The organism is Bradyrhizobium sp. AZCC 2289 (assembly GCF_036924615.1).
GTDB lineage: Bacteria > Pseudomonadota > Alphaproteobacteria > Rhizobiales > Xanthobacteraceae > Bradyrhizobium.
In genome coordinates this window covers 10,096,450-10,152,525 of the sequence record NZ_JAZHRY010000001.1, presented here as the reverse complement: position 1 = coordinate 10,152,525, position 56,076 = coordinate 10,096,450, and the positions used below count along the sequence as shown (strand labels likewise).

Below are 56,076 nucleotides of genomic sequence, written 5' to 3'. Positions count from 1 at the left end.
GTCGTCACAGAATTTCGCCAAGCTCGCGAACAACGCCAAAATCAACGGCAATCGCTTCGAAGTCATGAAGTGCGCGATCGGCGTAGCGCGTGGCACCGCGCGGCTGTCCGGCACCAAGCATGAGGCTCTATCGATCGCTGGCGACGCCGCGGGCGGCGAGGAAGTGCCGGTCATCGCGCTCGATAATCTGCTGGACGACGGCAAGATAGCGGTCGGCGGAAAATTCCTGATCAAGCTCGACGTCGAAGGCGTCGAGATCGAGGCCATGAAGGGCGGTGCGCGCCTGCTGCAGGGCGACAGCGTCATCCTGTGCGAAGAGCACGGCAATGACCCGCAGCATACCGTATCGCGCTATATCCTCGAACAGACCCCGCTGAAGCTGATCGTGTACGATCCGCGCAGCAATCGCCTTGAAGCCGTAAGCGACCTCTCGATCCTCGATCGCATCAAGGTTTCATCCCACGTCGGCTACAACGTGTTCGGCACCGCAAGCGCATTCTGGCTCAACCGGATCAATGCGCTGAATGCGAACGCCGCGCGCCGTGCGCAATGAGAGACTGAACGATGTCCGTCCGCCGCCTTGCCCCGAAGGAATTGCAGCCCGCCAGTTTCACGTTTTCGGACGAGAATTTGGCGTGGGCGAAAGCGCAGATCGAAAAATACCCGGCCGGACGCCAGGCCTCGGCGGTGATCGCGATCCTGTGGCGGGTCCAGGAGCAGCATGAGGGCTGGGTTTCGGAAGCGGCGATCCGCGCCGTCGCCGACCTGCTCCATATGCCCTATATCCGCGTGCTCGAGATCGCGACCTTTTACACGATGTTCCAGCTGCAGCCGGTCGGCAAGAAGGCCCATGTGCAGGTCTGCGGCACCACGCCCTGCCGGCTGCGCGGCGCCGGCGACCTGATCGAGGTGTGTCGGCATCGCATCAATCACGAGCCTTTCGAACTTTCGAAGGACGGCAATTTCAGCTGGGAAGAGGTCGAGTGCCTCGGCGCCTGCGTGAACGCGCCGATGGTGCTGATCTGGAAGGATACCTACGAGGATCTGACCAAGGAAAGCTTTGGCAAGGTGCTGGATGGTTTTGCGTCCGGCAATCCGCCGAAGCCGGGGCCGCAGGTCGACCGTCAGTTCTCGGCGCCGGTGGGCGGGCCGACCACGCTGAAGGAAACCACATGAGGCGTGTCACAGTGCAGGCGGACGGGCCGGGGAGGGCCAGCGCGATGAAGAACTGGCGCTACATCGCACTCCACACCGTGGCCGCCGCGGCGTTCATCTTTTTGCTGCAGCGCTACGTGCTGCATGCATCGCTTGAATCCAGTCTGTTGTGGGCGCTGACCCTGGGCGGATGCGCCGCCGGTCTCGCTTACTCGCAGTCCAATCGCTGATCCCGGGAAGTTTTGGTCATGCTCGACGACAAGGACCGCATCTTTAGGAATCTCTACGGCTTCCACGACTGGGGGCTGGAGGGCGCGCGCCGCCGCGGCGCCTGGGACGGCACCAAGGCGATCATCGACAAGGGCCGCGACTGGATCATCAACGAGATGAAAGCCTCAGGCCTTCGCGGCCGCGGCGGGGCGGGTTTTCCGACCGGGCTGAAATGGTCGTTCATGCCGAAGGAATCCACCGACGGCCGCCCGAGCTACCTCGTCGTCAATGCCGACGAGTCCGAGCCCGGCACCTGCAAGGACCGCGAGATCATGCGGCACGATCCGCATTTGCTGGTCGAGGGCTGCCTGCTCGCGAGCTTCGCGATGGGCGCGCATGCCTGCTACATCTATGTCCGCGGCGAATTCATCCGCGAGCGCGAGCACCTGCAGGCCGCGGTCGATCAGGCCTATGAGGCAAAACTGATCGGCAAGGACAATATCAACGGCTGGCCGTTCGACCTCTACGTCGCGCATGGCGCCGGCGCCTATATCTGCGGCGAAGAAACCGCGCTCCTGGAAAGCCTCGAAGGCAAGAAGGGCCAGCCGCGGCTGAAGCCGCCGTTCCCGGCCAATGTCGGCCTCTATGGCTGCCCGACCACCGTCAACAACGTCGAGTCGATCGCAGTGGCCCCGGACATCCTGCGCCGTGGCGCGGCATGGTTCGCGGCCATCGGCCGGCCCAACAATGTCGGCACCAAGCTGTTTTGCATTTCCGGCCATGTCGAGCGCCCCTGCAATGTCGAAGAGGCGATGGGGATTCCGTTCCGCGAATTGATCGAGCGCCATTGCGGCGGCATCCGCGGCGGCTGGGACAATCTCAAGGCCGTGATCCCCGGCGGCTCGTCGGTGCGCATGGTGCCGGCCGAGCAAATCATCGATACCCCGATGGATTTCGACAGCCTCGGCAAGCTGCGTTCCGGCCTCGGCACCGCCGCCGTGATCGTGATGGACAAATCGACCGATTTGATCCGGGCGATCGCGCGGATTTCCTATTTCTACAAGCATGAGAGCTGCGGCCAGTGCACGCCCTGCCGCGAGGGCACGGGCTGGATGTGGCGGGTGTTGACCCGGATGGCCGATGGCCGCGCCCACAAGCGCGAGATCGACATGCTGCTGGAGGTCACAAAGCAGGTCGAGGGCCACACCATTTGCGCGCTCGGCGACGCCGCGGCGTGGCCGATCCAGGGCCTGATCGCGCATTTCCGTCATGAGATCGAGGCGCGCATCGACCAATATTCGCACAAGGCCGATATCGACGATGTCGGCGTCCGCGATCCCGTCAACATGGTCGCGGCGGAGTAGGGCGATGACAGATCAACCGGACAGCATCGCGCTGGCAATGTTGCGCAAGATCGATCAGCGCACCGAGCGGATGGCAGAGGACCTACAGGACTTGAAGGTCCGTGTCACTGGCGTCGAAGAAGGCTTGGCCGGTGTCAACCGGGGGCTGGATCGTCTGGAGCACCGCATGGAACGGATCGAAAAGCGTCTCGAATTGTCAGACTTGCCGCACTGAGATGATGAAACCGATGTCGCAACCGAGCTTCTGGTGGCAGAGATACGGGACGCTGGCGCAGATGGCGCAGGCGACCGTGGCGCTGCTCGGCTTTGTTGCGATCCTGTTCCAGATCAACGAGATCCGCTCCAACAACCGCGCCGCCAGCGCGAGGGCCGCGTTTCTGGGCTATACCGATCTCGCCTTCAAGAATCCGAAATTCTCGGCTCCGGACTTCGATACGATCAAGGCCGGCGGCCGCGACGAGCGGGTTCAATACGAGAGCTTCGTTTCGTATTTTCTGTATGCCTGCGAGGAGACTATTGCAGCTTTCGCCGACAAGCGCGAATGGCAGGCCTCGTGCGATTACGACCTGAAGCCGCATCTGCCGTTCCTCTGCGAGAAGAACCAGGCGCAGCCCGCTTATCTCGCGACCTACGGCGCCGAAATCCAGCAATGGGTGAGGACGTCGATGAAGACCGCCAGCGTTACTCCACCAGATTGCAAGCTGGGAAAGACTTGAGACAGCAATGACCAAACTCATCGTCGATGGCAAAGAGATCGATGTCCCCGCGGAATACACGCTGCTGCAGGCCTGCGAGGCTGCCGGCGCCGAAATCCCGCGCTTCTGCTACCACGAGCGGCTGTCGATCGCCGGCAATTGCCGGATGTGCCTGGTTGAAGTGAAGGGCGGCCCGAAGCCGGTCGCAAGCTGCGCCTGGGCCGTGCGCGACTGCCGTCCCGGTCCCAAGGGCGAGCCGCCGGAAATCTCGACGCGTTCGCCGATGGTGAAGAAGGCGCGCGAAGGCGTGATGGAATTTTTGCTGATCAACCATCCGCTGGATTGCCCGATCTGCGACCAGGGCGGCGAGTGCGACCTGCAGGACCAGGCGATGGGCTACGGCGTCGACACCAGCCGCTTTGCCGAGAACAAGCGCGCGGTCGAAGACAAATATCTGGGCGCGCTGGTCAAGACCTCGATGAACCGCTGCATCCAGTGCACGCGCTGCGTCCGCTTCTCTGCCGAAGTCTGCGGCGCGCCGGAAATGGGCGCGACCGGCCGCGGCGAGGATATGGAGATAACGACCTACCTGGAATCGGCGCTGACCTCGGAACTGCAGGGCAATCTGGTCGATATCTGTCCGGTCGGCGCGCTGACCTCGAAGCCCTACGCGTTCGCGGCGCGGCCCTGGGAACTCGGCAAGACCCAATCGATCGACGTCATGGACGGCGTCGGCTCGGCGATCCGGGTCGATACCCGCGGCCGCGAGGTGATGCGCATCCTGCCGCGTATCAACGAAGCCGTGAACGAGGAGTGGATTTCCGACAAGACCCGCCACGTCGTTGACGGCCTGCGCACGCAGCGGCTCGACCGCCCCTATATCCGCGAGAACGGCCAGCTCCGCGCCGCGTCGTGGTCCGAAGCCTTTGCCGCGATCGCGGCCAAGGCTGCGCGCACCGACGGCAAGCGGTTGGGGGCCATCGCCGGCGATCTCGCCGCGGTGGAGGAGATGTTCGCGCTGAAGGATCTGCTGGCGAAATACGGCTCGTCCAACCTCGCGGTGCAGGGCGCCGACGCCTTCGACGCCAAAGCCGGTCGCGCGTCCTACATCTTCAATCCGACCATCGCCGGCATCGATCAGGCCGACGCGCTCCTGATCGTGGGCTCGAACCCGCGCAAGGAAGCCGCCGTTCTCAACGCGCGGATCCGCAAGCGCTGGCGCACGGGTCAGCTCAAGATCGGCGTGATCGGCGCCAAGGCCGACCTCACCTATGATTACACCTATCTCGGCGCGGGCACGGATTCGCTCGGCGAGCTCGCGGCCGGCAAGAATGCCTTCGCGGACGTGCTCAAGAACGCAAAGCATCCGATCGTGCTGGTCGGCGCCGGCGCCTACGGGCGGCACGACGGTGCGGCGGTGCTGGCGCTCGCGGCAAAACTCGCCGTCGATTTTGGCGCACTCAAAGACGGCTGGAACGGCTTTGCGGTGCTGCAGGATACGGCTTCACGCGCGGGCGCGCTCGATATCGGCTTTGCCGCCGGGGCGGGCGGCCTGAACTCGGCGCAGATGACCACGTTCGGTATGCTCGATGTGCTGTTCCTGCTCGGCGCCGACGACATCAGGGCACCCGATGGTACCTTCGTCGTTTATATCGGCACCCATGGCGATCACGGCGCGCATCGCGCCGATGTGATCCTGCCGGGCGCGGCCTATACCGAAAAGTCCGGCATCTACGTCAACACCGAGGGCAGGGCGCAGATCGCCAGCCGCGCCGCGTTCCCGCCCGGCGAGGCCCGCGAGGACTGGGCGATCGTCCGCGCACTGTCGGACGTGCTCGGCAAGAAGCTGCCATACGACTCGCTGCAGGCGGTGCGCCAGGCGATCTCCAGGACTGCGCCGCACCTGATGCGGATCGACCAGATCGAGGCCGGCAAGCCCGAAGATATCAGGGCGCTGGCGGCCAAGGGCGGCAGCCTCGACAAGACGCCGTTCAAGACACGGATCGAGGATTTTTACCTGACCAACCCGATCGCGCGCGCATCGGCGGTGATGGCGGAATGTTCCCGGCTGGCGTCCGGGCAAATGCTGACGGCAGCGGAGTGAGCGTGACCTGATGGCTGAATTCTTCGCAAGCTCGTTCTGGACCGGCTTTCTCTGGCCGCTGATCATCATGGTCGCGCAGAGCCTGCTGCTGCTCGTGCTGCTCCTGATCGCGATCGCCTACATCCTGCTCGCCGACCGCAAGATCTGGGCGGCGGTACAAATCCGTCGCGGCCCCAACGTCGTCGGTCCCTGGGGCCTGCTGCAATCCTTCGCCGACCTCTTGAAGTTCGTGCTGAAGGAACCGGTCATTCCCTCCGGCTCCAACAAGGGCGTGTTCCTGCTGGCGCCTCTGGTCTCGTGTGTGCTGGCGCTGGCGGCCTGGGCCGTGATCCCGATGAGTCTCGGCTGGGTAATCGCAGACATCAATGTCGGCGTGCTCTATATCTTTGCGATCTCGTCGCTGTCGATCTACGGCATCATCATGGCCGGCTGGTCGTCGAACTCGAAATATCCGTTCCTGGCAGCGCTTCGCTCCGCGGCGCAGATGGTGTCCTACGAAGTCTCGATCGGTTTTGTGATCATCACGGTGCTCTTGTGCGCGGGCTCGCTCAATCTGTCGAGCGTGGTCGAGGCGCAGAATACGCATGGGTTCGGCAGCCTGATCGGCCTGCCTCAGCTGACCATCCTGAACTGGTATGTGTGGCCGCTGTTCCCGATGTTCGTGGTGTTCTACGTCTCGGCGCTGGCGGAAACCAACCGGCCGCCGTTCGACCTCGTGGAAGCCGAATCCGAACTGGTTGCGGGCTTCATGACCGAATACGGCTCGACGCCCTATTTGCTGTTCATGCTCGGCGAATATGTCGCGATCACCACGATGTGCGCGCTGGCGACGATCATGTTCCTCGGCGGCTGGCTGCCGCCGGTCGCGCTGCCCCCGTTCACCTGGGTGCCCGGAATCATCTGGTTCGTGCTCAAGGTGTTCTTCATGTTCTTCTTGTTTGCGATGGCGAAGGCGATCGTGCCGCGCTATCGCTACGATCAACTGATGCGGCTCGGCTGGAAGGTGTTCCTGCCGATGTCGCTGGCGATGGTGGTGATTGTGGCCGGCGTGCTGCAATTCGCCGGCATCGCGCCGAAGTGAGGTCGCCATGAGTGTCAATATCAACGCAACCGCCCGCTCGCTTCTGCTGTCCGAATTCGTGTCGGCGTTCATCCTCGCCATGCGCTATTTCTTCAAGCCAAAGCCGACGCTGAATTATCCCTTCGAGAAGGGGCCGATCTCGCCGCGCTTCCGCGGCGAGCATGCGCTGCGCCGCTATCCGAACGGCGAAGAACGCTGCATCGCCTGCAAGCTGTGCGAGGCGATCTGCCCGGCGCAGGCGATTACCATCGAGGCCGGTCCGCGCCGCAACGACGGCACCCGCCGCACCGTTCGCTACGACATCGACATGGTGAAATGCATCTATTGCGGCCTGTGCCAGGAAGCCTGCCCGGTCGACGCTATCGTCGAGGGACCGAATTTCGAATTCGCGACCGAGACCCGCGAGGAACTCTACTATGACAAGGCGAAACTGCTCGCCAACGGCGACCGCTGGGAGCGCGAGCTTGCGAAATCCATCGAACTCGACGCGCCGTACCGGTAAGGGGACGACATGATCTTTCCCGCGCTGTTCTTCTATCTGTTTGCCGGCGTCTGTGTGGCGTCGGCCGTGATGGTGATTGTGTCGCGCAATCCCGTGCACTCCGTGCTGTTTTTGATCCTGGCCTTCGTCAACGCCTCCGGCCTGTTCATCCTGATGGGCGCCGAGTTCCTGGCGATGATCCTGGTGATCGTCTATGTCGGCGCGGTCGCGACGCTGTTCCTGTTCGTGATCATGATGCTGGATGTCGATTTCACCGAACTGCGCTCGGGCTTTCTGGAATATCTGCCGATTGGTCTCGTGATCGCCGCGATCTTCCTTGCCGAACTGCTGCTGGTCGGCGGCAGCTGGGTCATCAATCCCGGCACCGCCAAATCGATCACGGCCGCGATCCCGACCAATGTCAGCAACACCGAGGCGCTCGGCCTCGTGCTGTATACGAAGTACATCCATTACTTCCAGATCGCCGGCATGGTGCTGCTGGTGGCGATGATCGGCGCCATCGTGCTGACGCTGCGCCACAAGGCGAACGTCAAGCGGCAGGACATCAACGTGCAGAACGCGCGGACGCCGGAACTGGCGATGAGCGTGCGCAAGGTGGCCTCCGGCCAGGGCCTGCAGGACGCGGACGCGGCGGAGTGGGTGCAATGACGATCGGTCTCGGACACTATCTGTCGGTCGGCGCGATCCTGTTTACGCTCGGCATCCTCGGCATCTTCCTCAACCGCAAGAACATCATCGTCATCCTGATGTCGATCGAACTGATCCTGCTGGCCGTGAACATCAATCTGGTGGCGTTCTCGACCTTCCTCGGCGACATCGTCGGTCAGGTCTTCGCGCTGCTGGTGCTGACGGTGGCCGCGGCGGAAGCGGCGATCGGTCTGGCGGTTCTGGTGGTGTATTACCGCAACCGCGGTTCGATCGCGGTTGAAGACGTCAATCTGATGAAGGGCTAGGCAGCGCTATGGTTCAGGCAATTGTTTTCCTGCCGCTGCTCGGCGCCATTCTCGCGGGGCTGATTTCGATCTTCGGGGCGCATGCGCGCAACCCGGGCGGGGATATGGTCGAGCATCACGACGACGCGCATGGGGCAGACAGCCATGCGTCGGCGGCCCATGGCGATGACGATCACGGCCACGGCGACCACCACGTCTCCGAGCCGGCGGCGGCGGGCTCGCGCGCGGCCGAACTGATCACCACGGGCCTGCTGCTGGTGGCCGCCGGTCTGTCCTGGGTCACGCTGGTCGATGTCGGCTTCATGCACCATGATGCCCGGATCGCGCTGTTCCCGTGGATCAGTTCGGGCGATTTGCAGGTCGCCTGGTCGCTGCGGGTGGATACGCTGACCGCCGTGATGCTGGTGGTGGTCAATACCATTTCGTCGCTCGTGCACCTCTATTCGATCGGCTACATGGACGAGGATCCGTACCGGCCGCGCTTCTTCAGTTATCTGTCGCTGTTCACCTTCGCGATGCTGATGCTGGTGACTGCCGATAATCTGGTGCAGCTGTTTTTCGGCTGGGAGGGCGTCGGCCTCATGAGCTACCTGCTGATCGGCTTCTGGTATCAGAAGCCCTCGGCGAACGCGGCGGCGATCAAGGCTTTCGTGGTCAACCGGGTCGGCGATTTCGGATTTCTGCTCGGCATCTTTTCGATCTTCATGCTGATCGGCTCGATTGACTTCGAGACGATTTTTGCGGGCGCGCCGGGGCTGTCCGGCAAGACCATCGATTTCTTCGGCTGGCACGCCGACGCGCTGACGCTGACCTGCCTGTTGCTGTTCATGGGCGCGATGGGCAAATCGGCCCAGTTCCTGCTGCACACCTGGTTGCCGGACGCGATGGAAGGCCCAACCCCGGTCTCGGCGCTGATCCACGCCGCGACCATGGTGACCGCCGGCGTGTTCATGGTGGCGCGGTTGTCGCCGCTGTTTGAACTCGCACCCAATGCGCAGGCCGTGGTGATGTTCTTCGGCGCCACCACCGCGTTCTTTGCCGCGACCGTGGGCCTCGTGCAGAACGATATCAAGCGCATCGTCGCCTACTCGACCTGTTCGCAGCTCGGTTACATGTTCGTGGCGATGGGGGCAGGGGCCTATTCGGTCGGCATGTTCCACCTCTTCACGCACGCCTTCTTCAAGGCGTTGTTGTTCCTGGGCTCCGGCTCGGTGATCTACGCGATGCATCACGAACAGGACATCCGCAATATGGGTGGGCTGTGGCGCAAGATTCCCTACACCTTCGCGGTGATGTGCATCGGCACACTGGCGCTGACCGGCTTTCCGTTGTTTGCGGGCTACTTCTCCAAGGATGCGATCATCGAATCCGCCTATGCGGCGCATAATCCGTTCGCGACCTATGCCTATCTGCTGACGGTCGGGGCGGCGGGCCTTACCTCGTTCTATTCGTGGCGTTTGATCTTCAAGACCTTCTTCGGCGAGCCGCACGATCCCGAGCACTACGAGGCGGCGCATGAGAGCCCGCTGTGGATGCTGATCCCGATCGGCGTCCTGGCGGCGGGATCGATCCTGGCTGGCCTCCCGTTCAAGGAATTGTTCGCCGGCCATGGCGTCGAGGAATTCTTCCGGGAGTCCGTGAAGATGAACCCGCACATTCTGGAAGACATGGAGAATATGCCGCGCTGGCTCGTGCCGCTGCCAACCGTTATGATGGCGCTGGGTGCGGTGATCTCCTACATCTTCTATATCAGCCGGCCGTATTTGCCGGTCGAGCTCGCTCGACAGCACCCGATGCTCTACCAGTTCCTGCTCAACAAATGGTATTTCGACGAGCTGTATGACTTCATCTTCGTGGGTCCGGCCAAGCGGATCGGCCGCTTCCTGTGGAAGAAGGGCGATGGCTACATCATCGACGGCTTCGGTCCCGACGGCGTATCGGCGCGGGTGCTCGACATCACCCGCAACGTCGTGAAGATCCAGACCGGCTATCTCTATCACTACGCCTTTGCGATGCTGATCGGGGTCGCCGGATTAATCACCTGGTTCATGTTCGGCTTGGGAGGCCAGTGATGACAACCTGGCCCATTCTCTCCGTCGTCACCTTCCTGCCGGTCCTCGGCGCGCTGGTGATCTATCTCAGCCGCGGCGACGATGAGGCAGCGCAGCGCAACTCGCGCTGGATCGCGCTGTGGACCACGCTGGTCACGTTTGCGGTGTCGCTGATTCTGGTCTGGCGCTTCGATCCCGCACAGCCGGACTTCCAGTTCGTCGAGAAGGCGTCGTGGCTCGCGAGCGGCATCACCTACCACATGGGCGTCGACGGCATTTCGCTGCCGTTCGTGATCCTGACCACCGCCTTGATGCCGTTCTGCATCATCGCGAGCTGGAAATCGGTCACGATGCGCGTGCGCGAATATATGATGGCGTTCCTGCTGCTGGAAACGCTGATGGTCGGCACTTTCTCCGCGCTCGACCTGATGCTGTTCTACCTGTTCTTCGAGGGCGGCCTGATTCCGATGTTCCTGATCATCGGGGTGTGGGGCGGCCCGCGCCGGGTCTATGCGTCCTTCAAGTTCTTCCTCTACACGCTGCTCGGCTCGGTGCTGATGCTGCTGGCGATCATGGCGCTGTACTGGAACGCCGGCACGACAGACATTCCGACGCTGATGCACACCGCCGTGCCGCGTTCGCTGCAGACCTGGGCATGGCTGGCGTTCTTTGCCTCCTTTGCGGTGAAGATGCCGATGTGGCCGGTGCACACCTGGCTGCCGGACGCGCATGTGGAAGCGCCGACCGCGGGCTCGGTGATCCTGGCCGCGATCCTGCTGAAGATGGGCGGCTACGGCTTCCTGCGCTTCTCGCTGCCGATGTTCCCGCTGGCCTCGCACGACTTCGCGCCGCTGATCTTCTCGCTGTCGGTGATTGCTATCATCTACACCTCGCTGGTGGCCTTGATGCAGGAAGACATCAAGAAGCTGATCGCCTATTCGTCGGTCGCCCATATGGGATTCGTCACCATGGGCATCTTCGCCGGCACCACGCAGGGCGTGGCCGGCGGCGTGTTCCAGATGGTGTCGCACGGCATCGTGTCGGGCGCGCTGTTCCTTTGCGTCGGCATCGTCTACGACCGCATGCATACCCGCGAGATCACCGCCTATGGCGGGCTGGTCAACCGGATGCCGCTCTACGCGCTGGTGTTCATGGTCTTCACCATGGCCAATGTCGGATTGCCGGGCACATCCGGCTTCGTCGGCGAATTCATGACGCTGATCGGCACCTTCAAGGTCTCGATCCCGACCGCCACCTTCGCCACAACAGGCGTGATCCTGTCGGCGGCCTATGCTCTCTGGCTCTACCGCAAGGTGGTGTTCGGCGCGCTGACCAAACCGTCGCTGGCGAGCATCAAGGATCTGACATTCCGCGAAAGCCTGACGCTGCTCCCGCTGGTGGCGCTCACCATCCTGTTCGGCGTCTATCCGAAGCCGGTGCTCGACATGTCGGCGGCCTCGGTTCAGCAACTGGTAAACAATTACAACACCGCCGTGACTGCCGTGAAGGCAGCCGCGCTGGTCGTGCAATAAGGCGTCGCCATGAGCTTTTCGAGTGCAGGTTATCAGTTGCAGCCGGTGCTGCCGGAGCTGGTGCTCGCGGTCGGCGCCATGGTGCTGTTGATGATCGGTGCCTATCGCGGGCACGGGACGACAAGGCTCGTCACCACGCTGGCGGTATGCCTTTTGGTCGCGACCGGCGCATTGGAATTGCTGTTGCCGGCCGGCAAGCTCACGACCTTCGGCGGCAGTTTCATCGTCGACGATTTCGCCCGCTTCCTGAAGGTCCTGGCGTTGATCGGCTCGGCGGCGACGCTGATCCTGTCGGCGGAATTCCTGTCCGATCCGTCGCGGCGCATCTTCGAATATTCGATCCTGGTCGTGCTCTCCACGCTCGGCATGATGGTGCTGATTTCGGCCGGCGACCTGATCATGCTCTATCTCGGCCTGGAGCTGATGAGCCTTGCGCTCTACGTGGTCGCCGCCAGCAACCGCGACAATGCCAAGTCTACCGAGGCGGGCCTGAAATATTTCGTCCTCGGCGCGCTGTCGTCGGGCATGCTGCTGTACGGCGCTTCGCTGATCTACGGCTTTACCGGCACCGTCAGTTTTGCCGGGATTGCGGCCGTGGCGAAGACCGGCGACGTCGGCATCGTGTTCGGCATCGTGTTCCTGCTGGCGGGGCTTTGCTTCAAGGTTTCCGCGGTGCCGTTCCACATGTGGACGCCCGACGTCTATGAGGGCGCGCCGACGCCGGTCACCGCGTTCTTTGCTTCCGCGCCAAAGGTCGCGGCCCTTGCGGTGTTCACCCGCGTCACGCTGACGGCATTCCCCGGCATCGTTCCGCAGTGGCAGCAGATCATCGTGTTCGTGGCCATCGCCTCGATGGCGCTGGGATCGTTCGCGGCGATCGGGCAGACGAACATCAAGCGCCTGATGGCCTATTCCTCGATCGGCCATATGGGTTTTGCGCTGGTCGGGCTCGCCTCCGGGACCGTCGAGGGCGCGCAGGGTGTGCTGGTCTATATCGCGATCTATGTCGCGATGACGCTCGGCACCTTCGCCGTGATCCTGACCATGAAGCGCAACGGCCAGGCGGTCGAGCAGATCAGCGATTTCGCAGGCCTCTCGCGCACCAATCCGCTGCTCGCCTTCTTCTTTGCGATGCTGCTGTTTTCGCTCGCGGGTGTGCCGCCGCTCGCCGGCTTCTTTGCCAAATGGTACGTCTTCGTCGCCGCGATCAAGGCGGGCCTGTTCACGCTCGCCGTCATCGGCGTCCTGACCTCCGTGGTTGGCGCCTACTACTACCTCAGCATCATCAAGGTGATGTATTTCGAGGAGCCGCTGCCGGCACTCGATCCGATGCGCATCGAGCTGCGCACGGTGCTGGCGGTTGCGGGTCTCTTCAACATCTTCTTCTTCGTCTATCCGGCGCCGCTTGTCAGCGTGGCGACGGCCGCAGCCAAATCGCTTTTTTAGATGGCCTTTTCGCTCGGTTCTCGAGCCCAATCGGCGGGTTATCATCTTGCCGCCTTCGACCAGATCGGTTCGACCAACGCGGAAGCGATGTCGCGCGCGCGCGAAGGCGAGCGGGGCCCGATGTGGTTCGTCACTTCCGAGCAGACCGCGGGACGCGGACGGCGGCAGCGGGCCTGGATCGCGCCGCGCGGCAATCTCGCCAGCAGCATTCTCGAGGTGTTGGACGTATCGCCGGCGGTCGCGGCGACCCTCGGCTTTGCCGCGGGGCTGGCGCTGGAGACCGCGCTGCAGAAGGTCAGCATCGAGGCCGCGCTGCGGATGGGCGGATCGGACCAGCTTAAATTCTCGCTGAAATGGCCGAACGATGTGCTGGCCGGGCGGCAAAAGCTGTCCGGCATCCTGCTCGAGGCCGAAGCCGTCGCGGGCGATCGTTTGGCGGTCGTGGTCGGGATCGGCACCAATGTCATCGCCGCCCCCGAGGGCACGCCCACGCCGGCGACCTCGCTGGCCGCGCTCGGCGTCCATATCAGCGCCGAGGAGCTGTTCTCGGCGCTGTCGGACGCCTGGGTCGAATTCCGCGGTATCTGGGACAATGGCCGCGGCTTTGCGGAAATCCGCACCCTGTGGCTGGCGCGCGCCGCCGGGCTTGGCGAGCGGGTCGCGATCCAGACCGGCGGCCAGACCGTCGAAGGGACCTTCGACACCATCGATGAAACCGGATGCCTGATCGTCCGGACACAGGAAGGCAAGCGCATGCCGATCGCCGCAGGCGAGGTATATTTTGGCTCAGCAGCCTCCGTGGGAGCAGCCTGATGGCGCGGCCGGATGAATTGACCTTTGCGCCGCTCGGCGGCGTCGGCGAGATCGGCATGAACCTGTCGATCTATGGCCTCGGCAACCGGCATCAGCGCGCCTGGCTCGCGGTCGATCTTGGGGTCTCCTTCGGCGACGAGGAACATCTGCCGGGCATCGACTTGATCATGCCCGACATCCGCTTCCTGGAAAAGGAGCGCAAGAATCTGGTCGGCCTGGTGCTGACGCACGCCCACGAAGACCATTTCGGCGCCATTATAGATCTCTGGCCGAAGCTGCAATGCAAGATCTACGCGACCAAGTTCAGCGCCGCTTTGTTCGAGGCCAAATGCGCCGCCGAGCGCAACGCGCCCAAGATTCCCGTCACCGTGGTGCCGTCGGGCGGCCGCATCGACCTCGGCCCGTTCAATGTCGAATTCATCCCGGTCGCGCATTCGATTCCGGAATCGCATGCGCTGGCAATCCACACCTCCGCCGGCACCGTGCTGCACACCGGCGACTGGAAGATCGATCCGACGCCGATCATCGGCTTGCCGACCGACGAGCGGCGCCTGCGCGAGCTCGGTGATACCGGCGTGCTGGCGCTGATCGGCGATTCCACCAATGCGGTGCGGGAAGGGCGCTCGCCCTCGGAGACCGAGGTCGCCGCCACCATCACGAAGCTGGTGAAGGCCGCCAAGGGCCGGGTCGCCGTCACCACTTTTGCTTCCAACGTCGCTCGCCTGAAGGCGGTGGCGGATGCCGCGAGAGCCGCCGATCGTGAAGTGGTCGTGGTCGGCCGCGCCATGGAGCGCGTGGTGCAGGTTGCCCGCGAGACCGGCCATCTCGATGGCGTGCAGAATTTTCGCGGGGCCGACCTTTACGGCCATTTTCCGCCCGACAAGGTGCTGGCGCTCTGTACCGGAAGCCAGGGCGAGCCGCGCGCGGCGCTGGCCCGGATCGCCAATGACGACCATCCGCAGGTGACCCTGAACAGGGGCGACAGCGTGATCTTTTCCTCGCGCACCATCCCCGGCAACGAGAAGGCGGTCGGCGCCATCATCAATGGTCTGGTCAGCCAGGGTATCGAGGTCATCACCGACCGCACCGATCTCGTCCACGTCTCCGGCCATCCGCGCCGCGACGAGCTGCGCGACATGATTTCGTGGGTGCGGCCGCAGCTTCTGATTCCCGTGCATGGCGAGGCGCTGCATCTGTCGGAGCACGCCAAGCTGGCGCGCGCGGCCGGTGTGCCAAAAGTCCTGATTTGCCGCAACGGCGACCTGGTCAAGCTCGGACCCGGCGATCCCGGCATCATCGACGAACTGCCTTCGGGGCGGCTCTACAAGGACGGCTCCATCCTGGAGGACTCCAAGTCGCGGGCGGTGGTGGAGCGGCGCAAACTGGCCTTTGCCGGCTGTGCCTTTGTCGCCATCGCCATCACCGAAAAGGGCGAACTGGTTGACGATCCCGAGGTTGATCTCGTCGGCATCCCCGAGAAGAATGCCGCCGGCGAGGTCATCGACGAGATCGTGTTCGACGCCGTGGTCTCGACGGTCGAGGGCCTGCCGCGGGCGCGGCGGCGCGATCCCGATGCGATGGCGGAATCGGTGCGCCGTGCGGTCCGCGCCACCATCAACGAGCACTGGGGCAAGAAGCCGCTGTGCGTCGTTCATGTTCTGACGGTTTAGCGCGTGTTCCGCAAAAGTGGCCGCCGGTTTTGCGGCAAGAACACGCGCAAGATATAAGGGAGATAGTCTCATGCTCGGCCGGCTCAATCATGTCGCGATCGCGGTCAAGGATGCGGAAAAGGCCGCAAAAATCTATGGCGGCGCGTTCGGTGCTGAAATCTCGGGAGCGGTGCCGTTGCCGGAACACGGCGTGATCACGGTTTTCGTAACCCTGCCCAACACCAAGATCGAATTCATCCAGCCGCTCGGCGACGCTTCTCCGATCGCCAAATTCGTCGAGCGCAATGCCGACGGCGGCATCCACCACATCTGCTACGACGTGCCCGACATCATCGCCGCGCGCGACACCCTGATCAGGGAGGGCGCGCGCGTGCTCGGCGACGGCGTGCCCAAGATCGGCGCCCACGGCAAGCCGGTGTTGTTCTTCCATCCGAAGGATTTTTCCGGCGCGCTCGTCGAAATCGAACAGGCCTGACGCAAAATGGCTTATGCAATCTCCACCGCGTTTGCGATCTACTTCGTGATGTGGTGGATCGTGCTGTTCCTGACGCTGCCGTTCGGCGTGCGCAGCCAGCACGAGGACGGCGAGGGCGCTCCCGGCACCGATCCCGGCGCGCCGGTCCTGACCCGCATGGGCTCAAAGCTGATCTGGACCACGATCATCTCGGCGGTGATTTATGCCATCGCGATGTGGGCGTATTATCAGGGCTATCTGAATATCGAGCGGCTCTCGAAGCTGATGGGGATGCCGTTTTAGGCCGCATCTACTTTCTCGGCCGGCCGCGCTTTGCAAAAACCAGTCCGCGCGTGTCGGCCGTGCAACGAAGCTGGCTTGCCAGTTTGAGCGCGTCGTTGCGTTCCGGACCCGGCGGCATCAGGCGGGCAAGCTCCAGGGCGTCCGCTGCGAGGTTGTCCCAATCAAGTCGGCCGTGCGAGCATTGTTGTTCCTTGCTCATCGTTCGGAGCATTCCCTCTGTCTGGACTTGCGAAGTCCTTTGACAGCAAGACTCTGATCGGCGCGGTGTTATTCCCGGCTCCGATGGTGTGATGGCGCCGGCACCAGGCTGCGAACAGAGAACGGCACTGACGCGCAGCACAAATCGTCCGCCGATCCCTAGAGATCGCGGAGCCGTGGATGTCGACCGCTGATAGCGAGACTCCAGTCCCAGTCAAACAATTCCCGATACGAACAAATTTTTTGAAGATTTCATTTTGCGGGAGCGTGAGAGAGCTTCCAGCTGGCTGTTTTCATCCGTGCTGTGTTTGCGCGTCGCCGTTGCGCAAGAATTTTCGCGCGCATCGCGCGACGTCGGACCTTCCTTGTGGCCCGCCAGTAACAGGATTTCGTCCCTCCGCTTGTTAGGGACCGAACGCGCATGGGCGTTGATCGAATCGAATTTCACAACCGCGCGTCGAAGTCGAAAAACAACGATAGCAAATCGAAGGGGAAACAAATGAGGTTCAACAGGACACTGCTTGCGACCGCTGGCATCGCGGCAACCGCCTGGACTCCGGCGCAGGCCTATGAGGCCGGCGCGGCGGGCTGGGCGCAAAAGCCCGGCATTACGCTCGGCGGAGCGACCGCCGCCGTGCCGCCGCCCGGATTGTATATGATCGATCAGGTCTTCACCTATCAGGCGAACCTTGCGGGGCCCGGCAATAACGTCCTGAACCCTCGCGGCACGACAACCGGCGTTCCGTCGGCGGTTGAAGCGACCGCCTTTGTCTGGGTTCCCGGCTGGACCTTTCTCGGCGCAACTTACAACGCGGCCTGGGCGATCCCGGTCGGCATGTTCGCCGCCGGCAATCCGGTGAATGCCGAGGCGTCAGGCATGATCAACACCTTCATCGCGCCGGTGGAGTTGAGCTGGAAACTCGGCGACAGCGGCTTTCACGTCAAGACGGGTCTCGGAATGTACGTGCCTGACGGCACCGTCACCGGCGTGAACGGGCTTGGCAATCTCGGCAATGCGTGGTGGACCTTCATGCCCGAGTTCGTCGTCTCGTATCTGAAGGACGGCTGGAATCTCACCGCCAACGTCTATGACGAAATCAACACCAAGAGCACGGTCACCCAGTATCGCAGCGGTGACATCCTCCACGCCGAATTTACCGCGACCAAGACCATCGACAAATGGACGTTTGGGCCGGTGGCTTACTATGCGGGCCAGGTCAGCGACGACAAGTCCAGCGCATTTTACGGCGGAGCCATCAACGTCAACCGGTACAATATCTGGGCGGTCGGGGCGTCGCTCGGTTACAACTTTGGACCGGCGCAGCTGACCGTGTGGGCGCTGGATGAAGTTTCCGCAAACGCGTCGGGTGGTTCACCGCAGCTTCCCCCCGGACCGCTCATCACCAAAGGCTTCTCTGCCTTCGCGCAACTCTCGTACCGCCTCTGGGCCCCCGACGCGCCCGTCGCAGCACCGAAGTCGCCGCTGTATCACAAGTAGCCTGCGGCGGCGGACCGGCCAGCAGGATCGCTACAGCGCGGAACATCCACCGGTTGCACTGCAATCGGAGCGTTCGCTCCGGTTAAAAAAGCCGCCCCGGCCGGAGGCGGCTTTTGCATGTCAATCGGATTATTCGGCTTGCCTTGGGTCGGGTTGAAAAGGACAAATAGGCTCCTGGACGCCGATTGCGATTTTGCGCGCCGGATGTCGCGAGGCTTGGAGAGGTAAATGACGTTTCAGAGAACCATAGTCGGGCTGTTGGTCCTGGTCATCATCGGCCTCGCGGGGGCGTTCTACGCGAACTGGAGGACCCTGACGCAGCTGCGAACGGTAAAGGCCTTCGTCGAGGAGGTGGTGTTTGCCGACGCGGTGGCGGCCTGCGAAAAGGCGCCGAGTTCGACGCCGTTCAAATGGAATGGCGGCAAGCAGACCGCGGTGATCGGCTTGAACTCGGTCAAGCTCAACAAGGACACCATCATTGCAAGCTACACGCTGGTCGCCGACAGCGTCTATTGCGACTACGATCCAGTCAAGAAGAAGGCCGATATCGGATCGAACTTCCTCGAGCGGGAATCCTTTTAGGCTTCGCTCCGCTTGACGATACCTTCGATCTCGTCGAGCAGCTTTCGCCACGCCACATCAAACTCCGGTGACCACTCGGCGCCGACAACCTCGCGCAGCGTATCGGCGATCACGCTGAAGAACGCGATGAACAGTTCGCGCGGCGTGCCATAGGCGTCGTGCGACGACACCTCGCATTCGATCAGGCGAAAATGGCCGGTGCGTTCGCTTGCGAAATCCAGCATCGCCTCGATCGTCAGCGCCAGCATCGAACCCTTGACGAGCGCGCTGCCTTCGCTGCGAAACATGCCCGCGGCCTCGGGGTGCTTTTCGAACAGCCGGCGATAGACCAAAGGCGTCAGATCCTCGCAGCGCGCCGCGGCGAGTTCAAAACTGCGCGGAATCGGATTTTCTGGCGGCATCATCATCGCTCGGGACGATCTCGAAAAAAAAGAGCAGGGCGGGAAGCCCTGCTCAAAAATTGTGTCGACCCTGTTTTCCCCAAAATTCGGATTTGATCTTGATTGATGGGGTGACGCTGCTTGTGCGCGCCGGGCTCCTCCCGAGACTTGGACCACCAGACCTGAGCCTTGCGGCTGGCCTGAGGCAGCACTGGTAGACCATCTTTTTCGTCTTGTCACCATTTTCAGCAACGAATGTTCAAAATTCGAGCAAATTTCGAAATGATTGGGAACTCGCCACTGGTGGTTGCAGGTCGGCCGTCAAAATCCATGTTCGGGACAAGGGGATAGGGCAGGTCCCGCGAAGGCAGCAGGCGTGCCGGCCCAACACCGTCCGCGTGGCGGAATTTCATGGCGACCCGCAGCATAAGCCGGGAACGCAACCTCGACTCCGGACTCTCTTGGTGATTAGTTGGGCAGCGGATGGGTTTTATGATGCGCCGGCGGCTGAAGAAATTTCTTCCCATAGTCCTGATGGCTCTGATCGTGCAGATTTTTGCACCGATCGGCGCGACTTGGGGTGCCAGCATCGCGGCCTCGGACCCGTTGGCCGCTGCCGTGATCTGCCATGGCAATGCGCCGTCGATACCGGGCCAGTCGTCAGATCAAACCGGCGGGCACCGCGCCCACGACGGATGCTGTTCGGTTTGCAGCGTACTCCACACCGGCGCGCCAGTCGATGCGCCGCAGACCGCGACCGCGATCGCCGTGGATCGCGAGCCCGGCCGCGTGGATTGGGTCGCATTCACACCTGACCTTTTTGGTTCGCGCGCGGGGTCTCACGAGCAAGCCCGCGCCCCACCGCAGTTGACGTGATCTTGGCGGCCTTTGGCCGCTCGAATGCGTTCACGACTCAACATTTGCGGAGAATTCCATGTCTATCCGTCTTTGGCGCGCGGGCCTGCCAGGGCTTGCCATCGCGCTCGTTCCACTCACTCAAGGCGCCGCCCACGAAATCGTCGGCAATCGTTTCTTTCCGGCAACGCTCGGGATCGACGATCCCGGGGTCAACGACGAGCTTTCCATCCCCACCGTCGCCAATTTCCACACCGGCGATGATCCCTCGTTCAGGCAGCGCGATATTTCGGGGGAGTTTTCCAAGCGGATCACCGAGGCGTTTGCGGTGTCGTTTGGATCGGCCTTCTCCAGCTTTAAGCCGCCGGGCGGACCGACCGGGATGGGGGCAAGCGGATTCCAGAATTTCGAGACCACGTTCAAATACCGGGTCTTCAGGGATCCCGTCCATGAGTTCGTGATGTCGGTTGGCGTCAACATCGAATGGGGCGGCGCCGGCGCCGATAGCGTTGGCGCTGAGTCATTCAATCACTACACGCCCACGGTTTATTTCGGCAAAGGTTTTGGTGATCTTCCCGACACCCTGTCCTGGATTCGTCCGGTCGCGATCACCGGCCAGGTCGGCTACTCGATCCCGGCCAGAAATTTCACCACCACGTTCGGGATCGATCCGGATACCGGCGATCCGACCGTCGATACCGAATTTCACCCGCGCGTGTTGAACTGGGGTGGCACGATTCAATACAGCATGCCTTATCTGAAGTCCGCCGTGGTCGATCTCGGCCTGCCGGATTTCGTCAATCACCTGATCCCGCTGGTTGAGGCGACGTTGCAGACGCCGGTGTCGAACACCCTTACTTCCGGAACCATGACCACGGGCACCATCAATCCCGGGGTGATCTGGGTCGGAAATACCTTTCAGATCGCCGTCGAGGCGCTGATCCCGATCAACCGGCAAAGCGGCACCAATGTCGGGGTGATCGCGCAATTGCACCTCTACCTCGACGACATCGATCCGCGCGGCATCGGCAAGCCGATCTTCGGCGGGCCGGTTCAGCCCGCAAGCCCCTTTCCAAGGAATTGACCATGCGCCGCTCCTCTCTTGCCGCAATAATCCCGGTTCTGCTCTTGCTCGCGACCGGTGAAGCCACCGCACACGCTTTTCTCGATCACGCCGAGCCGCGCGTCGGCAACACCGTCGCCACGGCACCGCATCAGGTAACGCTGTGGTTTACCCAAAAACTGGAGGCTGCGTTCAGCACCATCACCGTGACCAACGCCGCCGGTGAGCGGGTCGACACCGGCAAAGCCCGCGTCAGCGGCAATCAGATGTCGATATCGTTACGCCCAGGCGGTGCCGGAACGTATCATGTCACTTGGCACGTTCTTTCCGTGGACACGCATACGACGGACGGTAATTTCACCTTCCAGGTCGGCAAGTAAGGCCGCGGGCAAACCGATGGACTGGTTAGGTGCGGATATCGACGGTCCGCTGGTTGTCATTCGCGCACTGCATTTTGCCGCCACGGCGATGACGACGGGAATCCTGATTTTCCGCGTCGTGGTGGCGGATGCCGCCTTTGGTCCGTCAATGCTGGCCGGCACGCTGGTTCAGGCCCGAACCCTTCGCCTGGCCGCGATCTGTCTCGCGCTGTCGGTGGTGTCAGGCGTGGTCTGGCTGCTGCTCGAGGCCGCCTCCATGAGTGGTCTTGCGCTGCCGGAGGCCATGACCTCGGAGGTCCTGTCGACCGTGGTGAACCAGACGCAATTCGGACGGGTCTTCGTAATCCGCTTCGCGCTGGCGGTCATATTGGCGGGCTGTCTGGGAGTTGACCGGTTTCCGCCGGCCCGCGGGCTCGCGCTCGCAATCTCGCTCGGCCTGATTGCGGCCATCGCGTGGACCGGGCATGCCGGATCGACGCCGGGTGAGATGGGAATCCTGCATCTGGCCGCCGACACGCTGCATCTTTTTGCCGCGGCGATCTGGACCGGAGGCCTCGTATCGCTGGTGCTGCTGTTGTCGGCGAGCCGGCGTGACCGGAGTTCAGCGGGCGCGTCATTTGCATGGCAGGCGACGACGCGCTTCTCGACGATGGGCATCGCCGCTGTCGCGGTGATCCTTGTCACCGGCATCGTCAACACATGGATTTTGGTCGGCTCCTGGCACGCGCTGATCGCGACCGGCTACGGGCAGCTCCTGATGCTGAAGATCGCGCTGTTCATCGTCATGCTGTTGTTTGCCGCGGCAAATCGATTTTGGTTGACGCCGCGGCTGGCGTTGCCGTCATCGACCAAGACGCAACGCGATGCGCTTGGCGGCCTTACGCGCAACAGCGTAATCGAGTTCGTACTGGCGTTGGTGATTTTTGCCATCGTCGGAATACTGGGTACGTTGCATCCGGCGATCCACGGTATGTAGCGATCTGTTACGTTTCCGGCGGCTCGACAAGCGCCAGGGCGAGTGGTACGAGACCTGAGACGTCTTGGGGAAAATCATGCGACGGCGGCTGGAAATATTCATTCCAATCGTACTGCTCTCGATCCTGGTGCAATTGATTGCGCCGATCGCAGCCTTTCGCGTGGTCGCGAATGCAGTCTCCGACCCGCTCTATATGGCGTCGATCTGTTCCAGAATGGCCTCGTCGCAGGATGCTTCTCAGACAGCTCCCGCCAAGACCCAGCATGATAATGCAAATTGCTGTGCGTTTTGTGGGGCCGGCCACGGCGGCACGGTTGCCGTCGGTCCGCCCGTGCTCGTTTTTGTAACCCTGCAGCGCCAGTACCAGCTTGTTGCATGGCTGGAGGCCGCAAATCCGATGCCGACCGTTCGGGTTGGCTCGAACACGCAGGCGCGCGCGCCACCGACCATTTCCTGACCTCACGAACACCCGAGCGATCGGTGCGGCCGCGGCCGTGCCGGTTGGTGCAGTCGAGTCAACCCGGCCACAGCGCCGGTGTCAGGATTACCCCATGTGTCGTCGTCGTGCCCTAGGCAGCGCGAGCCTGCTTGTGCTTTGCAGCGCGCTTTCCGCCATTCCTTCCAACACCAGCGCGCAGACGGCAGACCGGACATTGCCGACGGTGACAGTGGACGCTCCCCGGGAAATTCGTGCCAGACCGGCGGCGTCGAAGCCCAGAACTCGCTCGTCATCGGTGCGACGGCAAACAACGCCAACCGCGACACCGGTGACGACCGCCGCGTCGCAGAACGAGAACGTTACCGCAAGCGCAGCCCGCGAAACGCTCGGCCGGGCGCCCGCCGGGCAGACATCGACGACGGTCGATCGAAGCCGGTTCGACAACCGGCCTTCATTTTCAGTCGGCGACGTCTTGAGCGATAGCCCCGGCATATCGGTGAAGCAGGGCAACGGACCGCGCGATATCGGCATTTCGATCCGCGGTTCAAACGCCCGCAACGGCTTTGGCATTCGCAACCTGGTGATCTTCGAGGACGGTTTCCCCGTGACCCAGCCTGACGGACTTTCCCGGAGCGATCTGATCGATCCCCGTGCCTATGGCGCGATCGACGTCATCAGGGGGCCGTCATCGGCGCTCTATGGCAATTACGCGACCGGCGGCGCGCTCAATTTTCGCACCCGTCCTGGCGGCAGCATCGACGGCGTGGAATACGGCGTCGATGGCGGCAGTTTTGGCTACCTCAGCAACTATCTGGCGGCCGGCAAGAAGGTCGGCAATTTCGTTGGCTCGCTGTTTGCTAGCGATGTACGTGGCGACGGTTTTATCCAGAACAGCTGGTTCAATACCCAGACGGTGAACTTCCTGGGTACCTTGCAGGCGACCCCCGACGACCGCTTAACCGTCAAGTTCATCAACAATGACCTGAGCACGCGCCTACCGGTGCGATTGTCGCTGAACCAATACTATCAAAATCCGTTTCAGGTGGGATGCGATGCGGCGGGGGTTGCCGGGTGTGGATCACAACCCCTGTTCAACAACGGCTTCAATGGTCCGAAGAGTTCGGTTACCGCGGTGCAGGCGGGCTTTGGACGGGATGACCGCCGCACCATCGTCGGCGGCCGCTGGGAACATGATTTCGACAACACGACAACCTGGCGAACTCAGTTCGTTTTCGACGATCGCGATATCAATCAGCCAACGGGGTCGACCAGCGCGATCGGCGACTTTCCCTCCTACAACTACATGACCGACGTCACCAAGCGCGGCGAAATCTTCGGCATGGATTCCACGACATTCGTCGGTGGTTGGTACAATACGCTGGTGGCCTCAAGCGATACCCGCAACGTGATGCCGGGCGGCAATGCAACATTGGGACTGCTTCAGGCCAATACGTTTAGCGACACGTCTGACTACGGGGGTCGGGCGAGAGAGGAGCTAAAGCTCAACCCAAACCTGACGGCGGTTGCCGGGATCGGATGGGAAACCACGCGCTTGAAGGGAATTAATACGGTCTACCAGTACAATACATTCAATGTTCCGATAGCCACGATCCCTCCGCCAACGACCGCCGACCTGCAATTTCAAAATACCGCTCCCGAACTGGCCTTGCTCTACAAGGTCAACAGCGAGTGGCTGTTCCGCGCCCGAGCCGCCACAGGTTACGGAACCCCGCAGGTCACAAACCTGTTTGTTCTCCCGAGCGGTGCGTTCGGCAATAATACCCAGCTGCAAACGCAGAAGAACCTCGGTTACGACCTCGGCTTCGACTGGACGCCGAACAATGCGCTCAAACTAAGTATGACCGGCTTCTACGAGTTTTTCCGCAACGAACTGGTCACTCAGGCAACCCAAGTCGGAGCACCGAACTTGAGCTACACGTTCAATGCGCCGCGATCGGAACATCGCGGGGTGGAGCTGGCAGCCGACTGGAAGTTCTACCCCGGCTGGCGATTTACAGCGGCTTATACCTATCTCGATGAGGTCTACACCGAATACACGGAGAACATCATCAACGGTGCGGTCTTCAGCTTTAACCGGGCGGGAAACAAAATCCCCGGCATCGCGCCGAACGAGCTGACGACCCGGCTCGGCTATGACGAAATGTCAGGACGGTTTGCAGGCCTCGGAGCGTTCGTCGAGGTTCAGTGGAAGGACTCGTTCTACATGGACAACGCCAATTTGTTGAAGGCGCCGGGCTATGAACTGGTCAACCTCAATGTGCACTACAAGACAGACCTTGGGTCCGACTACTTCAGGGCGTTGAGCCTGTATCTTGAGGTTCGAAACGTGTTCGACCGGACCTAGCTTCGGCCAACAACGTCGGAAATACGGTCAATAGTGCGGGGATTCAGAATCCTGCGAGCGTGCTTGCGACAACGCAGACTGGTTCGATCTATGCCGGGTCTCCTCGTGCTTTCGTTGCGGGCATGAAGGTGGCATTCAGATGATCGATTGGGTCTACAGAGGAAGTAAAGCCATGCTTCGAACAGGCATGCTCGGAACGATCGCCTTCGCGCTTTCGCTGACGGCTGCGCCCGCGCAAATGAACCATCAGCACGCATCCGAAGCGGCATGCGATGAGACCGTCTTGCGTTGCGCATCGAAGGTCACGCCGACCTTTGCTCCCGATGGAACGCTGTGGCTAGCCTGGATGGCCGGAGGCCAGATATCGGTCGCAAGCTCGAAGGACGGCGGCCACAGCTTTTCGACACCGGTCCAGGTGACCAAGGAGCATCTCAATCTCGATTGGGGCCCCGACGCCCGTCCCAAGATTGTCGTCGATCGCAAGGGCGGCATAGCCTTGGCGTTCTCGGTCTTCAGGGACAAGGCCTTCAACGGCCAGGTGCTCACCACGCGGTCCACGGACGGAGGGAAGAGTTTCGATGAGTTGCGTCCGATCACGTCCAACAATGAGAGCCAGCGCTTCGAAGCGCTTGGCCTCGATGCGGATGGAACGGTGTTTGCCGCCTGGCGGGGCTCGACAAGCGCAACCGCGTTCCAGCCCAGCAGAACGGCCAGAAGTACGATGGCGCCGGGCTGTTCTTTGCGTCGTCGAAAGATGGCGGTGCGACCTATTCCGAAGCGCGGTTGGCGGCGGATAACACCTGCGAGTGCTGCCGGCTCGGTCTGGCGTTCGCCGCGCCCGGCCACCCCGTCGTCGTGTTCAGGAACATCTTCGACGGCGGCGTTCGGGATCACGCCATCGTAACGTTCGCCGATCCGGCGACGCCGGGCGAGGTTCGGCGCGTCAGCAAGGATGATTGGCAGATCGCCGCATGCCCTCACCATGGGCCCAGTCTGGCGATCTCGGCCACCGGGACCTATCACGTGACCTGGTACACCAATGGCAAGGCGCGGAAGGGGCTTTTCTATGCCCGGTCGCAGGACGAAGGCCGGACCTTTTCCGATCCGATTCCGGTCGGGAGGGCTGATCGCAATCCCACGCGGCCATATATCCTGGCGGGCCCGCGCGGCATGACGATGGTCTGGAAGGAGTTCGATGGCGAGAAAACCACGGTCAATCTGATGACCTCCCGTGATGACGGCCAAAGCTGGTCAAAGCCGACCGCGGTCGCCGCTACGACGGACACTTCCGATCACCCGCTGCTGGTCAGCGATGGACAAAACACCTTCCTTTCCTGGATGACAAAGGCCGACGGGTATCGCATTCAGCCGATCGGAGACGGATCATGAGCCGCCATCTGCTTGCCGGAGTTTTCCTGGTCGGGCTTCTGCTGTCCGCTACGGCTTCGGAAGCGCCGCAGCAACTGAAGCCTTTCGTACGCGGGAGCTGGCAGGACGTCCTGCGTTCGCACGCGGGCCGGCCGACGCTTGTGCATTTTTGGGGCGTGACCTGCGGTCCCTGCAAGGTCGAGCTGCCGCTGCTCGGGAAATTCATGACGGATCATGCCGGGGTCGACGTGGTGACGATCAGTGCCGATCTCGTTCCGGATCTGCCCGGCGCCACCCGCTCGATGCTGGAGAAGGCCGGGCTCTGGCCGGCGGAAAACTGGATCTTCAGCGATGGCTTCGTCGAACGCCTGCGATTCGAGATCGACCCGGCCTGGCAGGGTGATATCCCTCGTACCATCCTGATCTCGCGCGATGGAACCAGCACGACGATTGAAGGTTCGGCCGAAATGAAGGACCTCGAAAACTGGTCGGATCAGCAACTGGCCGTGAAGAGATGACCGACGAATAGTCCCGCGCTGACGTGTCATAGCGACCCTCGCTTCCGCCCGCGCTATGTTCCACAACTCGAAAGATATCATATGAATCGTCTTCTGTTATTCATCGCCGCAAATCTGCTCCTTGCTTCCTTCTCCGGCTCTGCAGGCGCCGAAGAAATCAAGGCCGGCGATCTCGTCATCTCGCAAGCCTGGAGCCGCGCGACACCGAGCGGGGCGAAAGTCGCCGGCGGCTACCTCACCATCGAAAACAAGGGCTCCGCACCCGATCGCCTCATCGGTGGCGCAGGGGACATCGCCGGCAAGGTCGAGGTCCACGAGATGGCCGTGAAAGACGGCGTGATGACGATGCGTCCACTCGACAACGGCCTGACGATCGAGCCCGGCAAGACCGTCAAGCTTGCGCCGGGCGGCTATCATCTGATGATGTTCGACCTGAAGGGTCAGCTGAAACAAGGCGACAAGGTACCGATTACGCTTGAATTTGAAAAAGCCGGCAAGGTGACGCTGTCGCTCGATGTGCAGGGCGTCGGCGCGCCGGCGCCCGCGGGCGCCGATGGGGCAGGCGGTCACATGGAGATGAAGAATATGCCGGATCATCCCGGCATGAAGATGCGATGACGATGGCGCACCGACGGTCTCGTGGTTCGCTATTGTCGCGGCTCGCGTTAGGCATCCTCTGCCTTGGTTGGCTGTCCGGTACAGCACGACCGGCAGCCGCCGCGGGCGATGACGATTTCTTCACACATATTCACACAGAGAAGGCGATGGCCAATGTCACGGTTTCGCCGGGACGCGCCGGGCCGGTGGACATCACGATCCAGCTTGAGACGATGGAAGAGAAGCCGCTGACGGCCAAGGCCGTGTCGGTGACGCTTTCCGATGCGAAAGCCGGAAAGCGGCTGCAGGCGGTTCAGGCCGAACATAGCTTTGACGACAGCTGGCACGTGAGAATTCCCAATCTGGCGGCCGGGCGCTGGATGCTCGGCCTTGGCATTTCGATCGCCGATAGCGACACGTTCAGCGTGGAATCGCCGATCCTGATCAAATGAACGCATGCGCCATCAAGGCGCGGATTCCGGCACGGAATCGCGCCCTAGGATGGATTTTGCCCCGCCACGATCTTTGGGCCGAAATGGCCGGAAATCCGCATTCCCAGCGGCTTTTCACACGCCCCGGCCTTGTGTTTTCGTACCCGATCCGGTTTCACTGCACCCCTCTCGTGTCCCCGCTGATTCCCTTGAGTTTGACCCATGCGATTGTCGCGTTTTTTCCTGCCGATCCTGAAAGAGAATCCGAAAGAGGCGGAGATCGTCTCGCATCGGCTGATGCTGCGCGCGGGCATGATGCGGCAGGAGGCGGCTGGCATCTATGCCTGGCTGCCGCTGGGTTTTCGGGTGCTGAAGAAGATCGAGCAGATCGTCCGCGAGGAGCAGGACCGCGCCGGCGCCTTGGAGCTGTTAATGCCGACGCTGCAGCTCGCCGATCTCTGGCGCGAAAGCGGCCGCTACGACGCCTACGGGCCGGAGATGCTGCGCATCAGCGATCGCCACAAGCGCGAATTGCTGTACGGGCCGACCAATGAGGAAATGATCACCGAGATTTTTCGCGCCTACGTCAAATCCTACAAGAGTCTGCCGCTCAATCTCTACCACATCCAGTGGAAGTTCCGCGACGAGCAGCGTCCGCGCTTCGGCGTGATGCGCGGCCGCGAATTCCTGATGAAGGACGCCTATTCCTTCGACATCGACGAGGCGGCCGCACGCCGTTCCTACAACAGGATGTTCGTCGCTTATCTGCGCACCTTTGCGCGGATGGGGCTGAAGGCGATCCCGATGCGCGCGGAAACCGGGCCCATCGGCGGCGATCTCAGCCACGAATTCATCGTGCTCGCCGAAACCGGCGAGTCCGGCGTCTATTGCGACAGCGACGTGCTCAATCTGCCGATCCCCGGCGACGATGTCGATTACGACGGCGATCTCACCGGCATCATCAAGCAATGGACCTCGGTCTATGCCGCGACCGAAGACGTCCATGATGCCGCGCGCTTCGAACGCGAAGTGCCCGCCGACAAGAAGGTGCATACCCGCGGCATCGAGGTCGGCCAGATCTTCTATTTCGGCACCAAATATTCGGACGCCATGAAGGCGCTGGTGGCCGGCCCCGACGGCGCCGACGTGCCGATCCATGGCGGCTCCTACGGCGTCGGCGTGTCGCGCCTGGTCGGCGCGATCATCGAGGCTTGCCATGACGATGCCGGCATCAAATGGCCGGAGGCGGTCGCACCGTTCAAGGCCGTGATCCTGAACCTGAAGCAGGGCGACGCGGCCGTCGATGCGGCTTGCGAAAAGCTGTATGGAGAATTGCAGGCCAAGGGCGTCGATGTGCTCTATGACGACACCGACCAGCGCGCCGGCGCGAAATTCGCGGCCGCCGACCTGATCGGTATCCCCTGGCAGATACTGGTCGGCCCCAAGGGCCTCGCCGAGGGCAAGCTCGAGATCAAGCGGCGCAGCGACGGATCGCGCGAGAATCTCAGCCCGGCCGAAGTGGTCGCGCGGATAGCAGGATAAAGATTATCCACCGGACACGTTGAAGTCAGGCATTCCGGCCACATTTGGCCCGAATCATGGGATTATCGAAAGATGGATGAAACCATGAACGAGACAGTCCGAACCCCGCCTTTTGCGCCATTCGAGTGGCTGTTGTCCGGACGCTATTTGCGGGCACGTCGCAAGGAAGGTTTCATTTCCGTCATCGCCGGCTTTTCCTTTCTCGGCATCATGCTCGGCGTCGCCACGCTGATCATCGTGATGGCCGTCATGAATGGCTTCCGCAAGGAGCTCTTGGACAAGATCCTCGGCCTCAACGGGCATTTGCTGGTGCAGCCGCTGGAATCGCCGCTGACCGACTGGAAGGACGTCGCCGAGCGCATCAGCCAGGTCTCCGGTATCCGGCTTGCCGCGCCCGTGGTGGATGGCCAGGCGCTGGCGTCCTCGGCCTTCAATGCATCCGGCGTGCTGGTCCGCGGCATGCGCGCCGACGATCTCAACAATCTCACCTCGATCGCCTCGAACATCAAACAGGGCACGCTCGAGGGATTCGACGAGGGGCAGGGCGTCGCAATCGGCCGCCGGCTCGCCGATCAATTGTCGCTGCATGCCGGCGACAGCATCACGCTGGTCGCGCCGCGCGGCGCGGTCACGCCGATGGGCACGACGCCCCGTATCAAGCCCTACAAGATCACGGCCGTGTTCGAGATCGGCATGTCGGAGTACGATGCCGGCTTCGTGTTCATGCCGCTGGCGGAGTCGCAGGCCTATTTCAACCGCAAGGACGACGTCACCGCGATCGAGGTGTTCACCGCCGATCCCGACAAGATCGACACCTACCGCAAGACGGTGACGGAGGCCGCCGGGCGGCCGGTGTTCCTGGTCGACTGGCGGCAGCGCAACTCGACCTTCTTCAATGCGCTGCAGGTCGAGCGCAACGTGATGTTCCTGATCCTGACCATGATCGTGCTGGTCGCGGCACTGAACATCGTCTCCGGCCTGATCATGCTGGTGAAGGACAAGGGCCAGGACATCGCGATCCTGCGCACCATGGGCGCCTCGCAGGGCTCGATCATGCGGATTTTCCTGATCACGGGAGCCGCGATCGGCGTGGTCGGGACCTTCGTCGGCTTCCTGGTCGGGATGTTGATCTGCCTGAACATCGAATCGATCCGGCAATTTCTGTCCTGGGCCACCAACACGCCCTTGTTCGACCCCACGCTGTATTTTCTGTCGCGCCTGCCGGCCGAGATCGATTTTGGCGAGACCTCGGCGGTCGTGATCATGGCGCTGACGCTGTCTTTCCTGGCGACGCTGTATCCAGCCTGGCGCGCCGCGCGCCTCGATCCTGTCGACGCGCTGCGGTACGAGTGAGGACGAGATGGCCGAGGGGGCAGAAGATGTACCGGTTATTTATCTTCACGAGATAAAACGCCAGTACAGGCAAGGCGAGGCGACGCTGACCATTCTCAACGGCGCCAAGCTGGCGCTGTGGGCGGGGCAATCGGTGGCGCTGGTGGCGCCGTCGGGTTCGGGCAAATCGACGTTGCTGCATATCGCCGGCCTGCTCGAAGGCCCCGACGACGGCGAGGTCTATGTGGCGGGGACACCGACCTCGCAATTGTCGGATACCGAACGCACGCTGATTCGCCGTACCGACATCGGCTTCGTCTATCAGTCGCACCGGCTGCTGCCGGAATTCACCGCGCTCGAAAACGTCATGCTGCCGCAAATGATCCGCGGCCTCAGGCGCGCCGAGACCATCAAGCGCTCCACTGAAATCCTGTCCTATCTCGGCTTGAGCGATCGCATCACCCACCGGCCGGCCGAATTGTCCGGCGGCGAACAGCAGCGCGTCGCGATCGCGCGCGCAGTGGCCAACGCGCCGCGCGCGCTATTGGCGGACGAGCCGACCGGAAATCTCGATCCGCACACCGCCGATCACGTATTCAATGCGTTGATGCAGCTGGTGAAGGCGACGCGGGTCGCGATGCTGATCGCGACCCACAATATGGAACTCGCCGGCCGGATGGACCGCCGGGTGTCGCTGGTCGACGGCCAGGTCGTCGAGCTGGAATAAAGCGTTTTCAAGCGAAAGCCTGCCCCGGACTTGAACCGGGGTGGATACCGGTTCGCATAAAGAATACGCGTCAAAACGAGAATCAATAAGCGCGATGCCGCCGGCGCGCGGGATCCACCGCACTTGCAAAATAGGGATTAAGCAGGCACTCCGCGCCACGGCCGGCCGCCGTGCCTTTGCATTGCGCGATGGTCGAGTAACGGCATTCGAAATAGGTCGGGTCGCCAAACACCCGCATGCAAACCGGATAGCTCGGGTCGTAGGTTTGGGCCTGCGCCGGTTGGGCGATCGACACCGCGCCAACTGCCAACATCGCCAAAGTCAGAACGCGCATCAATACCTCCTGCGGGGCATCCGACCGCGATCGGCCGGCATTTCGGCCTTGGCAATGAAATAGGAGGTTTCGGGGCGCGTGGCTACCCGTGCCGAAGCACGCGCCTGGCGCGGTCTGTGTCGTTGGCCGATGTCCAGGCCGTCGAGCCGGCGTCGTGCGTTTCCAGGCGAAAAGCTGCCGCGACTTGATCCGGAGTGGTTGCTGGTTCGCGCTTGGAAAATGCGTCAAACCAAGAATCCAAAGCACCGTTCTGATTCAATATTCTTGCAGGACCGGTGCTCCGGCGCTCAATAAGCGCGGTGCCGCCGGTAGCGCGCCGGGACTTCCGCGTTCGCGACATAGGGGTTGAGCACGCATTGTGCTGAACGGCCCGATGCGGTTATGGCGCACTGCTCCATCGACGTATAGCGGCATTCGTAATAGGTGGCCGGTCCGTACACGTGCAGGCAGACCGGATAGCCCGGTGCATAGGTTTGGGCCGCTGCCGGGCCAGCGGCTGCGGTCGCCAGAATGACCAAAGCCGATGCGCGCATCAGTACCTCCTGCGGGACATGCGGCCGCGGTCGGCCGTCATTTCCGCCTTGCCGCTGAAATTCGGGTTTTCCTCACAGGTGGCCGTCCGCCCTGAAGCGCTCGCCTGGCACTGCTGGTAACTTGTGAAACTGCAATCGCCGAGACCCGAGCCGAAGTCGCAACCCCTGATGCAGTAGGGGTAATCGCGCGCCGATGCCGGCATCGCAACCGTTGCAGACGCGGCACAGCCCACCATCAGCGCCAGTAATGCCGTTCGCATGACGTCCTCCGTGTCCGACTTTGACGGTAATCGTCAACCGTCAACAGACAACCCATGCGAGGGCTGCGTCAAATCACGTTCGCGCGCTGAACGCTCGGGATCGTGCAAATGGTCGGCCTCGCCGTCGCCGATCCTCGATGCGCCGTACCCGGTTCAGTACCTGGGGTAGCCCGGATAGGCCGGCGGCAAGCGGCGGCCGCGGCCGGCATAGGGCGGCGCGTCGCCGTCGCCGACATAATAGGGATTGGCGATGCACCACAGGCGGCGCCCGGAAGCCGAGGCCTGACACTGCTCATAGCTCGTGAAGGTGCAATTGCTCAGGCCGGGATGGTCGTCGCCCTGGATGCAGAACGGGTATCGCGTGCCGACCGCTTCGGCGGGCATCGCGCCGAGTGCTATGAGACCGCCGGCCGCCAGCAACGCCAGAATCACTCTACGCATTTTCGAATCTCCCCAACGCCCGAATTTCCCCAACCTGACGGCTGTTTTTCGGCATCATCGAACTTCTATTATTCCGATCCAAGCCGTACGCGCCTTCTCGTCAAACACATTCTCGCGCGCAAACGATGGTGCGCGATTGAAATGTGAATTTTTTGCGGCAAGCGTCATCACAATGTTCCGAAAAGTGCCTGTAACGCAACATTAACTTACGTTTTCGCCGAAGTCGTTTAGCGCCGCCTGTTGCATCGAAGTTACAGCATTTCAAACGAACGCTGCTATGAGGTTGCAACGGCCTTGGGGGCTGTACAAAAATCGGAACGGGATAAAAAAGATGAAGAAGGTTTTGCTTGTTACGGCCAGTCTGATCGCGCTCGGCGCGGCTGCGCCGGCAGTGGCTGCTGATCTTGCTGCGCGTCCTTACACCAAGGCGCCCGCGATGATCGCCGCTGTGTACGACTGGAGCGGTTTCTACGTCGGCGCCAACGGTGGTTGGGGTTCGAGCCACAACAGCTGGGATTCCGTGCCGCCGTTTTTGGTCGGCGGTGAAGGCAGCCATGACGCAACTGGCGGCGTCGCCGGTGGTCAGGTCGGTTATCGCTGGCAGTCCGGCACCTGGGTGTTCGGCGTTGAAGCGCAGGGTGACTGGGCTGACCTGAAGGGCTCGAACACGAGCCTGCTGTTCCCCGGTTTCGTCAACACCTCGAAGATCGACGCGTTCGGTCTGTTCACGGGTCAGGTCGGCTATGCCGCCAACAACGTGCTGTTCTACCTCAAGGGTGGTGCTGCGGTGACCGCGGATCGTTACCGCATCAACACCACTGGCGGCGCTCTCTCCGCCACCACCAGCGACGACACCCGCTGGGGTGGCGTGGTCGGCGTCGGCCTCGAATACGGCTTCGCCCCGAACTGGTCGGCCGCGATCGAGTACGATCACCTGTTCATGCAGGATCGCACCTACACCTTCACCACGCCGGCTGGCGCGCTCTTCGGTGCCGATCGCATCCGTCAGGACGTCGATCTCGTCACCGTCCGCGTGAACTACAAGTTCGGCGGCCCGATCATCGCGAAGTACTGATCTCGCGATCATCGACAAGATCAAAGCCCCGGGCATTGCCCGGGGCTTTTTTCGTTGGAGCGGGCAGTTGGGACAGCGGAGACTGGGACTGGCGCGGGTAATTGCGCCCGACCGAAGATTTCGCGCAGGAATTAACTCGCGATCAGGCTCAATTTGATTGTGACGGATATCCGCACTGGAAAACGGACGGTCGGCGGGGCATATTTGCGGGATGGCAAGCGGCATTTGGACCACCGAACATTTCACCTGCCCCGGTTGCGGGATGGATTACGACGCGACAAGAGAGCAGCATTCTGACAAGCATTCCGGCAGTTTCAAATGCGGGATTTGCCAGGCCGAGGTCCATGCCTGGTCCGGCCTTTATGATTTCTTCGATTGGAAGGCCAAGCCGGTGAAGTCGCCGGTCTTTGGGAAAAAGAAGTGACCGATTCCCAAACGCCCACGGGAAGTTGCGCGCCTTGCTTTGATCAGCAGCGGGAACCCTCGTTCCCCTCTCGCCGCCACAGCGGCCCGGGGGAGGGGCAAACCGATTCGCGTCAGGGCTAAAAAGGTCTCTTCTAAAGCCGGCCAACGACCCCCCCTTGGGTAGTGGGTCAGTTTGATTGTGGCAGGATGGCTGGCTTGAACCGGGCCGCCATCGGCGCATATTCGAGGGATGATCGAGCAGCGACCAACCTTCATGGCGCGGAAAATTCCCGGAACTGGCTGGGGGATCGATATTCTATGGCCCGATGGCGAAACCGAAGTAATCAAGGGCTTTATTACGGAACATGACGCGGGCAAGTGGATTGCCGAGCACTCCAAGGCGTGGCCGGGAAATACGAGTGACAACTCACCTCCAACGTCCGAGGGACCCCAACCAACTCGCTAGGTCGATCAATTCATCGTGCTGCAGTACGCTATCGGCAAGGGCCACTTGGTCAGCGTCGCGTGGCGCGGCGGGGAATGGATGGCGTCTTCGGGTTTGCGAACGAGAACGATGCGCTGGAAGTCGCAGGCTTGGCTGTTGGAAAGGCGCTGATCTTAATTTGGATTTCGAATTACGCCGGGAGTGCGCTGAAGCGATTTGCGCATAGCCTTGGCTGCATCGTTAATGATGGCTTCCACTTCGGAATCCCAGAAGCTTTTTTCAAAGCCTCTCCCGTCCAGAAAATCTTATCAATGACCTTTCGGACTGGGTCTGTAAGGGAAAGAATGCCAGCAGCCTGAGTGGCAATACCCCGCCAGAATCGTCGCATCGCTCCCCCCAAATAGGTGGGCGACCTTAGCTGCCAGTCCTCGCCAAAGGCGAGTCCCGTTAACCAAGCGATTTATTTCGTGGTCACTTTCTCAAACAGACCCACGACCGTCCCTTGACTCCGGAGAACAAAAAAGGAACATTGTTCTTCATATGTTCTAGTCCAGGGAGGCGGGGATGTTGAAGACTTTCATGGAAGAAGCGGCGGCGCTGGCGTCGATCACGCTGTTCGTCGGGATGATCGCGGTCTGGGCGCAGCTGATTCCGCAGTTCTGAGCGAGGCGGACAGGGACCGGGCGAAGCCATGCGGCTTCGGCCGGGGCCGCTTGGTACGCCTTGGGTGTGTGTCCCTGGGGAAAAGCCGGATGGCGAAGGCTCATTCGCCGTCGCGCGTGGACTCCGGTCGCGTCAGGCATCACCATGGCGGGCGAGTCGGGCCTGGAGGCTTGGGTTTCCTTTGGGTTTCCTTTGCGTGTCCGTTGGCCTGACGATCGCAGCCATCCCTGACCCAGAAGCGCTCGAGCAGCCATGTCCAGTGCCGGATTCGTTCATCTCCACGTTCATTCGGCCTATTCGCTGCTGAAGGGCTCGATCAAGATCCAGAAGCTCGGCGAACTCGCCAAGGCGGACCGCCAGCCGGCGCTGGCGCTGACCGACACCGACAACATGTTCGGGGCGCTGGAATTCTCCGACAAGATGGCGGGCTACGGCATCCAGCCGATCATCGGCTGCGAGCTCGCGATCGACTTTGGCGACCAGGATCCCAATGCGCGCAATGCGCTGGCTTCGGCACCTTCTCGAATCGTATTGCTGGCGGCGCGCGAGCGCGGCTATCGCAGCCTGATGCGGCTGAACTCGCGGGCGTTCCTGGAGACGCCTGTCCATCAGTCCCCGCACATCAAGTTCGAGTGGCTGGAGGGCGATGCCGAGGATTTGATCGCGCTCACCGGCGGCCCCGATGGGCCGATCTCGCTGGCGATCCATGGCGATCATGCAGCCCTTGCCGCGACGCGCTGCGACCGGCTGGCGAGCCTGTTCGGCGATCGCCTCTATGTCGAGTTGCAACGTCACGGCATCGAGAAGGAGCGCCGCGCCGAGGCCGGCCTGATCGATCTGGCCTACGCCAAGGGACTGCCGCTGGTCGCGACCAACGAGCCGTACTTTGCCGCCAACGATGATTACGAAGCCCATGACGCGCTGTTGTGTATCGCCGGCGGCCGCTTGATCGCCGAGACCGATCGCGATCAGCTCACGCCCGATCACCGCTTCAAGACGCGGGCCGAAATGGCGGTATTGTTCGCCGACATTCCGGAGGCGCTGGCATCGACGGTGGAGATCGCGGAGCGCTGTTCGTTCCGGCCGAAGACGCGCAAGCCGATCCTGCCGCGCTTCACGGTCGGCGCCGGCAGCAATGCAGCCGACGCCGAGGCCGAGGAGGCCGCCGAGCTGCGGCGCCAGGCCGAGGCGGGTCTTATCCATAGGCTGAAGGTGCACGGCCTCGCGCCGGGCATGACCGAGGAAACCTATCACGCGCGGCTGGCGTTCGAACTCGATGTCATCACCCGCATGAACTATGCGGGCTACTTCCTGATCGTGGCCGATTTCATCCAGCACGCAAAATCCGAGGGCATTCCGGTCGGGCCGGGTCGCGGCTCCGGCGCGGGATCGCTGGTCGCCTATGCACTGACCATCACCGACCTCGATCCGATCCGCTTCGGCCTGCTGTTCGAGCGCTTCCTCAATCCCGAACGCGTCTCGATGCCCGACTTCGACATCGACTTCTGTCAGGACCGCCGCGGCGAGGTGATCGACTACGTGCAGCAGCGCTACGGCCGCGATCAGGTGGCGCAGATCATCACTTTCGGTACGCTGCAGGCGCGCGGCGTGCTGCGCGACGTCGGCCGCGTGCTGCAGATGCCCTATGGGCAGGTCGACAAGCTGACAAAACTGGTGCCGCAGAATCCCGCAGCGCCGGTGACGCTGGCCGCGGCGATCGCCAGCGAACCCAAGCTGCAGGCGTTTCGCGACGAGGACGCAGTGGTGGCCCGCGCCTTCGACATCGCCCAGCGTCTCGAAGGCCTGACCCGGCACGCTTCCACCCACGCCGCCGGTATCGTGATCGGCGACCGTCCCTTGAGCGAACTGGTGCCGCTCTATCGCGATCCCAAATCCGACATGCCGGTGACTCAGTTCAACATGAAATGGGTCGAGCCCGCGGGGCTGGTGAAATTCGACTTCCTCGGCCTGAAGACGCTCACCGTGCTCGACGTCGCGGTCAAGCTGCTCAAGCAGCGCAACATCGAAATCGACCTCGCTACTTTGCCGCTCGACGATGCCCCAAGCTACCAGATGCTGGCCAAGGGCGATGTGGTCGGCGTGTTCCAGGTGGAAAGCCAGGGCATGCGCCGCGCGCTGGTCGACATGCGGCCCGACCGCTTCGAGGACATCATCGCGCTGGTGGCGCTGTATCGTCCGGGCCCGATGGCGAACATTCCGACCTATTGCGCGCGCAAGCATGGCGACGAGGAGCCGGAATATCTGCACCCGCTGCTCGAGCCGATCCTGAAGGAGACGTTCGGCGTCATCATCTATCAGGAACAGGTGATGCAGATCGCCCAGGTGATGGCCGGCTACTCGCTCGGCGACGCCGATTTGCTGCGCCGCGCGATGGGCAAGAAGATCCGCTCCGAGATGGAAAAGCAGCGCGCGATCTTCGTGGCCGGCTCGGTCAAGAACGGCGTGCCGAAAGGGCAGGCGGACACCATCTTCGAATTGCTCGCCAAATTCGCCGACTACGGCTTCAACAAGAGCCATGCGGCGGCCTATGCGCTGGTGTCGTATCACACCGCCTATATGAAGGCGCATTATCCGGTCGAGTTCCTGGCCGCGTCGATGACGCTCGAACTCAACAACACAGACAAGCTGTCGGAGTTTCGCGCCGAGGCGCAGCGGCTCGGGATCAAGGTCGAGGCGCCCAATATCAACCGTTCGGGGGCGACCTTCGAAGTCAGCGACAACACGATCTATTACGCGCTGGCCGCGCTGAAGGGCGTCGGCCCGCAGGCCGTTGAGCTGATCGTGGCGACGCGGAAAGAGGGCGCCTTCACGTCGCTGGCCGATTTCGCCGCGCGCGCCAATCCGCGTGCGATCAACAAGCGCGTCATCGAAAGCCTGGCCGCGGCTGGCGCCTTCGACACGCTCGATTCGAACCGCGCGCGGGTATTTGGGGGCGCAGAGGCGATCCTGGCGGCGTGCCAGCGCAGCCATGAGGCCGCGACGCTCGGGCAGAACGATATGTTCGGCGGCGCCTCCGACGCACCGACCATCATGCTGCCGCAGGTCGAGCCTTGGTTGCCGGCCGAGCGGCTGCGGCGCGAATACGACGCCATCGGCTTCTTCCTGTCCGGCCATCCCCTGGATGATTACGCCACCGTCTTGAAACGGTTGCGGGTGCAGTCGTGGGCGGAATTTTCGCGCGCGGTCAAAACCGGCGCGACCGCCGGCAAGGTTGCCGCGACCGTGGTGTCGCGGATGGAACGGCGCACCAAGACCGGCAACAAGATGGGCATCATGGGCCTGTCGGACCCGACCGGTCATTTCGAAGCCGTGTTGTTCTCCGAAGGCCTCGCGCAATATCGCGACGTACTGGAGCCGGGAGCCGCCGTGCTGCTGCAGCTCGGCGCCGAGCTGCAGGGCGAGGACGTGCGGGCGAGGGTGCTGCACGCCGAACCGCTCGACGCCGCCGCGGCCAAAACCCAAAAGGGGCTGCGCATCTTCGTGCGCGATACCAAACCGCTGGATTCCATTGCAAAGCGGCTGAACATGCCGGAACCCGCAGCGCCCGGCGGCCCGGCCCGCGCCCCGCAGGTCAAACCCGCGCCAGCCCCGGCGGACGGGGCCAATGGCGACGTCTCGCTCGTCATCATGCTCGACCTTGAAACCGAGGTCGAAATGAAACTCCCGGGCCGCTTCAAGGTTTCGCCGCAGATCGCCGGCGCGATCAAGGCGGTGTCGGGCGTGGTGGACGTGCAGACGCTGTGAGGTAGCGGGGTCTCCGGCGTCTCCTGCCTTGCGGGTTGTCATTCCAGATTTTTAATCTTGGCGCACGGTTGCGTGCGATGCCGTTTGTAAAACCTATCCATGGCCCGCTTTGCCGGTGCGGCATGAATGTCCGGCTGTTGCAACCACGCCGTGTTTCTTGTTACTTGCCTGCTCGGGGATCGAATGGGGCGTGGGGGCGTGATGTATTGGCGTGGCGTAGCGTTGTTGATCGTTGCCGCATTGTTGTCCGGCTGCGAGACCGAAAGAAACGGGCTGGACTACTCCGCGATGGTGCAGAAGATCGGTCCGCCGCGAGCAGGACAGTCGCGCATCGTCGTGCTTCGCGAGAAGGGCTATGCTGGGATCACTGACCCAGGCTGGGATGTCAGACTCGACGGTGGGCCGATGGCCGAACTCAAGACGGGGACCTATGTGTATGTCGACCGCGCGTCGGGTCAGCACCAGCTCTCGGCCACCGCTGCGTTGTTTCCCGGGGTGAGTCAGCGCGACATTTCCACACAATCCGGCCGTACCTATTTCTTCCTTGCAAGGCCGAGCGACAGAGCCAAGGTCCTCGGCGGGATGTCGGCTGCGGGTGGTGTCGCCGGCCTGCTCGTTGGCGCCGCGGTTACCTCCGGCAACAGCAATCCCGGGCCGCTCGATTTCTTTCCTTTGGAGGAAGACGCCGCGCGAGCAACGATTGCCGAGCTTCGACTGGTGCAATAGCGTTTGTTGGGGCGCCTGAAGTGAGAGGCTCCGCTAACCACAACGGTCCGCCCTGTTTTCATCAGGGCTTGGAGGATTTCTTGGCGGCTTCGGTTAGCTATGTTGTGCGGCTATTGAGATTGTTGACGGTGATTGCCGCGCTCGGTGGCGCCGCCGCCCTGGCGGCCCCTGGCCCGGCTTCGGTTGCGGAGGGCATCTATGCGTCGGCGCCGCCGCGGCTGTTGCAGATTCGCACGCTGGTCGCCGACGCCGGGCGGCAGATTTCGATCGGCTCGGGATTTCTGGTTTCCGCCGATGGGCTGGCGATCACCAACTATCACGTGGTCTCGCAGGTTGCGCTCGAGCCGAAGACCTATCGGCTTGAATATGTGGCGGCCGATGGCAGCCACGGCGACGTCAGTCTGCTCGGCGTCGACCTGCCCAACGACCTCGCCATCGTTCGCCTCGACAAGCATGACGCGCCGTTCTTCACCTTCGACAAGACCGCCATGGAGGGGGGCCTGCCCAAGGGTGAACGGCTCTATTCCATGGGCAATCCGCTCGACCTCGGCTTCACCATCATCGAAGGCACCTATAACGGTCTGGTCGAGCACAGCTACAACGATCGCGTCCACTTCAGCGGGGCGCTCAATCCCGGCATGAGTGGCGGCCCGACCGTCAACGGCGAAGGGCTTGTGGTCGGCATCAACGTGGCGACCCGCAGGGGCGGCCAGCTTGTCAGCTTCCTGGTGCCGGCGCGTTTTGCCGCGGCACTGCTGCAGAGCGCCCGAGAGCATGAGACGGCGCCGGACCTGCGTGCCGAGATTGCGCGACAGCTCACCGCGTGGGGGGCCGCGCTCTACAAATCGCTGGGCGAAGAAGGGTTTCGCTCGACCGTGCTCGGGCCCTACCGGACACCGGAGACGATTGCGCCGTGGTTCAATTGCTGGGCCAACACCAATGCCGGCGCCACGCCGAAGCCGCGCGCCAATATCAATTCAACCAATTGCAGCAGCGACACCGGCCTGTTCGTGGCGTCCGATCTCAACACCGGCGCCATCCAGATCAACCATTCCTACGTCAAGACCGTCGATCTCAATCAATTCCAGTTCGCGACCTATCTGACGCAGCTGAGCCAGCCGCGCCTGGTCGGCGGCGGCCCGTACCGCAAATGGTACACGCCGGAGCGCTGCCACGAGGACTTTGTCAGCGCAGCGCCCGCGCAGGACCATCCGCCGCTGCGGGTGATCTGGTGCGCGCAAGCCTATCGCGAGTTTGAAGAACTTTACGACGTGGCACTGATCGCCGTGACGCAGGACCACAGCAGCGAGGCGCTGGTGTCGCGGTTGAGCCTTCAGGCGGTGGGCTATGACGACGCCATCGCGCTCGGCAGGCGCTTTCTCGAAGCGGTGCAAATAACCAAATGATCTGGGTCGAGATATTATCGCGCCACCGCGACATCACCGCACGCGTCCGGATCGCCGGTCCGGAAGTGCGCATCGGCCGCGGCTACGATAACGATGTGATCGTCGACGATCCCTATGTCGCAGCACGGCACCTGCGTGTTTTTCGCGACGAGGCCGGGCAACTCGTTGCCGAGGACATGGGCAGCGTCAACGGCACGTTCCTCGACGGCGGCAAGAGCCGGCTGGCGCGCATCATCGTTGACGGCACCAAACCGATCCGCATCGGTCAAACCTATTTGCGCTTCCGCGCGATCAACCATGAAGTCGAGCGCGAACGGGTGGCGCGGCCGGAGCGGGGGATGCTGCCGTTCCTGGGCGCCGCGGCGCTCGGCTGCGTGACGCTTGGGATCTACATGCTCAAGGTCTGGCTGACACAGACCTCGGAGCCCCGGGTCTCGACCTATCTGACACCGTCGCTGACGATCATCGCCACGGTGCTGGTGTGGGCCGGATTGTGGGCGCTGCTGTCGCGCATCTTCTCCGGCCGCTCGCGCTTTCTGCGCCATCTGCTGATCGTGCTGGTGGGTGCGTTCGCGCTTTCGCTCTACAACGAGTTCGCGCAGGTTTCCGCCTTCGCGTGGACGTGGCCGACCGCCAGCACCTACCAATATGTCGCGATCTGGTCGATCCTTGCCGCGATGTGCTTCTTCCACCTGCGCGAGGTCGGCCCGGCACGCCTGTGGCTGAAAGGCGCCATCGTGACGACGGTGCTCGTGACCGTGATTGCGGCACAGACGCTGCAGCAATCGGAGGCGTTTTCCGACTCCGGCCGGCAAAACACCACGCGGCTGCTGATGCCGCCTTCGTTCCGCGCGGTCCCGTTCCGCGACGAAAACGCGTTCTTTGGCGACATCGCCGGTCTCAAGGCCAAGCTCGATCGTGATCGCAACCAGGCCAAGCCCGTCGAGGCCGGCGGGTAGCGCGTTTTCGAGAGCCTGCCCGCAAATGATGCGGGGTGGATATCGGTTTGCGCCACACGCTGCCTTATTGGCAGCGCTTTTCATTCAAACGATGTTCAGCTAGCAGGGTATTCAATGCGTGTCGTGCTTGAACCGGTGGGGACCGAACAGCCATGCAGGTGACCAGAACCCTTTCGATCTTTTCGCTCTGTTTGGTGCTGTTGTCCGGGTTCCCGGGGCTCCTGACTTCCGCCAGCGCTCAGCAGCAGGAAAAACGGATCGCGCTCGTCGTCGGCAATGGCGCTTACGCCAAGTCCCCGCTCGCGTCGGCGGCCAATGACGCCGGCTTGATCGCCCAGACTTTGCAGGCGGCAGGCTTCGATGTCGTCGGGGCCCGCGATCTCGATGGCGATACGCTGCGGCGAAGTTTTCGCGATTTCATCCAGAAGGCCGAAGCGTCCGGCCCGGGTACGGTCGCGATGGTCTATCTCGCCGGCTACGGCATCCAGCTCGCCGGCGAGAATTATTTCATCCCCGTCGACTCCTCGATCAGTCGCGACACCGACATTCCGACCGAAGGATTGCGGATCAACGACTATATCCGCCAGCTGGCATCGCTGCCGCTGAAAGCCAACATCGTGGTGCTGGACGCGGCGCGGCCGCAGCCTTTCATCGAAGGCGGCCAGCCGATCGCGAGCGGGCTGGCCCTGGTCGAGCCGGAGGCGCACATGCTGATCGCCTTCAACGCCGCGCCCGGCACCGTGGCTCCCAGCGAGCAGGGATCGTATGGCGTTTACGCCCAGTCGCTCGCGGAGATGATCCGCACCGGCGGATTGCCGCTGCCGGAGGTTTTCAACCGCCTTCGGTTGCGCGTCAACGACGCGAGCAAGGGGGCGTTGGTGCCCTGGCACGCGGAAAAGATCGACGCACCCTTCATGTTCTTCGATCGCGCGCCGGATGCGCCCGCGCCGGCGCCGGCGGACCAGGTCGCCGCCATCAGGAACAAGCCGATCCGCGATCTCGGTGCGCAGGACGCCTACGCCGCCGCGCTCGAGCGCGACACGATGCCGGCTTATGAGGATTTCCTCGGCGCCTATCCCGGCGATCCCTTGGCGCGCCGCGTGCGCGCGATCGTGGCCGCGCGGCGCGAGGCGCTGACCTGGCTTCGCAGTTACCGGGCCGACACGCCGCAAGCTTACTGGTCCTACCTGCGACGCTATCCGAACGGGCCGCATGCCGGCGATGCCCGCCGCCGCCTCGCCATCCTGACCGCGCCGCTGGAGCCGCCGCCGGCATTCGCGGTCATCGACTACGACGTGCCGCCACCGCCGCCGGACGAGATCGTCTATGTCGATCGCCCTGTGTTTTACTTCGGCGATCCGGACTTCGGCTTTTTGCCGCCACCGCCGCCGCCGGTGTATTTCCTGCCGCCGCCGCCGCCGGATTTCATCATCCTGGAGCCGCCGCCGCCGCCGATCGGGCTGTTCATCCTGCCGCAACCGTTCTTTGTGCCGATCCCGGTCTATGTCCGGGCGCCGGTCTATGTCGCGCCGCCGCCGAACAACATCATCTTCGCCAATATCCACAACACCACCGTCATCAACACCGTCATCAACCGGCCGCCGCCGCTGGTTGCGCCGGGGGCTCCCGGTGCCGGTGGTCTGCCTGGGGCACTGGGCACGAAGGCCGCACCCGGGCAGGGCGCTGTGGCGCCGGCGGGTGCCGGTCCGACACTTCCGGCTGCTGCCGCACAAAAGGCCTCGCTGATCCAGCAGGGAAAACTGCCGATGCCGCCCAGCGCCGCGATCAATCCAGCCAAGCCCGGAACTCCGGCGGCACCGCTTGGTCAGAAAGCGGCGCCAACGACGCCGCAGCCGGCCAACGTGACCCCGAATGCGCTGCCGCAGGGCCAAGGGCCGCCGAAGGCCAATAGCCTGCCGATTCCCGGCACCAAGGGCACGCCTCCCGCGCCCCCGGCCGCGACAGCGCCTGTTACCGGCGCGCCCAATCCGAACGCGAAGCTTGCGCCTTTAAACCAGCCGGCGCCGACGGCCCCGGCAGCGGCGGCCCCGAATCAACCGGGAGCCGTGGGCGCGCCAAAGACGCCTGGAACGACTGCGCCGACACCTCTCGTGGGTCAGCCGAAGGCCGGCGGCACTGCGCAGGCCCCCGAGGCCAAGCCGGTCGTTCCGGAGACGGCCCGAAAGCCAACCGCGGTTCAGCCGCCACCGCCGCCGAAACCCGCGGCGCCGGCTCCAGTGGCCGCGCCAAAGCCACCCGCACAGCCGCAGATCCACCGCGCCGAACCGCCGCGCCGGGCCGCGCCGCCGCCTCCGCCGCGTCCGGCGCCGCAGGTATCGAGGCCAGCGCCGCCGCCGCCGAGGGTCGCCGCGCCACCGCCGCCTCGACCGGCGCCGCCTCCGCCGCCGCGGCCTGCACCCCAGATCGCCCGTCCGGCACCGCCGCCGCCACCACCACCACCACCGCGTCCGGCCGCTCCGCCGCCGCGACCGGCTGCGCCGGCAGCCAAGAAATGCCCGCCGAACGTTGCGAGGTGCTGAAAACCGAGCGGGCGATGCGGAGGTCGGAGCAAATGCAAGCTCGGCCTTTGCATCGCTTCGGGCGGCATCAAGTTCTTGCCGCAGCGATCATGGCAGTGTTGGGCGTCGTGGACGACCGGGTGCTATGCAGCTGCTTCTGTTCGCCAGATGGATGACGCTCAGGCCTCGGGATAGCGGGTGCTCGATGTGTATATGTTGAACGGTACACATCGTTTTGAGATGACCAATCACATCACGCGCGATCGGGTGCGGAAGAATCTGTTGCAGATTCCGAAGCGGTCGGCCACTGGGGTGGATGGACAGACGGTGGAGACGGCGAAGAAGAGCTTGCGCACCAATATTGACATCGATGATGTGTTGTTGGCCGAGGCCCAGAAGGCATCGGGGCAACCGACCAAAAAGCAGACGGTCGAGCAGGCGCTTCGTCTGATGGTCAGGTTGCGGAAGCAGGAGGAAGTCGATGCTTCCTTTGGAAGATACCACTGGCGCGGCAACCTTCGCCGTCGTTCCTGACCTCTTGCGCGGGTAGCGCTATTCCGTTTCGAGGTCTTCCAAAGGAACCCCGCGTCCCGCTCGCAGACTGTCGCGCGCTTGCTCGATCCTGCGCAAAAATCGCGGATCGTTTTCTAGTCGATAGTCGAACCAATCCTCCTCCGACTCGAACCCGATTAATATTCCAGCGGGCTTGCCGTGGCGCGTGATGATGATTTCCTGCGTCTCCGCCTCTCTGAGGAACCGCGACAAATCGTCCTTGATTTCCGAAAGCGGAACTTCCTTCACTCCGGATCTGCGAACTGTGCGAGCCATGACTCGACCTCCGATTTGGCCACGATCGCCAAGACTTCGACGGCCGTGCCGGAAACGTCGTAGAACACGCGAACCTCGTCCACTCGGAGGCGGTATTGCGGGCGACGTATTCCCCGCAATCGTTTGATTCGGCTGCGACTGGCCTTCTCCGGTTCGTTCCTGAGATGCTTTTCGAGTGCACTCCGTACCGTGGCTCGGACGCTCGCCGAGAGCCTCCTGAGGTCTTCGACGGCTTCTGGCGCGAGGATGACGGCGAAAGGCATTCTGGCCAGATTATAGCCAGAATTCCGCATAGGTCAAAGAATCGCACGTTCGGGACGTGCGATAGCGCGGCGCTCAACCCCTGGCGCCAACTCGGCCGTCGGCGGCCAGACGCGGGACAAATCCAACCATTTTGCCCTCATGCGGCCCCGAAAACCGGCCTTATTTCCTTGCTTCTCGCCAAAATCCGGCTATATACCGCGCCATCTCACACGGAAGCATGGCTTTACAAGGCCGTCCGGTGGCTGCCGGGCCATAAGGCTCGTCTGCTCACACGCTTCCGGAGGAACCAACCGGAGAACTGATACCATGGCGCTACCCGATTTCTCTATGCGTCAGCTGCTTGAAGCTGGCGTTCACTTTGGCCACCAATCGCACCGCTGGAATCCGAAAATGGCGGAGTTCATTTTCGGCGCCCGCAACAACATCCACATCATCGACCTCGCCCAGACCGTGCCGATGCTGCATCGCGCGTTGCAGGCGGTCAGCGACACCGTCGCCAAAGGCGGCCGTATCCTGTTCGTCGGCACCAAGCGCCAGGCGCAGGACGGCGTCTCCGAGGCTGCCAAGCGCTCGGCGCAGTATTTCGTCAATTCGCGCTGGCTCGGCGGCACGCTGACCAACTGGAAGACGATTTCCGGCTCGATCAAGCGGCTGCGCCACCTCGATGAGGTGCTCAATTCCGGCGACGCCAACGCCTACACCAAGAAGGAGCGGCTGACGCTGCAGCGCGAGCGCGACAAGCTCGATCGTTCGCTGGGCGGCATCAAGGACATGGGCGGTCTTCCCGACATGATCTTCGTGATCGACACCAACAAGGAAGACATCGCGATCCAGGAAGCGCAGCGGCTCAACATTCCCGTCGCCGCCATCGTCGATACCAACTCCGACCCCAAGGGCATCACCTATGTGGTGCCGGGCAATGACGACGCCGGTCGCGCCATTTCGCTGTATTGCGATCTGATCGCGCGCGCCGCCATCGACGGTATCTCGCGCGCGCAGGGTGATTCCGGGATCGATATCGGTGCGTCCGCGCAGCCGGTCCGCGAGGAAATTCCGGCTGCACCCCAGCCGACCGGGTTCCAGGGGCTGGCCGGTCCGCGCGGCACTGCCGACAACCTCAAGAAGCTCACCGGCGTGTCGGGTGCGATCGAGAAGAAATTCAACGACCTCGGCATCTTCCACTACTGGCAGCTCGCCGAGCTCGATCACGACACCGCACACAAGATCGGCGAAGAGGTCGGACTTCCGAGCCGGGCCGATGGCTGGGTCGCCCAGGCCAAGACCCTGACCGCGGAAGCGGAATAATTCAAAGCGGCGTGGCCGGGCTCTCCCGGCCACCGGTTCGATTCCCGATACGACACTCCCTGCAGCTGATGGCGGCACGGCGCAAGCGCGCGCCGCTGCCGTCCTGACAGGCAAGAAGGATATTCAACGATGGCAACGATCACAGCAGCGATGGTCAAGGAGCTGCGCGAGTCGACCGGCGCAGGCATGATGGATTGCAAGGCAGCCCTCACCGAGAGCGCCGGCGACATGCAAGCGGCGCAGGATTGGCTGCGCAAGAAGGGCCTGTCGAAGGCTGCGAAAAAGGCCGGCCGCGTCGCGGCCGAAGGCCTGATCGGCGCCGTCACGTCAGCCACCAAGGGCGTCGTGGTCGAAGTCAATTCCGAGACCGACTTCGTCGCCCGTAACGAGCAGTTCCAGGGGCTGGTCAAGATGATCGCCCAGGTCGCGCTGCACAACAGCGCCGACGTCGAGAAGATCAAGGCGGTCAAGGTCGGCGACGTCACGGTCGAGACCGCGATTGCAGATGCGATCGCGACCATCGGTGAGAACATGACACTGCGCCGCGCGGCTTCCCTCGAAGTCGGCCACGGCGTGGTGTCGAGCTATGTCCATGGTGCCGTGATCGAAGGCGCCGGCAAGATGGGCGTGCTGGTCGCGCTGGAATCCGCCGGCAAAGCCGATGAACTTGCGGTTCTCGGCCGCCAGCTTGCCATGCATGTTGCCGCGGCCAACCCGCAGGCGCTCGATCCGGCGGGGCTGGATCCGGCGGTCGTGACCCGCGAAAAGGACGTGCTGGCCGACAAATATCGCCAGCAGGGCAAGCCTGAAAACGTCATCGAGAAGATCGTCGAGTCCGGTTTGAAGACCTACTACAAGGAAGTCTGTCTACTGGAGCAGGCCTTCATCCATGACGAAAAGGGCAAGTCGGTCGCGCAGGCCGTGAAGGAAGCCGAAGGCAAGATCGGCGCGCCTGTGAAAATCACCGGCTTTGTGCGCTATGCTCTCGGCGAGGGAATCGAAAAGCAGGAATCCGATTTCGCAGCCGAAGTTGCTGCGACCGCCGGCAAGAAATAACCGCGAAGACAGCCTTCCGGCGCATGTTGCGCCGGAAGCCCGCGCGGGGACTTAAGGAAGCGATCGCATCATGGCTGAGCCGGTCTATCGTCGTGTCGTGATCAAGCTCTCGGGCGAATATCTCGCCGGCAGCCAATCCTTCGGTATCGACCAACCAACCGTGGACCGAATCGCCGGCGAGTTGATCGCCGCACGCCAACTCGGGGTCGAGGTCGCCGTCGTAGTCGGCGGCGGAAACATCGTCCGCGGCGTGGAAGTATCGTCCCGCGGCGTGTCCCGCCCGACCGGCGACACCATGGGCATGCTCGCCACCATGATGAACTGCCTGGCGCTGGAGGCCGCGATCGAGCGCAAGGGCACGCCGGCGCGCACCCTGTCGGCGTTCGTGATGCCCGAAATTTCCGAACTGTTCACCCGCAGTGCAGCGCACAAATACCTCGCCGAGGGGCGAATCGTGCTGCTTGGCGGCGGAACCGGCAATCCGTTCTTCACGACCGATACCACGGCGGTGCTGCGGGCGGCCGAGATCGGGGCGCAGGCGGTGCTGAAGGCCACCAATGTCGACGGCGTCTACAGCGCCGACCCCAAAAAGGACCCGTCGGCCAAGCGTTTCGACCGCCTGACGCATTCCCAGGCAATCGAGGGTGGCTACAAGGTGATGGACTCAACCGCATTCGCGCTTGCCCGCGAGACATCGCTGCCTATCATCGTATTCTCGATCGCCGAGCCGGGTTCGATCGGCGCGATGCTGCGCGGTACCGGACACGGCACAGTCGTTGCCGGGTGACGTCGTGTGCCGTATCGAACCGCACCGCCCGCTGACGGCGGCGACGGCTGGTTTACTTCAAGGAGGGGAGAGCGTTATGCCCACGCCTGGTTTTGACATCAACGAATTGAAGCGCCGCATGCAAGGCGCCACCCAGTCGCTCAAGCACGAATTGGGCGGTTTGCGCACCGGCCGTGCCGCAGCGTCGATGCTGGAGCCGGTGCAGGTGGAAGCCTATGGCTCGCACATGCCGCTCAATCAGCTCGCGACCATCAGCGTGCCCGAGCCGCGGCTTCTCTCCGTCCAGGTTTGGGACAAGTCCATGGTCAAGGCCGTGGAGAAGGCGATCGTGGATTCCAATCTCGGCCTCAGCCCAGCCACCGAAGGGCAGGTGCTGCGTTTGAGGATTCCGGAACTCAACGAGGAACGCCGCAAGGAACTTGTGAAAGTCGCGCATAAATACGCCGAAGCGGCCAAGGTCGCGGTCCGGCATGTTCGCCGCGACGGACTGGATACGGTCAAGAAGCTCGAGAAGAATCACGAGATCTCCGAGGACGATCAGGAACGCCTCGCCGGTGATGTGCAGAAAGCCACCGACGGGATGATTTCCGAGATCGATCAATTGCTTGCGGCGAAGGAAAAGGAAATCCTCACCGTTTGACGCCGCAAGACTGCCCGTGCGACCCCTTGGAAAATTCCTTGGGACCCTTCCTGGGATTGAATGATGTCGAATGCCGCCGCCCCCGCAACCGAAGGACCGGATCGAACCGGCGGTCCCTTGCATGTGGCGATCATCATGGACGGCAACGGGCGCTGGGCGGCCGCGCGCGGCCTGCCGCGTGCGGAAGGCCATCGCCGCGGCGTCGAGGCGCTGCGGCGCGTGGTTCGGGCGGCACATGAACTCGGCGTGCTCTATCTGACGATCTTTTCGTTCAGCTCCGAAAACTGGTCGCGGCCGGCGACCGAAATCGGCGACCTGTTCGGCCTGCTCCGGCGCTTCATCCGCAACGATCTGGCGTCGCTGCACCGTGACGGCGTGCGGGTCCGCGTGATCGGCGAGCGCGAGGGCCTGGAGGGCGATATCTGCGTGCTCCTGAACGAAGCCGAAGAGCTGACCAAAGCCAACACCAAACTTAATCTCGTCGTCGCCTTCAACTATGGATCGCGCCAGGAAATCGCCAACGCCGCGCGGCGCCTCGCCCGCGAAGTGGCCGAGGGAAAACGCGATCCCGCATCGATCGATGCCGACGCAATCGGTCAATATCTCGATGCGCCCGACATTCCCGATCCCGACCTGATCATCCGCACCAGCGGCGAGCAGCGGCTGTCGAATTTCCTGATGTGGCAAGCGGCCTACAGCGAACTCGTATTCGTGCCGATCCACTGGCCGGACTTCGACAAGGCCGCGCTTGAGAGCGCGATCGCCGAATATGCCAGACGGGAGCGCCGTTTCGGCGGTCTGGCCGCGAAAACCGGATCGTGACCGAAGGCGAAGCCGCACCCGCGGCGGCGGCCGAACCGGGTTCGCGCAATCTTTTGCTGCGCGTCGTCGTTGCGTTGGTGCTGGCGCCGCTGGCGATTGCGATCGCCTATGCCGGCGGATGGCTGTGGGCGGGTTTGGTCACGCTGGGCGCGATCGGCCTCTATGTCGAATGGCTGACGATCGTGGGCGCGGCGGGCGAAATGCGCGTCGTCGCCTCAGGCGTTGTCGCGCTGGGGCTGGCGGGACTTTGTCTCGCCACGGGACGGATCGATGCGGCGCTCGTTGTCTTTGTTGCAGGGCTCATCGTCGTTGCCTTGATCACGCCGGCGCAGCGCAACTGGACGGCGACCGGGTTTTTCTATGCCGCGGCGGCCGAGATCGCTTCGGTGCTGGTGCGTCTGGATTCGGTCAAAGGTTTCGCAGCGCTGATATTGGTGCTGCTGGTGGTGTGGGTGACCGATATCGGCGGTTATTTCGCCGGCGGCGGCATCGGCGGACCGAAACTCTGGCCCCGGGTCAGTCCGAAGAAGACCTGGGCCGGCGCCATCGGCGGCTTTGTTGCGAGCCTGATCGTCGCAGCGGGCTTCTATGCGTTCGATCATAACCAAGCCGCAGAGCACTCGCTGAAGCTCGAACTAGGGCCACTATTGGTATTGGGCGCAATGCTCTCGGTCGTGTCGCAATTAGGCGATCTGTTTGAGTCCGCTGTGAAACGGCGTTTTGGCGTGAAGGATTCCAGCCACATCATTCCCGGCCATGGCGGGCTACTGGATCGCCTGGACGGATTTGTCGCAGCCGTCGTCGTGGCGGCGATTTTCGGGTTCCTTCGCGGCGGCGCCGATGGCGTCGGCCGCGGTCTTATGGTTTGGTGAAACAATGAGCGCAGTTCCATTGCGTAACAACAAGGCCGCGGCATCCGCCGTGCGCACCGTGACCGTCCTTGGTGCTACCGGCTCCATCGGCGACAGCACCATGGATTTGCTGCGGGGCGCGCGCGAGCGCTATCAGGTCGAGGCGCTGACCGCGAATACCAACGTCGAGGCGCTGGCGAAGCTGGCCAGGGAATTCGGCGCGCGGTTTGCGGCCATTGCCGATCCGAGCCGTCTCGGCGAATTGAAACAGGCTCTGGCCGGGACGCGCATCGAATGCGGCGCCGGCGAAAGCGCGATTATCGAAGCCGCCGCGCGCCCGGCGGACTGGGTGATGGCCGCGGTCAGCGGTGCGGCCGGGCTGAAACCTGCGCTCGCCGCGGTGGACCGTGGTGCGGCCGTGGCATTGGCCAACAAGGAATGCCTGGTTTGCGCCGGCGATTTCTTCATGCAGCGCGCAGCCAAAGCAGGGGCCTGCATCCTGCCGGCGGATTCCGAGCATAATGCGCTGTTTCAGGCGCTAGGCTCCGGCAACCGCGAGGAACTGGTGCGCGTGATCATCACCGCGTCCGGCGGCCCGTTCCGCACGTGGGCTGCCGCCGACATCGAGCAGGCCACGCTGGCCCAAGCCTTGAAGCATCCGAACTGGAGCATGGGTCAGAAGATCACGATCGATTCGGCCTCAATGATGAACAAGGGGCTCGAGGTCATCGAAGCCTCCTATCTGTTTGCGCTGACGCCGGACGAGATCGACGTGCTCGTGCATCCGCAGTCGATCATCCACGGCATGGTCGAATTCTCCGACCGTTCGGTGGTCGCCCAATTAGGCGCGCCGGACATGCGGATTCCGATCGCGCATTGCCTCGGCTGGCCCGATCGGATCGTCGGCCCCTCGGCCAGACTGGATCTTGCCAAGATCGGGCAATTGACGTTCGAAGCACCGGATTTCGAGCGGTTCCCCGGACTGCGGCTGGCTTACGAATCCTTAAGGACCGGACAGGGCGCGACTACGGTATACAATGCGGCGAACGAAGTGGCGGTCGCGGCCTTCATCGCCGGCCAGATCAGATTCGGCGCCATTGCGCGGCTGGTCGAGGCGACCATGAACGACTGGATTCGCTCCGGAAATCTCGCGCCATTGACCTCGGCCGACGACGCGATTTCCATTGACCATGTTGCGAGAAATAAAGCTGCCTCCCTATTGCCTCAAATTGCCTTAAAGGCATCCTAGAGGGTTGGGGACGGAGCTTTCGGCTCTCGTCGAGGGGAATTGGATGTCTGAGTTTTTTCTACATAGTTTCAATACGTTGAGCCATGGGCTCATCGGTTACATTATTCCCTTCCTGTTCGTCCTGACCATCGTCGTTTTCTTCCATGAGCTCGGCCACTTCCTGGTCGCCCGCTGGGCCGGCGTGAAGGTGTTGACGTTCTCGCTGGGTTTCGGGCCGGAGCTCTTTGGCTTCAACGACCGCCACGGCACGCGCTGGAAGATCTCCGCCATCCCGCTTGGCGGCTACGTCAAGTTCTTCGGCGACGAATCGGAAGCCTCCACGCCATCGGCCGAGGCGCTCGCCAACATGACCGAGGAAGAGCGCGCCGGCAGCTTCCACCATAAGCGGGTCGGACCGCGCGCGGCGATCGTCGCCGCCGGCCCGATTGCTAATTTCATCCTGGCGATCGTGATCTTCACCTGCCTGTTCACCTTCTTCGGCAAGCCGAGCACGACGGCGCGGGTCGACAAGGTAGAAGCCGGCAGCGCGGCTGCGGCCGCAGGCTTCCAGGTCGGCGACATCGTGACCGATATCGACGGCAAGACCATCGGAAGCTTCTCGGATATGCAGCGGATTGTCGGCGTTCGCGCCGGCGAGCAATTGTCATTCACCGTCAAGCGCGGTGATTCCATGGTGCAACTGCGCGGCACCCCGGAACTGCGCGAAGTGAAGGATCCGTTCGGCAATGTGCAGCGGCTCGGCGTGCTCGGCATTACCCGCGCCACCGCACCCGGCGATGTCCTGACCGAACGCGTCGATCCCGCGACTGCACTCTGGCTCGGCGTCAAGGAGACCTGGTTCGTGGTCGACCGCACGCTGGCCTATATCGGCGGCATCTTCACCGGCCGCGAAGCGGCCAACCAGGTCGGCGGGCCGCTCCGGATCGCCCAGATATCGGGTCAGGTCGCCACCATCGGTCTTGCAGCATTGATTCACCTGGCTGCGGTACTCTCGATTTCGATTGGCTTGCTGAACCTGTTTCCGGTGCCGCTGCTCGATGGCGGTCACCTTTTGTTCTATGCGGTAGAGGCCGTCCGGGGCCGGCCGTTGTCGGAGCGGGCCCAGGAAATGGGGTTCCGAATCGGCCTCGGCCTTGTGCTCATGTTGATGGTGTTTGCGACCTATAATGACATCCTGCATCTCGCGGCATCGTGAAGCGGCTTTTTTGTGACGTTGCCGATGGGCAACGTCTTGGAATGAAAATGGAATTGCACTGCGATGTCAGGTTTGCCCACCCGGTTAAATTGGCTACAAGCGACGCAGCAGATGGGAATCTGCCGGTTCGTAGGGATACGGGCCGGCATGGGAATGATAAGGGCGCGTTGCGCATGATGGTTGGAATGCGAGTGCGGGGGGGCCTGTTGGCCGCCCTGATCATGTTTGCCGTGCCAGTGGCTGCCACGCTGGCGGCTGTGCTCGTGTCCGCGCCGGCAACCGCCCAAGGCGTGGCTTCGATCGGGGTTGAGGGGAACCGGCGCGTCGAAGTCGAAACCATTCGCTCTTATTTCAAGGCGGATCCCGGCGGGCGTCTGACCCAGGCCGAGATCGACGACGGCCTCAAGGCGCTGATCGAGACCGGCCTGTTCCAAGACGTCCGGATCAACCAGACCGGCGGCCGGGTTGTGGTGGTCGTGGTCGAAAACCCCGTGATCGGTCGCATCGCCTTCGAAGGCAACAAGAAGATCAAGGACGAGCAGCTCTCGTCAGAAATTCAGTCCAAGCCCCGCGGCACGCTGTCGCGTCCGATGGTTCAGTCGGACGCCCAGCGCATTGCCGAAATCTACCGGCGCTCGGGCCGCTATGATGTCCGCGTCAATCCGGAAATCATCGAGCAGCCGAACAATCGCGTCGACCTGGTCTTCACGATCACCGAAGGCCAGAAAACCGGCGTCAAATCGGTCGAATTCTTCGGCAACGTCGCCTATTCGTCCTATCGCCTCAAGGACATCATCAAGACGCACGAATCCAATCTCTTGAGCTTCCTCGGCGGCGGCGACGTCTACGATCCGGACCGGGTCGAGGCCGACCGCGATCTGATTCGCCGCTTCTACCTGAAGCACGGCTTTGCCGACGTGCAGGTGGTGGCCGCGCTGACCGAATACGATCCTGACAAGAAGGGCTTCCTCGTTACTTTCAAGATCGAGGAAGGCCAGCAGTACCGGGTTGCTTCGGTGGACTTCCAGTCCAGCATCGGCACGCTCGATGGGAACTCGCTGCGCAGCTTCTCGCGTGTCGGCGTCGGCTCGCTCTATAACGCCGAGGCGCTGGAGAAGTCGGTCGAGGAAATGCAGATCGAGGCCTCGCGGCGCGGCTATGCCTTCGCGATCGTGCGCCCGCGCGGCGACCGCAATTTCGAACAGCACACCGTTTCGATCGTCTTCACCATCGATGAAGGCCCGCGAACCTATATCGAGCGCATCAATATCCGCGGCAACACCCGCACCCGCGACTACGTGATTCGTCGTGAATTCGACCTCTCCGAAGGCGACGCCTACAACCGCGCGCTGGTCGATCGCGCCGAGCGCCGGCTGAAGAACCTCGATTTCTTCAAGAGCGTGAAGATCGTGACCGAACCGGGATCCTCGAGCGATCGCATCATCCTGATCGTCGATCTGGAAGAAAAATCGACCGGCGATTTCTCGGTGTCGGGCGGTTACTCGACCACCGACGGTGCGCTCGCCGAAGTCAGCGTTTCCGAACGCAACTTCCTGGGGCGAGGCCTGTTCGCCAAGGCGTCGGTCACCTACGGCCAGTATGCGCGCGGCTACTCGCTCTCGTTCGTCGAGCCCTATCTGCTGGACTATCGCGTTGCGCTCGGTCTCGACCTGTTCCAGCGCCAGCAGCTTGCCAACAGCTATATTTCCTACGGCACCAAGACGATCGGCTTCAGCCCGCGGCTTGGCTTCAGCCTGCGCGAAGATCTCGCGCTGCAGCTTCGCTATTCGATCTATGAGCAGCAGATCCAGCTGCCGAGCAATCTGGCGAACTGTAACAACAACTCGTCGAACTCGCTGCTCGCGTTCAACCCGTCGCCGGCATTTGCAAATATTGCCGGCGTCGGCCCCGGCGGATCGATCACATCAGGGGGCCAAACCGCCACCGATACCTCGGGCGTCGGC

Annotated in this window: 59 protein-coding genes and 2 pseudogenes (2 of these 61 cut by a window edge); 51 read left to right on the top strand and 10 right to left on the bottom strand. The window is 62.7% G+C overall.

Features of this window, described 5'->3' with window-relative positions; genetic code table 11:
* The 18 genes from V1289_RS47910 to V1289_RS47825 form a co-directional block, all read left to right on the top strand.
* Positions 1-553, top strand: partial view of an FkbM family methyltransferase gene (locus V1289_RS47910; protein WP_334406749.1) — the 3' portion only. It extends 407 nt beyond the left edge of the window; 553 of the gene's 960 nt are visible here — the last part of the coding sequence; its start codon lies beyond the left edge, outside the window; the stop codon is at positions 551-553.
* A gap of 11 nt (positions 554-564) precedes the next feature.
* The gene (nuoE, locus tag V1289_RS47905) at positions 565-1,176 is read left to right on the top strand and encodes an NADH-quinone oxidoreductase subunit NuoE (RefSeq protein ID WP_334406748.1); all 612 of its coding nucleotides are present in this window, start codon (positions 565-567) and stop codon (positions 1,174-1,176) included.
* Complete coding sequence (locus tag V1289_RS47900; protein WP_309177282.1) at positions 1,173-1,385, top strand: hypothetical protein; 213 nt, start codon at positions 1,173-1,175, stop codon at positions 1,383-1,385. Before nuoE ends, V1289_RS47900 begins: the two co-directional genes overlap by 4 nt.
* 18 nt (positions 1,386-1,403) lie before the next feature.
* The gene (nuoF, locus tag V1289_RS47895; protein ID WP_334406746.1) at positions 1,404-2,729 is read left to right on the top strand and encodes an NADH-quinone oxidoreductase subunit NuoF; all 1,326 of its coding nucleotides are present in this window, start codon (positions 1,404-1,406) and stop codon (positions 2,727-2,729) included.
* Between the two features lie 4 nt (positions 2,730-2,733).
* On the top strand, positions 2,734-2,943 hold the full coding sequence (locus tag V1289_RS47890) for a hypothetical protein (RefSeq protein ID WP_334406744.1): 210 nt from the start codon (positions 2,734-2,736) through the stop codon (positions 2,941-2,943).
* A 13-nt stretch (positions 2,944-2,956) separates the two neighbouring features.
* On the top strand, positions 2,957-3,445 hold the full coding sequence (locus tag V1289_RS47885; RefSeq protein WP_334406742.1) for a hypothetical protein: 489 nt from the start codon (positions 2,957-2,959) through the stop codon (positions 3,443-3,445).
* Between the two features lie 7 nt (positions 3,446-3,452).
* Positions 3,453-5,528, top strand: coding sequence for an NADH-quinone oxidoreductase subunit NuoG (gene nuoG / locus V1289_RS47880; protein ID WP_334406739.1), 2,076 nt, complete (start codon positions 3,453-3,455; stop codon positions 5,526-5,528).
* 10 nt (positions 5,529-5,538) lie between these two features.
* Positions 5,539-6,609, top strand: a complete 1,071-nt coding sequence (gene nuoH / locus V1289_RS47875) for an NADH-quinone oxidoreductase subunit NuoH (protein WP_334406737.1) — start codon at positions 5,539-5,541, stop codon at positions 6,607-6,609.
* 7 nt (positions 6,610-6,616) lie between these two features.
* A complete protein-coding gene (gene nuoI / locus V1289_RS47870; RefSeq protein WP_074276492.1) occupies positions 6,617-7,111 on the top strand; it encodes an NADH-quinone oxidoreductase subunit NuoI in 495 nt (164 codons plus the stop codon).
* A 9-nt stretch (positions 7,112-7,120) separates the two neighbouring features.
* Positions 7,121-7,759 carry an NADH-quinone oxidoreductase subunit J gene (locus V1289_RS47865; protein WP_309177276.1) on the top strand — a complete coding sequence of 213 codons (639 nt, stop codon included), beginning with the start codon at positions 7,121-7,123 and terminating at the stop codon, positions 7,757-7,759.
* A complete protein-coding gene (gene nuoK / locus V1289_RS47860) occupies positions 7,756-8,064 on the top strand; it encodes an NADH-quinone oxidoreductase subunit NuoK (protein ID WP_074276494.1) in 309 nt (102 codons plus the stop codon). The genes V1289_RS47865 and nuoK overlap by 4 nt, the downstream gene beginning before the upstream one ends.
* 8 nt (positions 8,065-8,072) lie before the next feature.
* Positions 8,073-10,136, top strand: coding sequence for an NADH-quinone oxidoreductase subunit L (gene nuoL / locus V1289_RS47855; RefSeq protein WP_334406733.1), 2,064 nt, complete (start codon positions 8,073-8,075; stop codon positions 10,134-10,136).
* Positions 10,136-11,647: an NADH-quinone oxidoreductase subunit M gene (locus V1289_RS47850; RefSeq protein ID WP_334406731.1), complete on the top strand. Its 1,512-nt coding sequence runs from the start codon at positions 10,136-10,138 to the stop codon at positions 11,645-11,647. Before nuoL ends, V1289_RS47850 begins: the two co-directional genes overlap by 1 nt.
* 9 nt (positions 11,648-11,656) lie before the next feature.
* Positions 11,657-13,093, top strand: coding sequence for an NADH-quinone oxidoreductase subunit NuoN (nuoN, locus tag V1289_RS47845; RefSeq protein ID WP_334406729.1), 1,437 nt, complete (start codon positions 11,657-11,659; stop codon positions 13,091-13,093).
* Positions 13,094-13,906: a biotin--[acetyl-CoA-carboxylase] ligase gene (locus tag V1289_RS47840; protein ID WP_334406727.1), complete on the top strand. Its 813-nt coding sequence runs from the start codon at positions 13,094-13,096 to the stop codon at positions 13,904-13,906. It abuts the gene before it with no gap.
* The gene (locus V1289_RS47835; RefSeq protein ID WP_334406725.1) at positions 13,906-15,576 is read left to right on the top strand and encodes a ribonuclease J; all 1,671 of its coding nucleotides are present in this window, start codon (positions 13,906-13,908) and stop codon (positions 15,574-15,576) included. Before V1289_RS47840 ends, V1289_RS47835 begins: the two co-directional genes overlap by 1 nt.
* A gap of 70 nt (positions 15,577-15,646) precedes the next feature.
* Positions 15,647-16,051 (top strand): methylmalonyl-CoA epimerase, encoded by a 405-nt coding sequence (mce, locus tag V1289_RS47830; RefSeq protein ID WP_334406723.1) that lies wholly within the window; start codon positions 15,647-15,649, stop codon positions 16,049-16,051.
* A gap of 6 nt (positions 16,052-16,057) precedes the next feature.
* A complete protein-coding gene (locus tag V1289_RS47825) occupies positions 16,058-16,333 on the top strand; it encodes a DUF1467 family protein (protein ID WP_309177269.1) in 276 nt (91 codons plus the stop codon).
* Positions 16,334-16,340: 7 nt separating this feature from the next.
* Here the strand turns inward: V1289_RS47825 and V1289_RS47820 are convergent, their stop codons facing one another.
* The gene (locus V1289_RS47820; RefSeq protein ID WP_334406721.1) at positions 16,341-16,532 is read right to left on the bottom strand and encodes a hypothetical protein; all 192 of its coding nucleotides are present in this window, start codon (positions 16,530-16,532) and stop codon (positions 16,341-16,343) included.
* 213 nt (positions 16,533-16,745) lie between these two features.
* Positions 16,746-16,979: a hypothetical protein gene (locus V1289_RS47815; protein WP_334406719.1), complete on the bottom strand. Its 234-nt coding sequence runs from the start codon at positions 16,977-16,979 to the stop codon at positions 16,746-16,748.
* A gap of 51 nt (positions 16,980-17,030) precedes the next feature.
* On the opposite strand from V1289_RS47815, the gene V1289_RS47810 reads away from it, so the two are divergent.
* Together V1289_RS47810 and V1289_RS47805 are read left to right on the top strand one after the other, a co-directional pair.
* Positions 17,031-18,029, top strand: a complete 999-nt coding sequence (locus V1289_RS47810; RefSeq protein ID WP_334406717.1) for a SphA family protein — start codon at positions 17,031-17,033, stop codon at positions 18,027-18,029.
* A 228-nt stretch (positions 18,030-18,257) separates the two neighbouring features.
* Positions 18,258-18,611 carry a hypothetical protein gene (locus V1289_RS47805; protein ID WP_334406715.1) on the top strand — a complete coding sequence of 118 codons (354 nt, stop codon included), beginning with the start codon at positions 18,258-18,260 and terminating at the stop codon, positions 18,609-18,611.
* Here the strand turns inward: V1289_RS47805 and V1289_RS47800 are convergent.
* On the bottom strand, positions 18,608-19,015 hold the full coding sequence (locus V1289_RS47800; RefSeq protein ID WP_334406713.1) for a globin: 408 nt from the start codon (positions 19,013-19,015) through the stop codon (positions 18,608-18,610). The genes V1289_RS47805 and V1289_RS47800 overlap by 4 nt on opposite strands.
* 468 nt (positions 19,016-19,483) lie before the next feature.
* Between V1289_RS47800 and V1289_RS47795 the strand changes: the two genes are divergently transcribed.
* From V1289_RS47795 to V1289_RS47775, 5 genes are all read left to right on the top strand, one after another.
* On the top strand, positions 19,484-19,867 hold the full coding sequence (locus V1289_RS47795) for a DUF2946 family protein (RefSeq protein WP_334406711.1): 384 nt from the start codon (positions 19,484-19,486) through the stop codon (positions 19,865-19,867).
* A gap of 58 nt (positions 19,868-19,925) precedes the next feature.
* Positions 19,926-20,930: a hypothetical protein gene (locus V1289_RS47790; RefSeq protein WP_334406709.1), complete on the top strand. Its 1,005-nt coding sequence runs from the start codon at positions 19,926-19,928 to the stop codon at positions 20,928-20,930.
* Between the two features lie 2 nt (positions 20,931-20,932).
* Entirely contained in the window at positions 20,933-21,289 is a 357-nt protein-coding gene (locus tag V1289_RS47785) for a copper resistance CopC family protein (protein WP_334406707.1), read from the top strand.
* A gap of 16 nt (positions 21,290-21,305) precedes the next feature.
* Positions 21,306-22,265, top strand: a complete 960-nt coding sequence (gene copD / locus V1289_RS47780) for a copper homeostasis membrane protein CopD (protein ID WP_334406705.1) — start codon at positions 21,306-21,308, stop codon at positions 22,263-22,265.
* Between the two features lie 76 nt (positions 22,266-22,341).
* Positions 22,342-22,722, top strand: coding sequence for a DUF2946 domain-containing protein (locus V1289_RS47775; RefSeq protein WP_334406703.1), 381 nt, complete (start codon positions 22,342-22,344; stop codon positions 22,720-22,722).
* An 87-nt stretch (positions 22,723-22,809) separates the two neighbouring features.
* Here V1289_RS47775 and V1289_RS47770 read toward each other — a convergent pair whose 3' ends face one another.
* Positions 22,810-23,148, bottom strand: coding sequence for a hypothetical protein (locus V1289_RS47770; protein WP_334408043.1), 339 nt, complete (start codon positions 23,146-23,148; stop codon positions 22,810-22,812).
* On the opposite strand from V1289_RS47770, the pseudogene V1289_RS47765 reads away from it, so the two are divergent.
* The 8 genes and pseudogenes from V1289_RS47765 to V1289_RS47730 all read left to right on the top strand — a co-directional run bounded on the left by V1289_RS47765 (position 23,033) and on the right by V1289_RS47730 (position 31,584).
* A pseudogene (locus tag V1289_RS47765) lies at positions 23,033-25,212 on the top strand (TonB-dependent receptor family protein). The gene V1289_RS47770 and the pseudogene V1289_RS47765 overlap by 116 nt on opposite strands.
* 29 nt (positions 25,213-25,241) lie before the next feature.
* Positions 25,242-26,458: pseudogene (locus tag V1289_RS47760) on the top strand (sialidase family protein).
* Positions 26,455-26,955, top strand: a complete 501-nt coding sequence (locus tag V1289_RS47755; protein ID WP_334406701.1) for a TlpA family protein disulfide reductase — start codon at positions 26,455-26,457, stop codon at positions 26,953-26,955. The pseudogene V1289_RS47760 and the gene V1289_RS47755 overlap by 4 nt, the downstream one beginning before the upstream one ends.
* Positions 26,956-27,036: 81 nt before the next feature.
* Complete coding sequence (locus V1289_RS47750; RefSeq protein WP_334406699.1) at positions 27,037-27,573, top strand: copper chaperone PCu(A)C; 537 nt, start codon at positions 27,037-27,039, stop codon at positions 27,571-27,573.
* A 146-nt stretch (positions 27,574-27,719) separates the two neighbouring features.
* Complete coding sequence (locus V1289_RS47745) at positions 27,720-28,004, top strand: hypothetical protein (RefSeq protein ID WP_334406697.1); 285 nt, start codon at positions 27,720-27,722, stop codon at positions 28,002-28,004.
* A gap of 201 nt (positions 28,005-28,205) precedes the next feature.
* Positions 28,206-29,525 carry a proline--tRNA ligase gene (proS, locus tag V1289_RS47740; protein WP_309177261.1) on the top strand — a complete coding sequence of 440 codons (1,320 nt, stop codon included), beginning with the start codon at positions 28,206-28,208 and terminating at the stop codon, positions 29,523-29,525.
* A 72-nt stretch (positions 29,526-29,597) separates the two neighbouring features.
* Positions 29,598-30,878, top strand: a complete 1,281-nt coding sequence (locus V1289_RS47735) for a lipoprotein-releasing ABC transporter permease subunit (protein WP_074276514.1) — start codon at positions 29,598-29,600, stop codon at positions 30,876-30,878.
* A gap of 7 nt (positions 30,879-30,885) precedes the next feature.
* Positions 30,886-31,584 carry an ABC transporter ATP-binding protein gene (locus tag V1289_RS47730; protein WP_309177259.1) on the top strand — a complete coding sequence of 233 codons (699 nt, stop codon included), beginning with the start codon at positions 30,886-30,888 and terminating at the stop codon, positions 31,582-31,584.
* Between the two features lie 82 nt (positions 31,585-31,666).
* On the opposite strand, the gene V1289_RS47725 is transcribed toward V1289_RS47730, so the two are convergent.
* The 4 genes from V1289_RS47725 to V1289_RS47710 form a co-directional block, all read right to left on the bottom strand.
* The gene (locus tag V1289_RS47725) at positions 31,667-31,918 is read right to left on the bottom strand and encodes a DUF3551 domain-containing protein (RefSeq protein WP_334406694.1); all 252 of its coding nucleotides are present in this window, start codon (positions 31,916-31,918) and stop codon (positions 31,667-31,669) included.
* Positions 31,919-32,205: 287 nt separating this feature from the next.
* Positions 32,206-32,451: a DUF3551 domain-containing protein gene (locus V1289_RS47720; RefSeq protein WP_334406692.1), complete on the bottom strand. Its 246-nt coding sequence runs from the start codon at positions 32,449-32,451 to the stop codon at positions 32,206-32,208.
* Positions 32,451-32,711, bottom strand: coding sequence for a DUF3551 domain-containing protein (locus V1289_RS47715; RefSeq protein ID WP_334406690.1), 261 nt, complete (start codon positions 32,709-32,711; stop codon positions 32,451-32,453). The genes V1289_RS47720 and V1289_RS47715 overlap by 1 nt, the downstream gene beginning before the upstream one ends.
* A gap of 153 nt (positions 32,712-32,864) precedes the next feature.
* Positions 32,865-33,152 (bottom strand): DUF3551 domain-containing protein, encoded by a 288-nt coding sequence (locus tag V1289_RS47710; protein WP_334406688.1) that lies wholly within the window; start codon positions 33,150-33,152, stop codon positions 32,865-32,867.
* Between the two features lie 331 nt (positions 33,153-33,483).
* Between V1289_RS47710 and V1289_RS47705 the strand changes: the two genes are divergently transcribed.
* The 9 genes from V1289_RS47705 (at position 33,484) to V1289_RS47665 (ending at position 45,649) form a co-directional block, all read left to right on the top strand.
* Positions 33,484-34,227, top strand: coding sequence for an outer membrane protein (locus V1289_RS47705; protein WP_334406686.1), 744 nt, complete (start codon positions 33,484-33,486; stop codon positions 34,225-34,227).
* A gap of 211 nt (positions 34,228-34,438) precedes the next feature.
* Positions 34,439-34,651, top strand: coding sequence for a hypothetical protein (locus V1289_RS47700; protein ID WP_074276520.1), 213 nt, complete (start codon positions 34,439-34,441; stop codon positions 34,649-34,651).
* A 521-nt stretch (positions 34,652-35,172) separates the two neighbouring features.
* The gene (locus tag V1289_RS47695) at positions 35,173-35,436 is read left to right on the top strand and encodes a hypothetical protein (RefSeq protein ID WP_334406683.1); all 264 of its coding nucleotides are present in this window, start codon (positions 35,173-35,175) and stop codon (positions 35,434-35,436) included.
* Between the two features lie 556 nt (positions 35,437-35,992).
* A complete protein-coding gene (dnaE, locus tag V1289_RS47690; protein ID WP_334406680.1) occupies positions 35,993-39,505 on the top strand; it encodes a DNA polymerase III subunit alpha in 3,513 nt (1,170 codons plus the stop codon).
* Between the two features lie 201 nt (positions 39,506-39,706).
* Positions 39,707-40,231 (top strand): DUF2846 domain-containing protein, encoded by a 525-nt coding sequence (locus tag V1289_RS47685; protein ID WP_334407954.1) that lies wholly within the window; start codon positions 39,707-39,709, stop codon positions 40,229-40,231.
* A gap of 80 nt (positions 40,232-40,311) precedes the next feature.
* The gene (locus V1289_RS47680) at positions 40,312-41,637 is read left to right on the top strand and encodes a S1C family serine protease (RefSeq protein WP_334406679.1); all 1,326 of its coding nucleotides are present in this window, start codon (positions 40,312-40,314) and stop codon (positions 41,635-41,637) included.
* Positions 41,634-42,596, top strand: coding sequence for an FHA domain-containing protein (locus V1289_RS47675; RefSeq protein ID WP_334406677.1), 963 nt, complete (start codon positions 41,634-41,636; stop codon positions 42,594-42,596). The genes V1289_RS47680 and V1289_RS47675 overlap by 4 nt, the downstream gene beginning before the upstream one ends.
* Positions 42,597-42,748: 152 nt before the next feature.
* A complete protein-coding gene (locus V1289_RS47670) occupies positions 42,749-45,136 on the top strand; it encodes a caspase family protein (RefSeq protein WP_334406675.1) in 2,388 nt (795 codons plus the stop codon).
* A gap of 177 nt (positions 45,137-45,313) precedes the next feature.
* A complete protein-coding gene (locus tag V1289_RS47665) occupies positions 45,314-45,649 on the top strand; it encodes a type II toxin-antitoxin system VapB family antitoxin (protein ID WP_334406673.1) in 336 nt (111 codons plus the stop codon).
* 18 nt (positions 45,650-45,667) lie between these two features.
* Here the strand turns inward: V1289_RS47665 and V1289_RS47660 are convergent, their stop codons facing one another.
* Both V1289_RS47660 and V1289_RS47655 read right to left on the bottom strand, forming a co-directional pair.
* Positions 45,668-45,916, bottom strand: coding sequence for a type II toxin-antitoxin system Phd/YefM family antitoxin (locus tag V1289_RS47660; RefSeq protein ID WP_074276525.1), 249 nt, complete (start codon positions 45,914-45,916; stop codon positions 45,668-45,670).
* Positions 45,913-46,206, bottom strand: coding sequence for a type II toxin-antitoxin system RelE family toxin (locus tag V1289_RS47655; RefSeq protein WP_334406670.1), 294 nt, complete (start codon positions 46,204-46,206; stop codon positions 45,913-45,915). The genes V1289_RS47660 and V1289_RS47655 overlap by 4 nt, the downstream gene beginning before the upstream one ends.
* 307 nt (positions 46,207-46,513) lie before the next feature.
* Between V1289_RS47655 and V1289_RS47650 the strand changes: the two genes are divergently transcribed.
* The 9 genes from V1289_RS47650 to bamA all read left to right on the top strand — a co-directional run.
* On the top strand, positions 46,514-47,512 hold the full coding sequence (locus tag V1289_RS47650) for a 30S ribosomal protein S2 (RefSeq protein ID WP_334406668.1): 999 nt from the start codon (positions 46,514-46,516) through the stop codon (positions 47,510-47,512).
* 129 nt (positions 47,513-47,641) lie between these two features.
* On the top strand, positions 47,642-48,568 hold the full coding sequence (gene tsf / locus V1289_RS47645) for a translation elongation factor Ts (RefSeq protein WP_334406666.1): 927 nt from the start codon (positions 47,642-47,644) through the stop codon (positions 48,566-48,568).
* A 70-nt stretch (positions 48,569-48,638) separates the two neighbouring features.
* On the top strand, positions 48,639-49,355 hold the full coding sequence (gene pyrH / locus V1289_RS47640; RefSeq protein ID WP_334406664.1) for a UMP kinase: 717 nt from the start codon (positions 48,639-48,641) through the stop codon (positions 49,353-49,355).
* A gap of 76 nt (positions 49,356-49,431) precedes the next feature.
* Positions 49,432-49,995 carry a ribosome recycling factor gene (frr, locus tag V1289_RS47635; protein ID WP_074276530.1) on the top strand — a complete coding sequence of 188 codons (564 nt, stop codon included), beginning with the start codon at positions 49,432-49,434 and terminating at the stop codon, positions 49,993-49,995.
* A gap of 63 nt (positions 49,996-50,058) precedes the next feature.
* A complete protein-coding gene (locus V1289_RS47630) occupies positions 50,059-50,817 on the top strand; it encodes an isoprenyl transferase (protein WP_334406661.1) in 759 nt (252 codons plus the stop codon).
* Complete coding sequence (locus V1289_RS47625; protein WP_334406659.1) at positions 50,814-51,689, top strand: phosphatidate cytidylyltransferase; 876 nt, start codon at positions 50,814-50,816, stop codon at positions 51,687-51,689. Before V1289_RS47630 ends, V1289_RS47625 begins: the two co-directional genes overlap by 4 nt.
* A gap of 4 nt (positions 51,690-51,693) precedes the next feature.
* Positions 51,694-52,917 carry a 1-deoxy-D-xylulose-5-phosphate reductoisomerase gene (gene dxr, locus V1289_RS47620; protein ID WP_334406657.1) on the top strand — a complete coding sequence of 408 codons (1,224 nt, stop codon included), beginning with the start codon at positions 51,694-51,696 and terminating at the stop codon, positions 52,915-52,917.
* A gap of 43 nt (positions 52,918-52,960) precedes the next feature.
* Positions 52,961-54,112: an RIP metalloprotease RseP gene (gene rseP / locus V1289_RS47615; protein WP_334406655.1), complete on the top strand. Its 1,152-nt coding sequence runs from the start codon at positions 52,961-52,963 to the stop codon at positions 54,110-54,112.
* A 173-nt stretch (positions 54,113-54,285) separates the two neighbouring features.
* Positions 54,286-56,076 carry the 5' portion of an outer membrane protein assembly factor BamA gene (gene bamA, locus V1289_RS47610; RefSeq protein ID WP_334406653.1) on the top strand. Its footprint extends 789 nt past the window's final position, so the window shows 1,791 of its 2,580 coding nt (coding positions 1-1,791); it begins with the start codon at positions 54,286-54,288; its stop codon lies beyond the right edge, outside the window.

Bases quoted from the DNA above. Each gene is read 5' to 3' on its own strand.
- V1289_RS47810 (WP_334406717.1), top strand. From the start codon at position 17,031: ATGAGGTTCAACAGGACACTGCTTGCGACCGCTGGCATCGCGGCAACC.
- V1289_RS47785 (WP_334406707.1), top strand. From the start codon at position 20,933: ATGCGCCGCTCCTCTCTTGCCGCAATAATCCCGGTTCTGCTCTTGCTC.
- V1289_RS47705 (WP_334406686.1), top strand. From the start codon at position 33,484: ATGAAGAAGGTTTTGCTTGTTACGGCCAGTCTGATCGCGCTCGGCGCG.
- V1289_RS47700 (WP_074276520.1), top strand. From the start codon at position 34,439: ATGGCAAGCGGCATTTGGACCACCGAACATTTCACCTGCCCCGGTTGC.
- V1289_RS47675 (WP_334406677.1), top strand. From the start codon at position 41,634: ATGATCTGGGTCGAGATATTATCGCGCCACCGCGACATCACCGCACGC.
- V1289_RS47725 (WP_334406694.1), bottom strand. From the start codon at position 31,918: ATGCGCGTTCTGACTTTGGCGATGTTGGCAGTTGGCGCGGTGTCGATC.
- nuoF (WP_334406746.1), top strand. From the start codon at position 1,404: ATGCTCGACGACAAGGACCGCATCTTTAGGAATCTCTACGGCTTCCAC.
- nuoI (WP_074276492.1), top strand. From the start codon at position 6,617: ATGAGTGTCAATATCAACGCAACCGCCCGCTCGCTTCTGCTGTCCGAA.
- V1289_RS47750 (WP_334406699.1), top strand. From the start codon at position 27,037: ATGAATCGTCTTCTGTTATTCATCGCCGCAAATCTGCTCCTTGCTTCC.
- V1289_RS47650 (WP_334406668.1), top strand. From the start codon at position 46,514: ATGGCGCTACCCGATTTCTCTATGCGTCAGCTGCTTGAAGCTGGCGTT.
- frr (WP_074276530.1), top strand. From the start codon at position 49,432: ATGCCCACGCCTGGTTTTGACATCAACGAATTGAAGCGCCGCATGCAA.
- V1289_RS47745 (WP_334406697.1), top strand. From the start codon at position 27,720: ATGGCCAATGTCACGGTTTCGCCGGGACGCGCCGGGCCGGTGGACATC.
- V1289_RS47820 (WP_334406721.1), bottom strand. From the start codon at position 16,532: ATGAGCAAGGAACAACAATGCTCGCACGGCCGACTTGATTGGGACAAC.
- V1289_RS47850 (WP_334406731.1), top strand. From the start codon at position 10,136: ATGACAACCTGGCCCATTCTCTCCGTCGTCACCTTCCTGCCGGTCCTC.
- V1289_RS47710 (WP_334406688.1), bottom strand. From the start codon at position 33,152: ATGCGTAGAGTGATTCTGGCGTTGCTGGCGGCCGGCGGTCTCATAGCA.
- V1289_RS47715 (WP_334406690.1), bottom strand. From the start codon at position 32,711: ATGCGAACGGCATTACTGGCGCTGATGGTGGGCTGTGCCGCGTCTGCA.
- V1289_RS47670 (WP_334406675.1), top strand. From the start codon at position 42,749: ATGCAGGTGACCAGAACCCTTTCGATCTTTTCGCTCTGTTTGGTGCTG.
- V1289_RS47800 (WP_334406713.1), bottom strand. From the start codon at position 19,015: ATGATGCCGCCAGAAAATCCGATTCCGCGCAGTTTTGAACTCGCCGCG.
- V1289_RS47890 (WP_334406744.1), top strand. From the start codon at position 2,734: ATGACAGATCAACCGGACAGCATCGCGCTGGCAATGTTGCGCAAGATC.
- nuoK (WP_074276494.1), top strand. From the start codon at position 7,756: ATGACGATCGGTCTCGGACACTATCTGTCGGTCGGCGCGATCCTGTTT.
- nuoN (WP_334406729.1), top strand. From the start codon at position 11,657: ATGAGCTTTTCGAGTGCAGGTTATCAGTTGCAGCCGGTGCTGCCGGAG.
- V1289_RS47865 (WP_309177276.1), top strand. From the start codon at position 7,121: ATGATCTTTCCCGCGCTGTTCTTCTATCTGTTTGCCGGCGTCTGTGTG.
- dnaE (WP_334406680.1), top strand. From the start codon at position 35,993: ATGTCCAGTGCCGGATTCGTTCATCTCCACGTTCATTCGGCCTATTCG.
- V1289_RS47735 (WP_074276514.1), top strand. From the start codon at position 29,598: ATGGATGAAACCATGAACGAGACAGTCCGAACCCCGCCTTTTGCGCCA.
- copD (WP_334406705.1), top strand. From the start codon at position 21,306: ATGGACTGGTTAGGTGCGGATATCGACGGTCCGCTGGTTGTCATTCGC.
- V1289_RS47755 (WP_334406701.1), top strand. From the start codon at position 26,455: ATGAGCCGCCATCTGCTTGCCGGAGTTTTCCTGGTCGGGCTTCTGCTG.
- V1289_RS47825 (WP_309177269.1), top strand. From the start codon at position 16,058: ATGGCTTATGCAATCTCCACCGCGTTTGCGATCTACTTCGTGATGTGG.
- V1289_RS47720 (WP_334406692.1), bottom strand. From the start codon at position 32,451: ATGCGCGCATCGGCTTTGGTCATTCTGGCGACCGCAGCCGCTGGCCCG.
- nuoH (WP_334406737.1), top strand. From the start codon at position 5,539: ATGGCTGAATTCTTCGCAAGCTCGTTCTGGACCGGCTTTCTCTGGCCG.
- nuoL (WP_334406733.1), top strand. From the start codon at position 8,073: ATGGTTCAGGCAATTGTTTTCCTGCCGCTGCTCGGCGCCATTCTCGCG.
- V1289_RS47630 (WP_334406661.1), top strand. From the start codon at position 50,059: ATGTCGAATGCCGCCGCCCCCGCAACCGAAGGACCGGATCGAACCGGC.
- nuoE (WP_334406748.1), top strand. From the start codon at position 565: ATGTCCGTCCGCCGCCTTGCCCCGAAGGAATTGCAGCCCGCCAGTTTC.
- nuoG (WP_334406739.1), top strand. From the start codon at position 3,453: ATGACCAAACTCATCGTCGATGGCAAAGAGATCGATGTCCCCGCGGAA.
- rseP (WP_334406655.1), top strand. From the start codon at position 52,961: ATGTCTGAGTTTTTTCTACATAGTTTCAATACGTTGAGCCATGGGCTC.
- V1289_RS47835 (WP_334406725.1), top strand. From the start codon at position 13,906: ATGGCGCGGCCGGATGAATTGACCTTTGCGCCGCTCGGCGGCGTCGGC.
- V1289_RS47900 (WP_309177282.1), top strand. From the start codon at position 1,173: ATGAGGCGTGTCACAGTGCAGGCGGACGGGCCGGGGAGGGCCAGCGCG.
- V1289_RS47685 (WP_334407954.1), top strand. From the start codon at position 39,707: ATGTATTGGCGTGGCGTAGCGTTGTTGATCGTTGCCGCATTGTTGTCC.
- mce (WP_334406723.1), top strand. From the start codon at position 15,647: ATGCTCGGCCGGCTCAATCATGTCGCGATCGCGGTCAAGGATGCGGAA.
- proS (WP_309177261.1), top strand. From the start codon at position 28,206: ATGCGATTGTCGCGTTTTTTCCTGCCGATCCTGAAAGAGAATCCGAAA.
- V1289_RS47795 (WP_334406711.1), top strand. From the start codon at position 19,484: ATGATGCGCCGGCGGCTGAAGAAATTTCTTCCCATAGTCCTGATGGCT.
- V1289_RS47695 (WP_334406683.1), top strand. From the start codon at position 35,173: ATGGATGGCGTCTTCGGGTTTGCGAACGAGAACGATGCGCTGGAAGTC.
- pyrH (WP_334406664.1), top strand. From the start codon at position 48,639: ATGGCTGAGCCGGTCTATCGTCGTGTCGTGATCAAGCTCTCGGGCGAA.
- V1289_RS47730 (WP_309177259.1), top strand. From the start codon at position 30,886: ATGGCCGAGGGGGCAGAAGATGTACCGGTTATTTATCTTCACGAGATA.
- V1289_RS47885 (WP_334406742.1), top strand. From the start codon at position 2,957: ATGTCGCAACCGAGCTTCTGGTGGCAGAGATACGGGACGCTGGCGCAG.
- V1289_RS47805 (WP_334406715.1), top strand. From the start codon at position 18,258: ATGACGTTTCAGAGAACCATAGTCGGGCTGTTGGTCCTGGTCATCATC.
- V1289_RS47655 (WP_334406670.1), bottom strand. From the start codon at position 46,206: ATGCCTTTCGCCGTCATCCTCGCGCCAGAAGCCGTCGAAGACCTCAGG.
- V1289_RS47840 (WP_334406727.1), top strand. From the start codon at position 13,094: ATGGCCTTTTCGCTCGGTTCTCGAGCCCAATCGGCGGGTTATCATCTT.
- V1289_RS47775 (WP_334406703.1), top strand. From the start codon at position 22,342: ATGCGACGGCGGCTGGAAATATTCATTCCAATCGTACTGCTCTCGATC.
- tsf (WP_334406666.1), top strand. From the start codon at position 47,642: ATGGCAACGATCACAGCAGCGATGGTCAAGGAGCTGCGCGAGTCGACC.
- V1289_RS47790 (WP_334406709.1), top strand. From the start codon at position 19,926: ATGTCTATCCGTCTTTGGCGCGCGGGCCTGCCAGGGCTTGCCATCGCG.
- dxr (WP_334406657.1), top strand. From the start codon at position 51,694: ATGAGCGCAGTTCCATTGCGTAACAACAAGGCCGCGGCATCCGCCGTG.